Below are 57,671 nucleotides of genomic sequence, written 5' to 3'. Positions count from 1 at the left end.
TAAGGCATAGTATCGACGAATTAAAAGATTTTGTAGCCATACCCAACGATGCCACAAACGCCGATGATATAGATGCCAATATTATTTGGCTTAGAAATAAATTTGACCAAAGGGGATTTAATACAAGCATACTGGAAACGGAAAACCTCCCTTTGTTTTTTGCGGCACTTCCTATGGACGACAACAAGCCTACGATATTATTTTATATGCATTTGGATGGCCAGTCGGTAGACCCTTCTAAGTGGGACCAGAGAAATCCGTATGAAATAGCATTAAAATCTAAAAATGGGGATGACTGGAAGACCGAATCCTTTGCCGACCTAAATGACGACATTAACTACGATTGGCGTTTGTTCGGTAGGTCTACATCAGACGACAAGGGACCTATTGTAATGTTCTTGAACGCTATGGACCTACTAAAAAAGGACCATGTAGATATTCCTTTCAACATTAAGGTCATTCTTGATAGTGAAGAAGAAAAAAGCAGCAAACCGTTACCAAAAGCGGTAAAGCAATATAGAGAATTGTTAATGGCCGATTTTTTGATCATCAACGATGGCCCAGTACATAGTTCTGGCAAACCTACGGTAGTCTATGGTTGTCGAGGCATCACTACCATGTCACTAACCACTTTTGGCCCCATAAAACCTCAACATAGTGGACATTATGGTAATTTTGCCCCGAACCCTGGTTTTGAACTCGCAAAATTATTAGCGACCCTAAAAGATGATGATGGCCGTGTATTAATACCAGGTTACTATGATGGCATTAATATAGACGAGACTACCCAAAACATATTAAAAAGTGTGCCGGACAACGACCAAGAAATTGCAGACAGGTTACAATTTAAGTCCGCAGATAAAGTAGGCAGTTTTTACCAAGAAGCCTTACAGTTTCCTAGTTTAAACTTGCGCGGACTAGGTTCAGGATGGATCGGAGAACAGGCCAGAACCATTGTTCCTGCATCGGCAACAGCAGAATTGGATATGAGATTGGTACCCGAATCGGATGGAAACAGGTTAAAGTCTCTTGTGAAAAAACATATCGAAAAACAAGGTTTCTTTATTACCGAAACGGTACCTACCAAAGATCAAAGATTGGCACATGACAAAATTGTTATGATCAAAGAAGGTTCTGTAACGGATGCTTTTAGAACGGACCTCAACAATCCACATGGAAATTTCATCGTAAACACCCTTAAAAATAAGTTTAACGAAGAAGTAGTACAGATTAGAACCATGGGAGGCACCGTACCGATCTCTCCTTTTGTAAACGAACTCAAGATTCCTGCCTTTCTTGTTCCCCTTGTAAATGCCGATAACAATCAGCACAGCCCAAATGAAAATTTAAGAATCGGACAAATAGCCTACGGAATACAGGTCTTTTATGAAATTTTAAGCACTGCCCCTACCGAATAATGTACTGTACTTTTATCTAAAAGGTAATAAAAAAATGAGGTAAGAACCCATTTACTTCTAATGTCTTACTTAAAAAAAGACCCGAGCAATTTAACATGCCCGGGTCTTTTATTTTACTCAACTTTACTAGAAAACAAGAAACCTCTACGCCGAGTTTCTACTTGCATTAATATTACCATAGAGAGATCTTGTAACAATTTTCTCATAAAGTTCCCTATGTGGAGAGCCCTTACCTATCTTTTGTAGGGCATATTGCTGTATCACCAACAACGGTAAAACAATATTTTCCCTGATTTTGATGGACTCTCTTGAGATGGCTTCTTTCTCCATAAGAATTTCCATTCCTGAAAGTTTCAACAACATCTTTTTAGAAAGTTTGTACTCATCATATAGAATATCCCAAAATTCACCATACTCCTTATCTTCTTTCATATAGCTGGTCAGCTCAAAATAACATTTAGAAAGACTCATCATACTGTTCATCATCAAGGCCTGAAAAAATGGCACTTCATCATACAATTTTTTGGCTTCTTGAAACCTTCCTTCATCATCCAGCTTCTTGAGTGCAGAACCTATTCCAAAGTACCCTGGAACATTCTGTTTTAACTGGCTCCAAGAACCAACGAAAGATATTGCCCTTAAGTCCGTTAATTCCAATTTGGCCTTGTTACCACGTTTACCAGGCCTACTTCCAATATTTGCCTTGGTATAATATTTTAAGGTACTCATATTTTCTAGGTACGGCATAAACTTATCATGATGTTTTAATGCATCGTATTTGGCAAAACTGAGCTCGGACAATTCTTCTATAAGTTTTCTTGATTCTTCTGAAATGGTGATTTCCTTACCAAGTATGGTATTGGAAAGACCTGCCGTCAACAATTGCTCACTATTATAAATAAATTGCTCTTTGGTTCCATACGTACTGGTAATGGTCTGACCTTGAATGGTCAATTGAATTTCATTATTGGCCACTTTACTGGTCTGGGCCGCATAAAAACGGTGTGTTTTTCCTCCTCCTCTTGCTGGTGGGCCTCCCCTACCATCAAAGAAAATAGCGGAAATTCCGTTTTTGCTACAAACGTCGGAGAGTGTTTCCTTCGTCTTTAATATGGACCAATTTGCCTTTAGATACCCCCCATCTTTGGTTCCGTCAGAGAAGCCCAACATTATGGTTTGTTTGTTGCCACGAGCGGCGAGGTGTTGTCTGTAGACCTCTAGGTCAAAGAGCTGCTGCATGGTAGCTTCGGCATTCTCCATTCCGTTCATGGTCTCAAACAATGGAACTATATCAAAGGTTATTTTTTTATCGCCCCAACCACACCATCTAAACAATGCGTAAACAAATAGAATACTAAATATATCTTCAGAATTACTGATGATGTATCTATTACAACCCTCTTCACCGTTCTTTTTCTGTATTATGGGTAATTGAGAAATGTTGACAATGGTATCTTTTACTATATCTTCCTCAAAATCTTCTGGAGACAGTTCAAAATTTTCGTGTATTAAAATCTGAATCAGTTCTTCTTCGGACAATTCTTTTATATCTGCCTTTATATACCCTTTTTTCCTTAGCACTTCATTCATTACCTTGGTATGAATGCTATGGTCTTGTCTAATATCAATGGTCGCAAAATGGGTTTTAAATATTTTTACCTTGTCAATAAATTTGTCCAAATCCTTCAGATAAAGATTATGGTATTTATTCACCAAGGCCTCCCTTATTTGAAGTAACGGATTTATAATATCGTCATAACCTACATCCTTTGAGCTATCGAACATCGCGGTATATAGGTTGCTCCTTAATTGGTTCAAGGGCTCTTGAACTTCTTTGAAGGTAAGCTTAAACTGTAGACGTTTTAAATCGTTATAATAGCACTTCATCAACGTTAGACGAAGCTCGTTCATTACATCTTTGGTGATTTTTGATGTAACAAAAGGGTTTCCGTCCCTATCTCCTCCGGGCCAAAAACCTAATTTTACAATATCGTGATTCTCAAAATTCCATGACCCCGCACTACCCTTTATGTAGGCATATAAATCTCCAATGGCATCATAATACACATGTCTTAAAGTGTATATAATATTCTTGGCCTCATCTAAAGGGGTAGGTTTTTTTGCATTGATCAATGAGGTGAGCCCCAATTGCTGCAAAGCAACGTCTATCTCATCTATCCTATCCTCTAAAATAAGGGTTCTAAGGTTCGTAATTATATCTAGAACGGCCGGGGTATAAAATTGCGTGGGGTGTGCCGTAAGTACAATTCTAGCACTAAAATTGTTCAACTTATCGCCAATATCTTCCCAAGTGCCGTTTCTTTCTACTAACTGAAAATAGTCTCTAAGAGATAAAGAGCTTGTATGTCTATGTAATTTAGGAAAGGCGGCGTCTTCGACACTATCGTACAAAACCACCTGTCTCTCTACATACTGAATAATGCGAAACATAAAGTCTATTCGCTCTTCCTCAGATTTTAGATCGGCATACTTTTCAAAAAACTCCTCTAAGATCTCTTTTGGGTTCAGCCCCTCTTTAAGCCGTTTCTGAGATTGATCCATTAACAGAGGAATCAGCATACCAACATTTTCAATGTGTCTATAGGGTAAATTAAGAAATAGACTATTGTACACATTGAACTTATTCTGTACAGATTTTTTAAACTCCTCTAATCTTTCTGATTGTTGCATATAACGCTCGTTATTTTTCTTTTGTTTAGATATTCATGGACTCCTATTTTCGAATATAAATATCGATATTCTAGAGTAATCATGGGCACGAATATTCTTAAATAACAAAATAGATTTCCTTTACCACAAAAACAACAGTTTTGACAACAATAATTAAACTATTCTGCAAAACCGACTTAGTTTTACACTGTAGTTAAGTAAATAATTTTTTTCATTTTCATATAGTGTTCTCGTAAAAGAGTCTTGCCAAAAGCGGGACTCTTTTTAGTTTGTACAAATAGCCCCCTTAAAATTAACCCATAAAAGATCAAAAGAATTTTCTGTACTGCATGATCCTAAAATCCAATGTGTTAAATGTTGGATCTTTGGCCTTTAAACTCTTGTATAAAGATAGACTGCCCACTGCCCTGTTAGCGGCGCCAGAAGGCGCTATCAACGATACGGTACGTATTTCTTTTGCCGTAATAGGATGAACAAACCTATGAATCCTAGGCACCTCATCGGACAGTTTTTCGTAAACTACACCATTTGCCCTTAAATGTTTTCGGAATAGATATTCAGGTCCATTTTTACTATTGCCACCAGTAAACAGCAAGGTTTCTACATTTGAATATTGGCCCAGATACCTCAACAGATTTCTTAACTCAATATTTTGCATCCCCAAATCAGAGGCATCTACTTTGCTTCGTACCGCAGAAGCAACAATATCACATATTCCAATTTTACGCTCTACTAAAAAAGACTTACGTTTCTCTATGGCTTCTTGCGTTGTCTCAAAAGGCAGGGCCAAGTTAAAAATATCGTTCAATATAGGCCACAATTGTCCATCTCTACTTCCATAACAAAAATCTACGTCTCCTTCTTTTAAATCTCTTGTGGTAAATCTAGGTGGAGGCAAAGTGCCCACTATAAGCTTTGTTGCCTCTTTAAACAAAAAAGGTTCGTATGGATGTGTATGTACAAACAAAATGGAATATTGGTTATACCGTTAAAGGTACAACAAGACATTGTAATAGCTTTTTAGCCTCTAATTTATTAACTTTAAGATGATAAAAACAGTATGGTTATGGGAAAAGGAGACAAAAAATCAAAAAGAGGTAAAATAGCCAATAATTCTTATGGCGCCAGACGACCTAAAAAAATAAAAAGAAGACCCAGTGTTGAAGAAAAAATAAAAATCAGCAAGAAAAAATAGATTACTAGTAGTCTATTCTGAAGTTGAACTCTACTTGGTTTTCTTCATCAATTGCCAGTTCATAGGTATAAAAACCTATAGGTAAAGAATCTATTACCGCTTGGTTTGGCGAATAACCATAAGTGGCCGAATCTGTAACAATACTCAGTTGCATCTCTTCTGCAGCACTCTCAAACTCGTAATAATCCGAGAATTCACCTGCAGGTATATTTTCAAATACCGTATCTTTTTCTATGATCCTTACTTCGGTAAACGAGAAATCGGTATCGTTCTTAATACGAATATTTACCATATCAACATCATCATCCCTATCCGTACAAGAAGAAACTACCACAATAAACAGTACCAATATCGCCAAGAACCTTTTCATAGTATTATTATCATATATAATTATACTAACAGAACGAAATCTCTTGCATTATATTTTACCTAACAAACACAGGTTGGTTTTCTTTTAAGGTATGCTCGGCACTAAACTGGTACCCGTCTAAATCAAATCCTCTTATATCGTCCAAACTTTTCGCTTTATTGTCCAAAATATAGCGCACCATAGAACCTCTTGCCTTTTTCGCGTAAAAACTGATTACTTTCAATTTGTCATTTTTCCAATCCTTAAAAACAGGGGCAATAACCGGCACTTTTAATTTTTTGGCATCAATGGCACCAAAATATTCATTACTCGCCAAATTAACGAATAGCTCATCATTCTCTAGCTCGCTGTTCAGATAATCGGTAAGTGTACTTTTCCAGAATTCATATAGGTTTTTCTTTCTACCTACCTTTAAATTGGTCCCCATTTCCAAACGGTAAGGTTGCATAAGGTCCAATGGTTTTAAAACACCATAAAGCCCAGAAAGGATACGCAGGGTATTTTGCAGGTCTTCCAATTGTGACTCTTTAAGGGTGTAGGCATCCAAACCTTGGTAAACGTCCCCGTTAAAAGCGTAAACTGCCGGTCTTGCATTTTCTGCGGTAAACGGAGTTTTAAAATTTTGATTTCGCTCCCAATTCAACTGAGCCAGATTATCGGAAATGGACATAAGTTCAGAAAGAGCCTTTGGCTTTTTCTTCGCCAAAATTTTATTTAGTTTTTTGGCCTCTTCTATAAATACGGGCTGAGAAAATTTTTGAGTGGGCAAATTACTTTCAAAATCTAACGATTTGGCGGGCGATATTACAATTTTCATCGGAAATTTAATTTTAAACCTGTTTAAATATAAACTTCTTTGCCTATAGAAAAAAACAAAGAACATTCAACTATTCACATATCAAAAATAACTAGGTTTTCAAGTAAAAACTATGGATGTTCAGAAAGAGTTATGATAGTGATATTGGCAATATCTATTCTATACTATTTTTACTATAGTTTCTCCATTTTTCTATACAAGATTGCATGTCATCGGGAATTTCAGAATCAAAATACATCTGCTTTCCCGTAACGGGATGCACAAAACCGAGAGTCTTGGCATGTAATGCCTGCCTTGGCAACACCTTAAACGCGTTTTCTACAAACTGCTTGTACTTGGTAAAGGTGGTGCCTTTTAAAATTTTGTCACCCCCATAGCGCTCATCATTGAACAGGGTGTGACCAATATATTTCATATGTACCCTTATCTGATGCGTTCTACCGGTCTCCAATCTACAAGATACCAAGGTTACATAACCCAATCTCTCAAGTACCTTATAGTGGGTAACGGCTTCTTTACCTTCTTCCCCATCGGGAAAAACATGCATTTGAAGCCTGTTCTTCGGGTTTCGGCCCACATTGCCCTCTATTGTACCTTCATCATCCTCTACATTCCCCCAAACCAAAGCGATATATTCTCTTTGCGATGTTTTGTCAAAGAACTGTTTTGCCAAATGGGTCATGGCGGCCTCTGTCTTTGCTATGACCAGAAGACCAGAAGTATCCTTATCTATTCTATGAACCAGACCTGGACGCTCATTACTATTGGTCGGTAAGTTGTCAAAATGATATATCAAAGCATTTATGAGCGTACCGGAATAATTACCATGACCTGGATGTACCACCATACCGGCAGGTTTGTTCACCACCAATAGAACATCGTCTTCATAGACTACATCTATTGGAATATTTTCTGGCACCAACAAATACTCATGCGGAGGATGTTCGAACAGTACTTTTACCTCATCTCCTGCCTTTACCTTATAATTCGATTTTACAATGGTATCGTTTACCCAAACATGGCCATCTTTGGCCGCTTGCTGAATCTTGTTTCTAGTAGCGTTCTCGATAAAATTCATCAAGAATTTGTCTACCCTTAATGGTTCTTGCCCTTTTGAAGCTACAAATCTATGATGTTCAAAAAGGTCATTGTCTTCAGGTTCGGGATTTAAGTTAGCTGTCATATTTATTCGGAATCGGCCTGAATCCTTGCGCTGTCAGGAATATTGCCGTTACCGCAAATCAGTTCAATTTTAGAGGTTTTTGGAAGCTTGTCCCCTGGCTTAATATCTTTTCCCCTATACTTGATATAATAGACCATATCTTTACCCAATTGGTCTATATAGGTAACCCTCTGAACGTCTAGCCCCACCGCCTTTAACATAGAGGAAGCATTTCTCTTGGTCACCTGGATGATATTGGGAACGGTAACTTTCTTGTAACCTGATGGGTTTACGGTAAAATATATTTTCCTATTTGCCTTAACCTTTGTACCTGCCGAAGGGTTTTGTTCTATAATGGAAAATTTGGGGTAATCGGGATTATAATTTGCAGAATCTACAACTTCATAACGCAATCCTGCTTTTTCTACAGATTGTCGCATTTCCATGACGGACAGTTTGGAAAAATCCGGAACTTCTACAAACTCACCATGGTTGGTGGTACTATTTAACCAGCTCATCGTAAAGAACACCAATATCAATAGAGCCACGAATGCCAGCCCCAACTGAATTAGAAATGTTTTACTCTTTAAAAAACTTAAGAAATTCCTCATTTGGCGTTTTTAATCGTACAAATATAATAAATGCCTATTTACCAATTAAACCTCATTTTTAAATGTTAACGGATATTCTTTTACAAAAATCATCAGGTTAAACAATACATCCTTTTTTGTTTAAAGGGAATAACACATCTTTGCATCGTTAACAACTTTTTTTTATTCCCGATGAAGAAAAAGATAGCAATTATAATGGGTGGCTATTCTAGCGAGTATAAAATATCGCTAAATAGCGGTATGGTAGTATACAATAATTTGGATAAAGATAAATTTGATTTGTACCCTGTACATATATTCAAGAAAAAATGGGTCTACGTTAATGAAAAAGGAGATGAGACCCCCATTAACAAAAATGACTTTTCTCTAAAGATCGGCGATGAAAAAATATTCTTTGATTGTGTTTTTAACGCTATACATGGCACCCCGGGAGAAGATGGACTTATGCAGGCGTATTTTGAATTACTGAACATACCACACACTTCATGTGATTTTTATCAGTCGGCACTTACCTTTAACAAAAGAGACCTACTAAGTGTGCTAAAGCCCTACGGCGTTAAATCGGCCCCTTCGTATTACCTTAACAAAGGAGATAAAATAAACGAACAAGAGATTATAGACACCGTACAGTTACCCTGTTTTGTAAAAGCCAACAAAGCCGGTAGTAGTTTCGGTATTTCTAAAGTATACAAAAAAGAAGAACTGCAAAAAGCGATAGACCATGCATTTAAAGAAGACGATGAGATCATCATCGAAGGTTTTTTGGATGGCACCGAAGTATCTGTAGGTGTAATCACTTTTAAAGGAAAAACAAAAGTCTTGCCCATCACCGAAATCGTTTCGGAAAACGATTTTTTTGACTATGAAGCAAAGTACGAGGGTAAATCACAAGAGATAACACCGGCCAGAATTTCCAAGACCCAAGAACTAAATGTTACAACCCTAGCAGAAAAAATTTATACCATCCTAAAATTAAAAGGATTTTCTAGAAGTGAATTTATTTTCATTGGTGACGAACCCCACCTAATAGAGGTAAATACAACCCCCGGATTAACGGCCGAAAGTATTTTGCCCAAACAGGCACTGGAAGCTGGTATAGACCTGCCCCAACTTTTTGAAAATGCTATCAACGAGGTTCTTCATTAAAATAACTACCTTTAAGTATTATTTTCCACAACTATGAGACGTGCAATTTTCCCAGGTTCTTTTGACCCCCTTACCTTAGGCCATCATGATATTATCATGAGAGGCATTACACTATTCGACGAACTCATAATAGCTATCGGAAAAAACGCTCAAAAGAAATATATGTTTTCGTTAGAACAACGAATGTCGTTCATAAAAAGGGCATTTGCCGACGAACCAAAGATAAAAGTCCTTACCTACGAGGGGCTAACGGTCGATTTTTGTAAAAAAGTAGAAGCAAACTATATATTAAGGGGATTGCGAAATCCGGCAGATTTCGAATTTGAAAAAGCGATTGCGCACACCAATCGTAAACTTTCGGAAATAGAAACCGTATTCCTACTTACCTCTTCGGGAAAATCCTATATAAGTTCGTCCATTGTAAGAGATGTAATCCGTAATGGGGGAGACTATACCGGCCTGGTACCCGATTCCGTAAGAATATCATCTTAAATCGCTTTTCTTAAAAAGTCTTCTTCCCAATACTTATCAACACCTATTTGCTAATAAATCACCATTTCTTTTATAGATATTATAGCAGAATATTCTTACTTTTATCTAGAGATATTACCCTTTACATGGTAGTAATATTTTTTGAAATCAGTATAAAACCTGATTTCTAGGCAATTGGATAAAAATAATGGCTAAAAGACAATGATGGTGATGAATAGCTATACAAATTGCACTGTTGTATATACAGATAACAACAGGTTTGACATTGGTCTGTCCCAAGAAAAAAACCCAAGGGAAACACTCATTTTTTTAAGTTCGATACACCCGAAAAAAGAGGACCGAACAAGCTCACCTAACAACAAAAAAAACAAATTAAATAATACGATAACCTTTTGTTGTCTGTACAGAACTTAACAAACAACAACGATTTAAGACCAAAACATTTACAAAACCACAAATATATGCCAGTTCACAACAAAGATTAATCTTAAATACAAAGCTCTGATATATTTGTAAGAAATTACAACAGCATGTTGAAAGACCCCCAAATCCAACCAGCGTCTTACTTAATAAAGCAATTACCTACCTTAACTGTTTTTGTTGACAGAACATTTAAGATTGTTCATGCTTCCGATAAATGGATTGCCACTTTTGAAAAAGACAGCAACAACACCTTGGGAAAAAGCATATTCGATGTTTTCCCTGAGGTAAGCCATAAATGGAAAAAGGTATTGCAAGACTGTTTTTGCGGACAAGCAAAACCATTAGGGGTGCATAAACATATTGATGCCAACCAAACAGAAAAATGGTACGAATGGTCCAACACCTGTTGGTACGATCTAAATGAAAATATTATTGGGGCCATCATTCAAATAAACGATGTAACAGAATCCATCGAAAACGAATTAGAACTCGAAAAGACAAAAAATCTATTAAACCAACAGTCCAAAAGCTCTAAAACAGGAAGATGGGAATATGACATTGTCTCCAATAAAATAAGTTGGTGCGATATTACCAAGGCTGTTCATGAGGTACCAATGGATTATGTTCCCGACATTGATTCGGCCATTAAGTTTTACAAAGAAGGTTATAGCCGAAATGCTATTTCCATGGCTCTTTACGAAGCTTCTGAAAAAGGAACCCCATGGAGCGAAAAATTGCAAATAACTACCGCCACTGGTATAGATAAATGGGTCTTGACTACCGGAAAAGCCATATTCAAAAAAGGAGAATTGGTTGGTTTTAGTGGCACATTTCAAGATATTAACGACCAAATAATCGCTCATTTAGAGACCAAAAAAAATGAAAAGCTATTAAGGACCCTAGTGGACAACCTTCCTCTAAACGTTTACGTAAAAGACATAAATTCCAGAAAAATTCTTGCTAACAAGGCAGAATGTGATTTCTTCGAGGTTGATAATGAAAACGACCTGTTGGGCAAGAACAATTTTGACTTGTACGATGCGGAAACAGCCCGTACTTACACCGAACAGGATATAAGGGTAATGACAAATTTGACACCAATTCTTGGGGAAGAACTAATTTGCACCAAAAAAGATGGTACACAAACTATATTTCTAAGTTCAAAAATTCCACTTTTCGACGAAAATGGCACAGCAAATGGCCTGATCGGTATCAGTTTGGACATTACAAACATTAAACAAAAGGAGAAAGAGCTTAGGAACCTTATAGATGTCACCTCTTTACAAAACAAAAAACTGATCAATTTTGCCCATATAGTTTCACATAACTTAAGATCACATACAGCCAATTTCTCCATGCTATTAGATTTTTTACATCATGAAGAATGTGAAGACGAAAAAAAGAAAATACTGAACATGCTAGATAGCGCGTCCAAAAATTTACTCGAAACCATAGACAATTTAAATGAAGTGGTCGCTATTAGCACCAACGTAAATCTAGAGACAAAAGAAGTAAACCTTCATGAGAGAATAACCGCCGTAAAGAAAAACTTATCAGATTTCATAGATTCTAACCAAGCAAGTATTACGAACAACATATCAAAAAAAGAAACCTTAAAAGCCGTTCCGTCATATTTAGATAGTATCTTAATGAATTTTATCACCAATGGCATCAAATACAAACACCCCAAAAGAAAACCCGAGTTAACACTGGATTTGACAAAAGAGGGTAACTTTAGTATCTTGTCTGTACAAGATAACGGACTGGGCATTGACCTAAAAAAATATGGGAACAAACTGTTTGGAATGTACAAAACGTTCCACAACCATCAAAACGCCAGAGGTATAGGCCTTTATATAACCAAGAATCAGGTGGAAGCAATGGGTGGAAAAATTGAAGTAGAAAGTGAAGTAGGCAAAGGCACAACCTTTAAGATATTCTTTAATGAAAAAATTTAAGCTGATTAGTATCGTAGATGATGACCCTATTGCGATTTTTGGCATTCATAAAATGTTGAACCTCACTGTTGAATGTGAAACTATAGAATCGTACATAAACGGAAAGGTAGCGCTAGATGGCCTTAACAAAAGGTTCAAAGACTCAGAAGTAATACCGGATGTAATCTTTTTGGATATTAATATGCCCATTATGGATGGTTGGCAATTTCTAGAAGAATTTATTAAACTTCCTATTACAAAGAAAATAAGAATAAACATAGTCACCTCATCCATAGACCCTTACGACAAACAAAAATGGGAACAATACAAGGACCAAACCCATCATTTGATCACCTTTAACAACAAGCCCATGAAAAAAGAAGATATCGCCAAAATAACGAAAACCGCATAGGCCCAGCATTTATCGATTTTAATTATTTTTACCAAAATAACTCATTAGGACAAAAAACCTAATAAACAGTGTATTGGTTATGCGAATATTGCTTGTTTCCTTTTTTTTAACCCTTATTTTTCTGTCATGTGAATCTAAGGTAGAGGATATTGAAATAGATTTTATTACACCTTTTGAATCTTCTAAAGGAACAGAGACGGCTACGTACGAAGAGGTGATAGAGTTCTACCTAAGACTGGCCAAAGAATTTCCGGAAATTAACATACAGACCATAGGGGAAACCGATAGCGATAAACCGCTTCATTTGGTTACCTATAATGCCGACGGTGATTTTAATTTCAATAAAATAACCAAAAACAAGACCGTATTATTAATAAATAACGGCATTCACCCTGGGGAGAGCGATGGCATAGATGCCACTATGCTTTTGTTCAGGGATTTAGCCAGCGGCAAAATATCCAGCCCAGAACAGACCGTTGTAGTTACCATTCCCATATACAACATTGGGGGGGCACTTAACAGAAACTCGACCACTAGGGCCAATCAAAACGGTCCAGAGTCATACGGATTCAGGGGCAACGCCTTAAATTATGACCTTAACCGTGATTTTATAAAGACAGATACAAAAAACGCCAGAACATTTGCCAAAATTTACCATTTAGTAAAGCCGGACCTATTTATAGATAACCATGTAAGCAATGGTGCGGATTACCAATACACATTAACCCATTTGTTCACTCAGCACAATAAACTGGGGGGTGAACTAGGACACTATCTTCACAATACCCTAATGCCATCGTTAGAGGATTCTCTCTCATTGGAAGATTGGAGCATAACACCGTATGTAAACGTCTTTAACAAACCTCCAGAAGTAGGGTTCCAACAATTTATGGATCACCCTAGATACTCTACCGGATACACAACACTCTGGAACACTTTAGGCATGATGGTCGAAACGCACATGTTAAAACCCTACCAACCTAGAGTTGAAGGCACCTACAAACTGATGGAAAAAATGATCGCCATTTCAGAAAAAGAAGGAAAAAAAATCAAGGAACTGCGAACCAAAGCAAGCAACAGACACCTAAATTGGAACTACTACCCTACCAAATGGAGCGTAGACAGTACAAAATCTTCGGTTCTTAAGTTTAAAGGATACCAAGCAGACACCATAATCAGCAAAGTAACCGGCCACAATAGACTTAAGTACGATAGAAACAGACCATTTACCAAGAATGTAGTTTATTACAATTATTTCAAGGCGACGGATTCCGTAAAAATTCCAGAGGCATACATCATAAAAAAACAATGGAAAAAGGTTATGGACCTACTTGCCTTAAACGAAATCGAATTTGAACTGATCAAAAAAGATACAATATTACAGGTAGAATCGTACAGAATAGAAGATTACAGTACGGTAAAAAATCCGTACGAAGGCCATTACCTACATTATGACACCCATACCAGCTCTAAAATGGCCGAAGTTAACTTCGAAGAAGGAGATATCGTTGTATATACAGACCAGCCCGGCTTCAGATATATTATGGAAACCTTAGAGCCTTCTTCCACCGATTCTTTTTTTAACTGGAATTTCTTTGATACTATTTTACAACAAAAAGAAGGTTTCTCTCCTTATGTATTTGAGGATACAGCTTTAAATCTATTGGAACAGGACACTGTTCTCAAAAAGGAATTTGAAGCGAAGAAAGAAGTGGATGCAAAGTTTTCAGAAAATTGGTACGCTCAGTTAAAATGGATTTTTGAACGTTCACCTCTCTACGAAAAAGCACATAAACAGTACCCTATCTACAGAGTACCTAAAGAGAAATAGGTTCATAAAAAAAATCGATCAATCACCTTCGAACAAAATTTTAATGTTCACATATGAATTTTGAAGGGCTTCCTTTATTTTTTTGGGCCCCTTCCATTTCACCTTTACGATACCTTCTTTTTTTTGGGGTTTTAACTTTCCGGAATAATCCGTTTTCATCGCATACCAGTGCACTTGTTTAAGCGTTGGCGTTCCGTTATTTCCGAAAATATGATACGTAGTCCTTAAAAAATTTTCTATCCTTAGGTTCTTTACCCCAGTTTCCTCCATTACCTCACGTATGGCACAATCTTCTATAGATTCCCCTTTATCCAATTTCCCCTTGGGCAGATCCCACTTGTCATTTCTATAAATAAAAAGCACTTTACCCTCATCATTGGTTACCACACCACCCGCCGCAACTATTAGTGGTATCTCTTTAGTGAACTTTTTAAGAAGCTCCTCATGGTTAGGGTGATAAATGTATGCTTCTTCAAGCTTTTTTTTCTTTAAAGCCTTAATGGCACTTTGTATAGATTCTTGATTCAGCAAAAAATACTCGCCATTAGCTGTTTCGGAGAGTTTATTTGTTAAAATCAAAGGCAATTCATTAACAAAAACTTTATACATTTGCGACATGGTTTTAGACAAGAACACAGCTAAAAAAACAGCGGAGCTTCTGCTACAAATTAATGCAATAAAATTGAAACCAGAAAATCCTTTTACATGGGCTTCTGGCTGGAAATCTCCGATATATTGCGACAACCGAATATTACTGTCATATCCGACTATTCGCAATTATGTAAGGGAAGAAATGGCAAAGCAAGTAGAGTTGTTATACGGCAAACCTGATGTAATCGCAGGGGTAGCCACTGGAGCTATCGGCATCGGCGCCCTCGTAGCGGATGCATTGGGGCTTCCGTTTATCTATGTTAGACCCGAACCGAAATCCCATGGAAGACAAAACCAGATCGAGGGTCAATTATCGCCCAACCAGACCGTAGTGGTCATCGAGGATCTGATAAGCACTGGCAAAAGCAGCCTCAATGCCGTGGACGCCCTTAAGGAACAAAAAGCGAACATAAAGGGCATGTTGGCCATATTTACCTATGGTTTCGATGTCGCCGTAAAGAATTTTGAACAAAAAAATGTTGAGCTGCACACCTTGAGCAGCTATGATTATTTAATTGAACAGGCATCGGATACCGATTATATAAAAGAAGATCAACTTAATACTTTGATGGAGTGGAGAAAAAATCCATCAAAATGGCTACAATAAAAATATGTTTATAGAAACACCCAAAACCACCGTAAATAAAAGTACTCAAGAAACTTTTGAATTTTTGAGCGATCTTGCCAATTTCGAAAAATTGATGCCCGACAATATAGATAAATTCGAGGTCATCAACGAAAACAGATTCCTGTTCGCCCTAAAGGGAATGCCAGAAATAGTATTGGAAAGAAAAGAACAGACACCATTTTCAAAACTTGTACTAGGTGCGGCCAGTGATAAACTACCTTTTACCCTTACTGCGGACATTACCGAAATTGAGGCAAATAAAAGTGAAGTTGTCCTAAGTTTCTCAGGTGAGTTCAATGCTATGATGGCAATGATGATAAAAAAACCAATTACCAATTTTATCAATGCCCTCACCGACAAACTGCAAAGCATCTAATAAAGTAACCTTACTTCTTTCAGGTCAAACTTATGAATATGTTCATCTTCGAGCCTAACCAATAACTTGCCCTGAAGCGAGACACCCTCTATAATACCAGTAAAAACAGTCCCGTTCTGTTTTTGAAATGTACTCGCCACCCCTAGCCGAAAGAGTCGAGAATGGTAATCCTCATACAAATCGCCAGGGTTGGATAGATTTTTATCGGTGTTTATTAAATATTTTTGAAGGTTTTCCAGAATTTGCCCCAATAAGTCATCCAGGTCAAAATGTACGTTTGTCACCCCCTTCACCGAGGAAGCTTTTAGACTGCCCGAAAAATCTGTTTGGTTTACATTAAGGCCAATTCCTATAATAGCCGCCTTAATTTTTGTTCCAGCGACAATGTTTTCTATTAAAATACCACATAATTTAGACGAACCTGACAGAATGTCGTTTGGCCATTTTATAGCCAATCTTGGCACTCCTATAGCATAAAGTGTATCAAAAACTGCCATGGAAGTGTACATGTTCAAAAGAAATTTATCTTTTAAATCAAATCCATCCATTATTTTTAAAACACTGAAAGTTAGGTTTTTACCAGCTTCTGATTGCCATACCGCCCCCATTTGCCCTTTACCCTTGGTTTGGTCTTTGGTCACTACGACCGTATAATCATGAAGTTTACCACGTTTCCATAGTTCTTTTAAATAGGTATTGGTAGACTCCGTGGCACTAAGTTTGATTATCTGCATATGGGCCTGCTTTTAGAAAACTTTAATCAATTGTTAAAAACTACGCCTAAAAGAGCAAAAAAACAATAACTTTGTAAAAACTAAAACTTTTGAATGCAGAAAAGGAAAACTAGTGCAGATGAGTTGATTGCATTGATTTTGCAGGGAATAGACGAAGTAAAAGGACAAAACATTGACTTACTTGACCTGAGAGAAATTGAGAACACCGTTTGCGACTACTTTATAATATGTAATGGTACTTCTAATACGCATGTAAATGCGATTGTAGGCTCTATCCAAAAAACCGTTAGCAAAGCTATTAAAGACAAGCCTTGGCATGTAGAAGGCCAGGACAACGCCGAATGGGTCTTAATGGACTATGTTAATGTAGTTGTCCACGTATTCCAAAAACATGTTAGAGAGTTCTACGACATTGAGGGTCTATGGGGAGACGCAAAGTTTACATCCATCGAAAGTAGCATTAATCATTAAAAAACTATAATGGCAAAAGAGAATAATACAAATCCTAAAAAACCAAAGTTCAGTTCTTGGTGGATATATGGTATCGTTGCAGTACTATTGATCGGTTTTCAACTATTTAATAGTGAAGACTTGGCCAGTACCAAAAAAACGACTACCTCAGAATTACAAGAATACCTTAGAAATGGTGATGTCAAAAAAATACTCATCATTACAAATACAAATCAGGCAAAGGTATTTTTGACCGATGAGGCCATGGCCAAAGAGGTACATAAAGATGTGTCGGAGAAATCTTTTCTCCCAGCCACCAGTAATGTACCGCAATACACGCTGGACTATGGCGACCTACAAATATTCCAGAACGAAATCACCGAAATAAAGAAAGACAACAACCTTGATACCATTATAGAGTTTGGAAAAGAATCTACTGCTATTTTAGATTTTCTACTTTCACTACTTCCCTTTGTGTTGATAATAGGAATATGGATCTACCTTATGCGCAGAATGTCCGGCGGTGGCGGTGGCGGTGCTGGAGGTCAAATTTTCAACATAGGAAAATCAAAGGCCAAACTTTTTGATGAAAAGACAGATACAAGAACCTCGTTCAAAGATGTAGCCGGATTGGAAGGCGCCAAAGAAGAGGTAGAAGAAATAGTGGAGTTTCTCCGAAACCCCGACAAGTATACTTCTTTAGGTGGAAAAATTCCTAAAGGAGCACTTTTGGTAGGCCCTCCAGGTACAGGTAAAACATTATTAGCCAAGGCAGTTGCGGGCGAAGCAAAGGTTCCTTTCTTTTCCCTTTCAGGTTCCGACTTCGTAGAAATGTTCGTGGGTGTAGGTGCCTCTAGGGTGCGTGACCTTTTTAAACAGGCCAAAGACAAATCTCCCGCTATCATATTTATAGACGAGATCGATGCCATTGGTAGAGCTAGGGGAAAAAACAATTTCACGGGATCCAATGATGAAAGGGAAAACACGCTAAACCAGTTATTGACAGAGATGGACGGGTTTGGAACCAATACAAATGTTATCGTATTGGCGGCCACCAACCGTGCCGATGTTCTTGACAAGGCATTGATGCGTGCAGGTAGATTTGACAGACAAATATATGTTGACCTGCCAGACATACGTGAAAGAAAAGAAATTTTTGAAGTTCACCTAAGACCTATAAAGACTGCCGAAACCTTGGATTTAGATTTCTTGGCGAGACAAACTCCAGGATTTTCGGGTGCCGATATAGCAAACGTTTGTAACGAAGCGGCACTAATTGCGGCACGAAAAGAGCAAAAGGCGGTTAACAAACAAGATTTTTTAGATGCCGTAGACAGGATCGTAGGCGGTCTGGAAAAGAAAAATAAGATTATTACACCGGGCGAAAAAAGAACAATAGCATACCACGAGGCCGGCCATGCCACCGTAAGCTGGATGTTGGAACACGCAGCGCCATTGGTAAAGGTGACCATTGTACCAAGAGGACAATCTTTGGGTGCCGCATGGTATCTACCAGAAGAAAGGTTGATCGTAAGGCCAGATCAGATGTTAGACGAAATGTGTGCTACCATGGGAGGTAGAGCAGCAGAAAAAGTGATTTTCGATAAAATATCTACCGGAGCATTGAGCGACCTGGAAAAAGTTACCAAGCAAGCAAAAGCAATGGTAACCATTTACGGCCTTAACGAAACTATAGGTAATTTAACATATTACGATTCATCTGGTCAAGACTCTTACGGCTTCTCAAAGCCCTACAGCGAAGAAACCGCCAGAAAAATCGATGAAGAAATTTCTAAAATCATAGAAGCCCAGTACCAACGTGCCATAAAGGTACTAACGGACAACAAGGACAAACTTACTACACTTGCTGAGCGACTGTTGGAAAAAGAAGTTATCTTTAAGGAAGATTTGGAAAAAATCTTCGGAAAAAGATCTTTTGAAAAAGATCTAATAGAAGAAGAGAAGAAAAAGTCTGAAGAAACCGAAAAAAAAGACACTGAAGAAGACGAAAAAGTATCAGAAAATAGTTAATTATGTAATTCTTTCAGAGTTTTTTAAAAAATAGGTACTTGGTAGATTAAATTACTAAATGGGTCTTTTAGATATTTTATTTGGGGGAGGTAAGAAAAAGGTTTCCAAAGAAACTGTGGAGACCCGTGGGGAACATATGCCCGATTTGAACCTTCCGGTCGATGAGAAATTTACTATACATTTCAAAAAAAATGGGGGTAAATTCATTTATTGCATTTCTGACCAAGAAGTATCTAGGGCCTTGCACAATATAATCGAGGAGAACGGTTGGCAAAACCAACCTTTCTTTGCCATGAATCCCCAATTGACAAAAAAGTTTGGAAGAGAAAATATTTCTTTCACCGAAAAAACAAAAGAGAGCGATATCTTCCTAACCACTTGCGAACATCTAATTGCCCAAAATGGCAGTATCTTAGTATGCTCCAATCAACTGAACGAGAAAAAGGTAAACGAGTTGCCAAGCAATGTAATTGTATACGCCACTACTAGCCAATTGGTTGAATCTATTGGAGAAGGATTAAAAACCATTAAGAAAAAGTATGGCCCTGCAATACCCGCCAATATTACCACTCTTAAGCATTTTAAACCTACTAAAGAAAATTCTGATGATTTCTTAACTTACGGAAGTAGTACTAAAAATCTTTATCTTTTATTGTTGGAAGATTTATAGTATGAAAGAAGTTTTACGAAGATCACTTACTGGAGCGGTTTATATAATCCTGTTATTGTCCGCCGTCTTTTTAAGTTCGGATGCCTTCGACTTCCTTTTCATGGTTTTTGGCCTCGCCTGCCTTTACGAATACAAGCGCCTTGTAAAGCTCAAGGGCTATTATGTTTTTTTAGCCTATTTGGGACTTTGGTGGGCCTATATATACTTAATAAACGACCTAATTCTGATCAATATTTTAATGTTTTTTACCATATTGACAGACCTGTACCTTTTATATTATCTCTTTTCCTCCAAACCAAAAACATTTTCCGGTCTTCATAAATTTCTTATTGGCCTATTTTACATTGGTGGCGGTTGTATTTTCCTCACCATGATACCTTATAAAAATGATGCTTTCGCAAAGCTTTTGATAATGGGTATTTTCATTTTAATATGGGTAAACGATTCTTTTGCCTATATTGTCGGTAAGACCTTAGGCCGCACGAAACTATTTCCATCAGTTTCCCCAAAGAAAACTGTGGAAGGAACCGTCGGAGGTTATATCTTTGCCTTGGGTGCCGCCTACATTATGGGAACCCAAGAACAAATAATAGGTCCTGGCCAATGGATGCTGCTTGCCAGTGTAATAGTGATAACAGGTAGTTTGGGAGACCTGATAGAATCTAAATTAAAAAGAATGGCCGGTGTAAAGGACAGTGGAGCTATACTGCCCGGGCATGGAGGCATGTTGGATAGATTGGACAGCCTAGTCTTTGCTGCACCTTTTGCTTACTTAACATTAAATATTTTTACCTATGTTTCATAGAGAGGGTCAAAAAATTATATTGATAACCTTTTTTCTTGTAGGGCTAACCGTTCTTCTTGCCCATTTTTTTATAGATATTGCATGGCTTAAACTTGCGGTACAGATAACAGCTGCCATCATCTTGGTATTAATTTTACAATTTTTCAGAAACCCTACAAGAAGGGCGAATAAATCATTTGATGAAATACTGGCTCCAGTAGACGGAAAGGTGGTAGTGATAGAAGAAGTAGAAGAAAATGAGTATTTTAATGACAAAAGAAGACAAGTCTCCATTTTTATGTCACCCATTAATGTACACGTAACTAGATACCCTGCCAGTGGCAAGATCAAATACTCTAAATATCATCCTGGAAAATATTTAGTGGCTTGGCACCCAAAATCCAGTGAAGAAAACGAAAGAACAACGGTAGTTGTTGGAACACCAAAGTTCGGAGATATACTTTTTAGACAAATAGCAGGCGCTATGGCCCGGCGTATTGTCAACTATGCCGAAGTTGGCGAGAGTGTTCAACAAGGAGACGATTCAGGTTTTATCAAATTTGGATCAAGGGTAGATTTGTTTTTGCCCCTAGATTGCCAAATCAACGTAAAACTAAATCAAAAGGTAAAAGGAGCCCAAACCTGTATTGCGACATACGTGGACCCAAATGAAAAACAAGAAATTACATACTGATTTTAAGGAAGCTGTTGAGTTTGTAAATTCATATGAGTCACCTATACCGGCTGATGTGTTGTTAAAACTATACGCCTATTATAAGGTTGCCAACAAAAATTACAACCATCCAGGCAGCAAGACGCCTTTGATAAATGCCTTTAAGGCCAATGCATTGATACAGGCAAGAAATATTAACCGTGAAGAGGCCATGAAATCGTATATAGAGCTGGTGAACCTAGAGTTAAAAAAATAATTACTCATATAAATCGTTCAAGTCCGCTTTACATATATCTGAAAACAATTGCCCTACCTTTGAGCAAACATCCTTAAAAAAACGCTCTCCTTTTTCGGTATTTGCGTATTCTGGATTTCCCGTACCCGTATCCTCACTTATTTTAGACCATTGTCTTTCTGCCCATACACCACCTTCAGAAAAAGCCTTGATCCTAAACTTTTTAAAACTACCCTTGCCCCATTCCGGTTTTGGCAATACAAGATCAGGTCTAATATACAACATGAGACTCGTTTCCATTTCATCGGCGTGGTCCCCTTTTTCCTGAAAATATAACGACTTGTCGAACATTTGGGGAAAGAAACAAAAACTAATGAACATCTTCGGAAAAAGAAGCCCCAATTCACGGACCAAGGGCTTAAAATTGTTTCCTCCATGACCGTTAAATATCAGCAGCTTATATATGCCCTGGGCATTTAATACCGTAATTAGGTCTTTAAGAATGGCCAATTGAGTACTTGGATTCAGGTTCATATCCAGATAAATATCTTTTTGCCCCGTGTTTACCCCGTATGGAATAGTGGGCAACACAATAACCTTATCACCTATTTCCCACGACCTTTTAGCCGACTCCTCTACAATGGCCTCTGCCTGGTAGTTATCTGTTGCATAGGGCAAATGGTAATTATGTGCCTCTGTGGCACCCCAAGGCAACACGGCCAATTCTATATTCTCGTCCTTTAGATGCTTCCAGTTGGTTTCAGCTAGTATATAGGGTCTTATCATAATCTTGTTTGGTTTGCATATTAACTTTGGTCATACCACCACGACCATATCTAACATAATTAATTCGGTGTTTACTTTGTATCCACATCGAAATAGGCATCTATCCATTTTTTCCGATAGACATTTATTAGGGCAGACGCAGTATATAACCTTTACTGTGTACGTTTTCAATTTTAATGTCGGCATCTAATTCCAGATACTTTCTTAAACGTGTAATAAAAACATTGAGGCTTTTTTTATTAAAATAATCGTTTTTGCCCCAAAGCCGTATCAGTATATCTTTATGCGGACAGAGTTGATTTTGTTTATCTACCAAATATTTTAGCAGTTCACTTTCCTTTACGGTCAAGTTCACTTTTTGGCCGTTATACGAAAGTTCCTGATTTAAGGCGTTAAAATCATATTTACCAACTTTATAAAGGTCTGTGACTTCCTGTAAAGGGTGTTTACTTTGGATCCTGGACAAAAGGCGCTCAATTCTAATAACGAGCTCTTCTTCATCTATCGGCTTTTTTAAATAGTCCATAGCCCCTATATGAAAGCCCTTTAACACATCTACCTTTAGTGACTTGGCAGTCAAAAAGATAAAAGGCAAGTTCCGAAAGTTCTCATTGATTTTTTTCCCCAGAGCAAATCCGTCCATTTCTGGCATCATAACATCCAATATTGCCAAATCATATTCAGATTTTTCTAGTTCGGCCAATGCAGCCTTTCCGTCTTTGGCCCAAGTAATCTCAAAATTCTTGATTTTCAAATACTCGGACAACAAGTAACCTAAAGACTCATCATCTTCCACCAACAATAATCGCGCTCTATTTTCTCTCATTTTTCGGTTGGAATTACCAAAGTTATTTTAGTCCCTACATTTTCTTTACTTTCGACCTGTACCCGTCCTTTATGCTTTTCCATAATCTTTTTTACATAACTAAGCCCCAGGCCATAGCCTTTTACCCGATGTAAATCTCCATCCGTAACACGATAAAATTTTTGGAATATTCTTTTCATATCCTCTTTGGACACTCCTTTTCCATTATCGGTAACCTCTATATGCAATTTATCATTTTTTATATAGGCCTTAAGGCCAATTAAGGGTTTATCTGCGTATTTTTTGGCATTGTCCAATATATTGTTTATCGCATTTTCCAAATGAAAAACCTCCGCTCTAATTATATATTCACCTGCCTCCAAAACATAGGTAAACTCACCATTTTCTATAGACATCAATGTTTTAAACTCTTCGCAAAGTCTTTGTAAATGGAATCTAAAGTTTACGGTTTCCAAGGTAATTACTTTCTTCCCCGACTCCAAACTTGCCAGTTCTAACACCTTATCTATATGAACGGACAAACGATTTACCTGCTGTTTTATAATACTCAACACCGGTCTCTGATTTTGGTTCGCCTTTTCATCCAATATTTTGGTTGCCAAACCTATTGAGAAAACGGGTGTCTTTAACTCGTGGGTAAGGTTATTTATAAATTCGTTCGTAGTAACGATTAAACGACTCTGCCCATAATAAGTTCTCAACACCCAAATGACCGTAATACAAATACCTAATAAAAATAAAATACTGGGCAATGTGAGTCCGTTTAATTTAGACATAAAAAAACCGTACAAATTATTAAAACGAAGTTCTAAAAATATAGATTTGCCTAACAATTCGGGAAGGTAACCCTCTAATTCTATCTGATAAGAATCTACATTCTCACCTCTACCAAACTGTTTGGGAGAACTAAAATTGTACACACTATCTTTAGAGAAAAGACGAAAAGAATAGTCAGAATCCACCCCTCTGTCCACCAATTTGTTCTTAATGTAGTCATCCAAAAAAAGATAAGAGACCTCTTTAACACTATCTACCGTTATATTATAGAAAGGAGTGTTGTTCTGTAGCGTATTTCCAAGAAAATAGGTAAGCCTACTTTTAGATTTGAGCCCCTCTTTTATAACATCTCCAGCATTTTCTACTTTGGTACCGAACTGAACCTTGGCCAAGTCCAATCCAATTTTAAGATACTGGTATTGAATAATGGACAACCCAATGATCGAAATTAAAAATAAAACCAAAAAGATATTCTTCGTTTTCAAGACTCTTATCAAATAAACTACACTAAAAGGCGACCAATGGTCCTAACGCTTCAGTTGCATTGTTTTATGTACTTGCGCAAGTTATAACACCAATAGAATACTATAAACACCTTGCACGCAATTAAGTTACTGTTTTTAAACAAAACCCTTTTACTAAAGCTCACATATAACCATTAAAAAATCCGGGTTTGCTATGTTGACATAACAAACCCGGATCTATTATAAATATAAACCCTACCTATTACAAAGGTTTACGTCCAGAAATAATATTGTAGAGTATGACCACTACTGCTATTACCAATAGAATATGCAGTAGGCTTCCGGTTGCTAGGCCTGGCACAATACCCAACATACCCAAAATCCAAATAATAATGCAAATTACCGCTACCAACCATAAAAGACTTCTCATAATACAAGTGTTTTAAATTTAACCGAAATTTAGTCGTAAAACACAGAAAACAAGTCTCTTAACCATACAAATATTAACTCATATAGCATTAAGAACGTAATTACCTTAACCTAAGTTCGCCAAACTTTTTTCCAAAGTTTCAATTTTAGCCTCTGCATCCGCTTGTTTTTTACGCTCCATGGCTATTACTTTTTCCGGAGCATTATTTACAAACCTTTCATTGGACAATTTCTTTTGAACCGAAATCAAGAAACCTTTTGTATACGCTAACTCTTCCTTTATCTTGGCAATTTCCGCCTCCACATCAATTGCCCCACTAATAGGTATAAAATATTCGTTGGACTTTACCCTAAAAGACAGTGCTCCATCTACAGTATCTTCTACATACGATATAGAACTAACGTTGGTTAATTTCATTATCACCGGATCCCAAGCTTTACCAACCTTCTCTTCGTTCAAAACCGATACCTCCAATGCTTCTTTCATGGGAATATTCTTTTCTTTACGAATGGTACGGATACCGGAAATTACTTCTGACGCAAATTGGAACTGACCTATCAAATCCTCTTCTGTCTTTCGGGTTTTTGGCCATTGCGCCACGATCAATGCTTCCTCTGGGCTACGTTCAGAGATATGCTGCCAGACTTCTTCCGTTAAAAATGGCATGAAGGGATGAAGTAATTTTAGGTTTTGCTCAAAAATATCTATCACCTCATCAAACGTTTTCTTGTCTATAGGTTGTTGATAGGCAGGTTTTATAATTTCTAGCAACCAAGAACTATAATCGTCCCATACCAACTTATAGGTGGCCATTAAGGCATCAGAAATACGATACTTGCTAAAATGGTCTTCTATTTCCCTTAATGTATGATCAAACTTGGCACGGTACCAGGCAATTCCCAGTTTTGAAGCTTCTGGTTGCGGTATATCTGCAACCTCCCATCCTTTCACCAATCGGAAACCGTTCCATATCTTATTGGCAAAGTTCTTCCCTTGTTGACACAAGTCTTCATCGAACATTAAATCGTTACCTGCAGCTGAGCTTAAAAGCAGCCCTACTCTTACACCATCCGCACCATATTCCTCTATCAGTTTTAGGGCATCTGGGGAATTGCCCAAAGATTTGGACATTTTTCGTCGTTGCTTATCACGAACCAATCCTGTGAAATAAACATTCTGAAAAGGTCTTTCTCCCCTATATTCATAACCCGCAATGATCATACGGGCTACCCAAAAGAAAATAATATCGGGCCCGGTAACCAAATCGTTGGTAGGATAGTAGTAATTGATTTCTTCGTTTTCTGGCTCCAGCACCCCGTTAAAAACACTCATTGGCCACAACCAAGAAGAGAACCATGTATCTAAAACGTCTTCATCTTGTTTTAGGTCGTCCAAGGAAAGATCCTCTCGTTTAGATTTCTCTTTGGCCAGTTCAAGCGCCTTTTCACGACTCTCGGCCACTACAAAATCATCTTGGCCATCGCCAAAATAATAGGCCGGAATTTGTTGTCCCCACCACAATTGCCTAGAGATATTCCAATCCCTGATATTCTCCATCCAATGGCGATAGGTATTATCGAATTTTTTTGGGAAAAACTTAATATCGTCAGACTCCAAAACTGCCTTAATGGCAGGTTTTACAAGATCTTCCATCTTTAAAAACCATTGATCGGACAAGCGTGGCTCTATAACCGCCTTGGTTCTTTCAGAGGTACCGACTTTATTCAAGTGTTTTTCTGTTTTCACCAAAAAGCCCTTTTCTTCCAGTTCTTTGGCTATTTCTTTTCTAACCACAAACCTATCTTTTCCTTCATAATGAAGGCCAAAAGAATTTAATGTGGCATCGGCATTAAAAATATCTATGGTCTCTAAATTGTGCTTTTCCCCCAAAGCTTTATCATTGACATCATGTGCGGGAGTCACTTTTAAACATCCCGTTCCAAACTCAATATCAACATACTCGTCCTCTATAATGGGAATTACACGATTACATAGGGGAACAATGGCTTTTTTTCCTTTTAGATGTTTAAAGCGTTCATCTTTAGGGTTGATACAAATAGCGGTATCCCCTAAAATTGTTTCCGGTCTTGTGGTAGCAATGGTCACCTTTTCTTCCGAACCTTCTATTTGATATTCCAAATAGTACAACAAGCCTTGCTTTTCCTCATAAATAACCTCTTCATCGGACAAGGTAGTCTGGGCTTCAGGGTCCCAATTCACCATTCGGTATCCCCTATATATAAGCCCCTTGTTAAAAAGGTCCACAAACACTTTAATAACACTGTTATAACGTTCGGCATCCATAGTGAAAGCGGTACGTTGCCAGTCGCAAGAGCATCCTAATTTCTTTAGTTGCTCCAAAATAACCCCACCATATTCATTTGTCCAATCCCACGCATGCTTTAAAAATTCTTCTCTAGACAGGTCGCTCTTGTTAATACCTTGTTCCTTTAACCTGGCCACCACTTTTGCTTCTGTGGCAATCGAGGCATGATCGGTACCTGGTACCCAACAAGCATTTTTGCCCATAAGACGCGCACGCCTAACAAGAACATCTTGAATGGTATTGTTTAACATATGCCCCATATGCAGAACACCGGTTACATTCGGAGGCGGTATTACTATTGTATAGGGCTCCCTATCATCAGGAGTGGAATAAAAAAACTCGTTCTTCATCCAGTAGTCATACCACCGAGCTTCCACCTGATGTGGCTCATATTTTGAAGGAATTTCCATATTTGGAACAGTTTTTGAAATAATTGATATATACGGGTAAAAAATAAAACGGATCAAAGATATTTTATAATCATTTACCGTTTTTTTTACCCACTTTAAATACGAAACAAAAATAAGTAACGTTAGAGTATAACAAAAGGATTTTGAGGTTGATCTGAAAAGAATTAATTTTGGAATTCGCACTAAACAAAAAAATGATGAAAAAAATAGTACTTGTATTATTTGTCGCGATGATCGGTTTAAGTGTTAAAGCACAGGAAAAAACGGCAAAAATTGAGTTTAAAACAGAAACTGTAGACTATGGTGAAATCGCAAAAGGATCGGATGGTGTCCGAGTTTTTGAATTTACCAATACAGGAAATGCACCATTGATCATTAGCAATGTAAGATCTAGTTGTGGTTGTACCATTCCTAAAAAACCGGAAGACCCCATTATGCCTGGTAAAACCGGTGAAATTCAGGTAAAATATGATACCAACCGTGTTGGCCCTATCAGAAAAGCCATTACCGTAACTTCCAATGCGGACACACCTACTAAAATTTTAAAGATCAAAGGAGAAATCAAAGCTGCAAGCAGCGGTACAAAATAACATGTAGTTTCTCTTAATATAATTAAAAGCCCTCTTTTTTAGAGGGCTTTTTTATTTAAAAAGATCTTTAAGAACCAAACTGAACAAAAGATTGCTGTTAGAACGCTCTACCAATACCTTTACTTTTTTTCCTTCCTTATTGTTCAGCATTTCTAAAATCTGCTGAATTTTATATCGATGAATACGTTTACCATTTACGGCCAGTATAACATCACCCTCTTGCAGACCGGCTAAATGTGCCGGACTTCCTGCCCTTATTCCAGAAACTACTATTTCGGGCACCAGACTCAATCTAGTAGCACCTTCCAATAATATCTGCACATCCCCATATGACCTATCTTCATTATAAACTATTCCTCTACCATTGGTTATTCTTTCAGAAATATAACGGACACCTGCATGTTGTAGATCTATTCCACTCATATTATAATGAAACGGCTTTTTAAAGTTCGGATTCTTTTTGAGTGCTATTTTTCCATTTGTATAATCGAAAACAATATTAAAACGCTTCAGTACCTCTCCGCCCAAACTACCATTTCTATTACCCAGATCCTTTATGGCATTAAAGGTCAACATATCTGGAAAAGCCGCCTTTGCATCCTCTAAGCTAAAATCGCCGATCTTTATACTATGCACCTTGGTTCTTTTGCCATAAATATTGCCTGCCAGGCCTTTGCCCAGATAATCGTCATAATTCTTCTCAGGCAATTTGATACGTTCATCTTCAAAAAGCCAAATAGCATCACTACTTCCTGTATCCAATAGCATTTTTACAGGTATATCCTTTTCCCCGTCCAAAGACACACTGGCATTTAAATACACCTTCTTATTAATAATATCCACATCTAGGGTTTGATATTTTTTACCTGATTTTCGAGTATACTGATCAGGGTCGTAAAACTTAATGGTCTTGGTCGAATAATTAATATCCACCACAAAATCCCTAAACAGATCATAACCAATAATACCATGTACGGGAATACCCAAATAGGGAGAAAAATTTATACCGGCATCCATTACCACATATAACTTCTGTAACGGATTTTCAATCTCACCCAACTTAAAAAAATTACCTTGAGAACTTAGTACACTAATCGGATCACCTTCCCCTAGCCCATTTATAGTAACTTCAGAAACATTTCTTAACTCAATGGAATCTTGATCAGCCAGATTAAACAATATAGGTGTACTCACCCCTGAATCCATTACAAAAGATAATTTGGCACCATTAACATTTACAGGTATTACCATTAGGTTGTTTATCAACTCAAAATTCATTTTTACATACTTCTTACCTTTTGGCAAAGAGTACCCTTGCGATACCACAAAGGCGGGAAAGCAAAGAAAAAAAAGGACCAAAAATCGTAATAACCTACTTAACATACTACATACCAATAAATTAACTTTCTATAAGATACGATATTTTTCTTTTCCAGACCTTATTTTAACACTCCTTTTCGAATACTAAATAAAGTTAGGTTCTATTGTAGAATAGGGAATGATTTATCACTTTTGTGAAAAATTTAAATGTATGCCATCCATATCTAAAAAGGGGCTATCCATGCCCCAATCGCCAATAAGAAAATTGGTACCTTATGCAGAAAATGCCAAAAAAAGGGGAATAAAGGTAATTCACCTAAACATTGGGCAACCCGATATAAAAACACCCCAAATAGCGTTGGATGCAGTTAAAAACAACGATATCAACGTTCTGGAATACAGTAGAACGGAAGGATCAGAGAATTACAGAAAAAAAATTGCGAGATACTACGCCAAAAACAATATAAACGTAACGGCAGACGACATTATCGTTACCACCGGTGGATCAGAGGCCCTATCGTTTGCCATGGGCAGTATTGCTGACAATGACGATGAAATAATAATTCCAGAGCCTTTTTATGCAAACTACAATGGTTTTGCTACTGCTAGCGGAGTTAAGGTAGTGCCCGTAGTCTCAAAATTGGAGGACAACTTTGCCTTACCACCCATAGAGGATTTTGAAAAGCTTATTACACCAAGAACCAAAGCCATTCTCATATGCAATCCTGGAAACCCTACGGGATATCTTTATAGTAAGGAAGAAATTAAAAAGCTGGCACAGATCGTAAAAAAGCACGACCTATTTTTGATTGCGGATGAGGTTTATAGAGAATTTACTTACGACGACAAAGAACATTATTCAGTTCTACAAGAAGAAGGCCTTGACAACAACGCCATTATCGTAGACTCAGTATCTAAAAGATATAGTATGTGCGGGGCAAGAATCGGTTTTCTTGTAACAAAAAACAAAGAAGTGATTTCAACGGCCCTAAAATTTGCACAAGCAAGACTATCGCCCCCCACCTATGCCCAAATAGCAAGTGAAGCTGCCTTGGATACGCCCCAAAGCTATTTTAACGATGTAAAAAAAGAATATGTCACCAGACGCAACTTGTTGATCTCTGAATTGGAAAAATTGGAAGGTGTTAAAGTTGCCCGACCCCAAGGGGCCTTCTATTGTATCGTAGAGCTGCCCGTATTAGATGCCGATAATTTTGCCCAATGGCTTTTGGAACATTTTGAACTGGACAACGAAACGGTAATGGTAGCCCCTGCCGCTGGCTTTTACGCAACCAAAGGGTTAGGCAAAAACCAAATAAGAATTGCCTATGTATTAGATCAAGAAAACCTAAAAAGGGCCGTATACATCATCGGTGAGGCACTTAAAAGCTATAAAGATTAATGAATATTAAAAAAGATTTTTCCCTTAAAGCTTACAATACTTTTGGTATTGACGCCAAAGCAGACTTTTTTGTAGAGGTAAACACAGTCAAAGAGCTTCAGGAAATATTAAAAAACGATGCTTTCCCCCAGAAATTTATTCTTGGGGGAGGCAGTAACATGTTAATCACCCAAAATATATCCGCATTGGTCATTCATGTCAACATCAAAGGCATTGACATGGTCGCCGATGAAAATGACCATGTAGAACTAAAAGTGATGGCCGGTGAAAACTGGCACCAAATGGTATTGTGGACCTTAAAGAACGATTTTGGAGGGCTAGAAAATATGTCCCTTATTCCCGGAAATGTTGGCACGGCACCAATTCAAAACATCGGGGCCTATGGTGTTGAACTCAAAGATTGTTTCACAAGCTGCGAAGCTGTCCGCAGGGAAGACCAAGAAATAGTAAGCTTTTCTAAAGAAGACTGTGAATTTGGGTATAGGGATTCTTTCTTCAAAAATGAAGGAAAGGACAAATACGTTATCACTTCCGTTAATTTTAAGCTCACCAAAAAAGACCATAAGTTAAATACCGGATATGGCGACATAAAAACCGCGCTAAAAGAACAAAATATCTCGGATCCAACCATACAAGATGTTTCCAATGCCGTTATAGCCATAAGAAACAGTAAACTTCCCGACCCAAAAGAATTGGGTAACAGTGGAAGCTTTTTTAAAAACCCCATAATTACAGAGAATGATTTTCTTCCGTTTATAAACAAGCATCCTGAAGCCCCATATTACAAAGTATCGGATGGAAAATATAAGATTCCCGCAGGTTGGCTAATAGAGCAATGTGGTTTTAAGGGAAAGCGATTTGGTGATGCCGGTGTACATAGCAAACAAGCATTGGTCTTGGTCAATTATGGTAACGCCACAGGAAAGGAAATTCTAGATCTGGCACATAAAATAATATCAAAAGTCAAGAACGATTTCGGAATTACCATTATCCCAGAAGTTAACTTAATAAAATAACCCCCAGAAAAACTCCAGGGGTTATACCAAACCAAACTAACCAAAAACTAAGTGGCAGTTACCAGCTGCACACTTATGAGAGATATATTTTTAGATAACGCCTCTTTAACAATCAATTTTATAAATTAGCGTTTATTGATATACGGAACGACAAACCTTTTTGGATGTTTATAGATTAAAAAACTTTAGGTTTGTCCATTATATATGAGCACACTACTTGAAAAACATATAGTTGAACTTCTACAGGAAAGGAATGATAAGGCTATTTCACTTCTGTACGACCATTACGGGGACACTCTTTTAGGGGTGGCCAACAAGGTATTGAGAAATGAAGAGCTTGCACAAGACGTACTTCAGGAAAGTTTTGTCAAAATATGGAAGAAAGCGGATTCTTATGACCCCACTAAAGCCAAACTTTTTACATGGCTGTTTCGTATTACTAGAAACACCGCTATCGACAAATTAAGAAGTATCAATACAAAAACAGATAAGGAAATCCAAATAGATGTTTCTGACGTATATAATTTAGGCGTAGATAGCATTAGGCCAGAATTCATGGATGTTGAGGAACATCTGGATAAGATAGAAGAAAAGTACCAAATAGTGTTGGACGCCCTGTTTTTTCAGGGAATGACACAGCAGGAAGCAAGCGACGAACTTAATATTCCTTTGGGCACCATCAAATCTAGACTAAAAATCGGACTTCGTGAATTACGTAAAGTATACGGGCCGGCCATGCTAACGTTTCTTTTAAATATAATAGGATGAAAGAAAAAATTAAAATATTCCTGGACTCGGATTTATTGGAAAAATATCTCCTTGGGCATACCACAGAGACAGAATCACTGAAGGTAGAGCAGTATATTGCCATGTACCCGGAAGTGAGAGAAACCTATAACGAGCTGCAAGAAAGTTTGGAAATTTTCGCCAAACTGCATGCCGTAGAATCACCGGAAGGACTCAAAGAAAAGATAACGGCACGTATCCGCTCAGAACACCAGGGAAGAAAAAGATTCTTCAGATATGCCATTGCCGCGAGTTTTGCCGCTATCATGTTTGCCGGGGCATCCTTTTTCTTCTGGAACCAAAATCAAGACCTTCAAGAAGAAAACACCGTTGTCAGCAATAAGATAAAACTTTTGGAGGCCGACATGAAACAGCAATTGGAAGATGTAAGAAATCAGTTCATTGTCCTTAACAATCCAAGCACTAAAAAATATAATGTAAAAGGAAACCAAAAGGCAAAAGAACTAAAAGCCGTCGCTTACATCAACCCGGTAAAAAAATTATCGTATATCAATGTAAAAAAACTACCTCACCTACCTGAAGACCAGTGTTACCAAATGTGGGCAGAGGTAAATGGCGAAATGTTGAACTTGGGCATTATAGAAGAGGCCGGAGACGGTCAAAATCTTATGGCCCTGCCCTATGCGGAAAATGCGGTCGGCTACATTACCATAGAGCCAAAAGGTGGTAACCAAAACCCTACAGTCGACAATATTGTAGCCAATATCGCCTATTAAACCAAAAACATATCTTAACACATAAAGTAATCATAAAGCCCCGAATCGGGGCTTTATTTTTTTACCTTTGTACAAAATTTCAAAAGATGAAACTAATATTACTCACTATTGGACTTTTAGCATTGGCGTTTTCTGGAATAGCCATAAAAATTTGGGCAAAGAAAGACGGTAAGTTCGCCGGTACCTGTGCTAGTCAAAGTCCGTATCTAAACAAAGACGGGCAAGCATGTAGCATGTGCGGTAAAATGCCAGACGAACAAGATTGCAAAAGGGAAGCTGTTTCCTAAAAAAGACAACGCTTGACATTTCTTAAAAAATAGTTCCTCCTACTTAGCATTTATATTGAACGAAACCGTAAAAGACATAATAGCAAAGGCAAAAGAAGGTAATCAGATAGCATATAGCAGATTACTGGATATGTTCTGGAACGACGTCTATGGTTTTCAATTGAAACGGACCGAAAATGAAAATGATGCGGAAGATATTACCATACAGACATTTTCAAAGGCGTTCGACAAAATAAAGACCTATAACGACGACTATCTCTTTAAGACATGGCTGATCGCCATTTCAAAGAACATCCATATAGACTTGGTCCGCAAAAGAAAAAAAAGCCTATTGGAAACCCGAAGAAACGAAGAGGCGATCCAAAAGGTTTACGATGATTCGCTCTCAATGGAAGATCAATTGATCCAAGAACAAAATTTGGCCGACCTTCTAAGAGACATCAAGAGCCTAAAACCACACTACCAAGAAGTAATAAACCTAAGATATTTTCATGAGCTTAGTTATGCCGATATAGCGGAGAAACTGAACGAACCCATGAACAACGTTAAGGTAAAACTCTTAAGGGCCAAAAAGCTTTTGGCAGAAATTATAAGAAACAGAAGATAAATTCCAAAACGCATCCAACTACAGAACAGTTATATTAATTTTAAAATACTAGCTCTTTTATCATAAAAGGGTTTGCATCTTTACTTCGTATATTTGTATAAAAATTAGGCATGTCTACAGCTGTAAAAGAAAACAACGCACCTCCGAAGGGAAAACCGAAATGGTTAAGGGTGAAACTACCTACAGGAAAAAAATATACCCAACTTCGTGGATTGGTCGACAAGTACGACCTACACACTATATGCACCTCTGGTAGTTGTCCGAACATGGGCGAATGTTGGGGCGAAGGTACCGCTACCTTCATGATTCTCGGCAACGTATGTACCCGTTCTTGCGGATTTTGTGGTGTAAAGACCGGTAGACCGGAAAGCGTAGACTGGGAAGAGCCAGAAAAAGTGGCCCGCTCCATTAAGATAATGGGCATAAAGCATGCGGTAATCACTTCGGTGGACAGGGACGACCTAAAAGATATGGGGTCTATTATTTGGGCCGAGACCGTTAAAGCGATACGAAGAATGAATCCGTCTACCACACTTGAGACTTTAATACCAGATTTTCAAGGTATAGAAAGACATCTGGACCGTATCATCGAAGTATCGCCAGAAGTAGTGTCGCACAATATGGAGACAGTCAAAAGATTGACCCGAGAAGTACGTATACAGGCCAAATACGAACGTAGTTTAGAAGTCTTAAGATACCTAAGGGCCAATGGTGTAAACAGGACCAAATCCGGCATTATGCTAGGATTGGGAGAAATGGAAGAAGAGGTTATACAAACAATGCAGGACCTTAGAGAGGCCAATGTAGATGTAGTAACCATTGGACAATACTTGCAACCATCAAAAAAACATTTACCCGTAAAAGAATTCATTAAACCCGATCAATTTAAAAAATACGAAGAAATAGGGCTGGAAATGGGATTTAGACATGTTGAAAGCGGAGCTCTGGTAAGGTCGTCCTACAAAGCCCATAAACACATAAACTAATGCTTTAAGCCCCATGTTGGCCTAATAATGCACTCTAAAGACCCTATGGGCCAATCATCTTAACTGTTCAAAAAACCTATGAAAAAGGTTAATGTAGCCATCAATGGTTTTGGTAGAATCGGAAGAACCTTCTTCCGACTTCTTCAAGATAAACCTCATATAAACGTAGTTGCCATTAATGACCTGGCAGATTCCAAAACACTCGCCCATTTATTAAAATACGATAGCATACATGGTATTTATTCGGGCAATATTACCCATAACGGCGCACATATCATTGTTGACGACAAGCCGGTAAAACTTACCAATATTGCAGACCCCAGAAGTATAGACTGGGGCCAATATGATATTGACATCGTGTTGGAATGTACTGGAAAATTCAAGACTAAGGATATTCTTGACCAATACATAAAGAACGGGGCCAAAAAAGTGATTCTTTCCGCCCCCCCTGTAGACGATGACATTAAAATGATTGTCTATGGAATCAACGAACAAACATTAAAAGAAGAGGATTCCATAATTTCCAATGCCTCATGCACTACCAATAATGCAGCCCCGATGATAAAGGTGATAAATGACCTTTGCGGTATAGATCAGGCATATATTACCACTGTACATTCTTACACGAGCGACCAAAGTTTACACGATCAACCACATAAGGATTTGAGAAGGGCCCGAGCTGCGGCACAATCGATCGTACCAACTACGACAGGAGCCGCAAAAGCACTGACACGCATCTTTCCGGAACTGGCAGATGTTATAGGCGGTTGCGGCATCAGAGTTCCTGTACCCAACGGGTCTTTGACAGATATTACCTTCAATGTAAGAAGAAATACCTCAATCCAAGAAATTAATGATACTTTTGAGAAAGCATCAAAGAACGAACTAAAAAATATTCTCTGTTATACAGAAGATCCAATAGTATCTATAGATATAAACAATAGTTGTTATTCTTGTACGTTTGATTCTTTAATGACCTCGGTTATAGGCAAAATGGTGAAAATCATAGGATGGTACGATAATGAGACGGGGTATTGCAATAGATTAATAGACTTGGTAAATTTAATGGTAAGAAAAAAATATATTTGAAGACTTCTTATTTACATAGGATCGTCAATTATTTTTTCCCCTTATGCTTTGTATTATTGGCGGGAGTGACCTTGTCTGCCCAAGATTCTGTATCCACTGTAAGTTTAGACCCCTTCTTTGACGAGGCCCGTACATACAGAAACCAGAGCAGAATAGACCTTGCAATAGAGACACTTGACAAGGCTGCCGAAGAAGCAGAAAAAAATGAAGATGTAAAGGGGCTGATAGATTGTTATCATGAGTTGGCCCTACTCTACCTAAAGCTTGAAAAAGAAAGCGACACCCAATTTTACTGGGATCGGGCAAGCGTACTGCTCAAAGATGTTGCGTACCCATACGGTGACGCCATTCATAAATACATAGAAGCTGTTCTATTGTATCAGGCCGATCAAAATTTTCAATCCTTGTTTATGCTGAACGAAGCTAAACAATTGAACAACGACCGTAATTTTATCAACAACATTCTATTAACGGAAGCGTATGTTTACATAAAATTGGAAAAATATGATAGCGCCACCAAAAACCTCAACTCCCTTGTGGTCAACTCGGACATACACGAAAAAGATTATTTGTCCACCCAAGCCTATTTAGGCCTGGCCAAACTATACCAAAAGACCAACAACTATCCAGAAAGCTCTAAAAATGCCGAAAATGCGTTGGCCCTTGCCAAAGAAAACGGCTTTTTTTTAGAAGTTAAGGAAGCAAACGAAATTTTGTCCGACGTCTATGCAAAAATGGGACTATATGAAAATGCATGGGCCAGTAGCCAAAATTTACTCAGCATCAAAGATTCTTTATTTACTATCGACAAACTTAAGACCGAGGCAAAAACAGCCGATAAGATACGAGACGATTATAAGACAGAACTTATTATAAAACAAGACCACACGATAGAAGAACTCAAAGAATCGCAAAACAGGTCTGAGCTTACGGCCATATTAGCTTCCGCTTTCTTAATAATAATATCATTATTGGCCGTTTCCCTCTACAGAAACAATCAGATAAAATTAAAGACAAACGATCTTCTACAGACTAAAAATCAAGAATTACAAAAAGCGAAGGACAGTGCCGTACAGGCCATGGAAGCCAAAACCAACTTTTTATCTACCGTTAGCCATGAATTAAGAACCCCCTTGTACGCTGTAACCGGACTTACGCATTTGCTTTTAGAGGAAAATCCTGCGGAGCATCAAAAAGAACACCTCAAAGCACTAAAATTTTCAGGTGATTATCTATTGAATTTCATTAACGATATTCTTCACATCAACAAAATCGATGCCGATAAGTTAGAACCCTTGAATATGGAATTCAACCTCAAAAAGATATTGAACGAGGTAATGGATTCGCTACAACAGAGCGCCAAGGAAAATAACACAAAGTTGATTCTCGATTATGACTCCAATATTCCCAGTCATTTAATGAGCGATCCTTTAAAACTTTCACAGATATTCATAAACTTAATTGGCAACGCCATAAAGTTCACAAAAAACGGTACGGTAAACGTTATTTGTAAACTAGGCAAAAAAGAAGGAGAAGATGTTACCATCTATTTTGAGGTAAAAGATAACGGTATTGGTATTTCAAAAGAAAAACAACAAAGTATTTTTGATGGTTTTGAACAAGGATCTATACAAATAAACAGAGAATATGGGGGTACAGGGCTTGGCCTCACCATTGTTAAAAGTTTATTGGGCCTTTTTGAAAGCAACATAAGATTGGAGAGCAAACTGGGCATAGGCAGTTCTTTTTCATTTGAGATCAATATGAAAAGTAAAGATGACCTTGTTGATGATATTGCCTTTGAGATTACTCCTCGCGATTATGATTTTAAAGGACTTCACATACTTATCGTTGAAGACAATAAAATAAACCAGGTCATTACCAAAAAAATGCTCACAAAAAAAGAAATCACCAGTGATATTGCGAGCAATGGAGAAGAAGCCGTAAACCTTGCCAAAGAAAATACATACGATGCCATTTTAATGGATATTCACATGCCTGGCATAAGTGGTGAAGAAGCCACGCTACAAATAAGAAAATTTGACAAGGAAACGCCTATAATTGCGCTAACGGCTATATCATTGGACGATAGTTTAGAAAGTTTTTATGCCGCCGGATGTAACGATGTGGTAACAAAACCATTTAAACCTGAAGTTTTCTATCAAAAAATCGGAGAGAACATATTTGACAAAAACACTAAGAAATCCCGTTCATAAGCTGAAAAAGCTGTTCTTTCAACACTTTATATCCGTTATTAAGAAGTACATGTTTAACAGGCAGGTAATACAAATTATCCAACTTATCACTTAATCTTACATAGTCTTTTTCGGTAGTTATGATGACTTCTTTCGTTTTTAATCGGTCTATTTCGTTTTCCGAGAAAAAATGATGGTCACCAAAAGACAAGTGATCAAACTCCAATCCTTTATTTTTTAGATAAGCGACCAAAGGAGCCGGATTCGCAATACCTGTAACAAGACTAACCTTTTTATCTTTAAAAGTATTCAGCCCAACGGTTGTAGCTCCATGCTTCAAATCTTGGTCATAGGCTAAATGGGCGAACAACACCTGTTGGTTTTTCTTTGGTCCTATTTTATTTACAATACGTTCTTGTTCTTGGCCTGTAATATCAGAGGGACATTTAGTCACAACAATCAAATTAGCCCTATTGGCCGCATATTTACTATCCCTAAGGTTTCCTGTAGGCAAATACCAATCGTCTGTATACAAATCGCCGTAAGCGGTTAACAAGATAGAAAAATGGGGCAAAACCTTTCTATGTTGATAAGCATCGTCCAACAAAATCATCGCCGGATGTATCTTTTTTTCCAATTCCCGAATACCATTTCTCCTATCTGCATCTACGGCGACCGTAACTTCCGGAAACTTCGAAAATATCTGAAAGGGCTCATCTCCTATTTCCTCTACCGTACTATCGGCTTGGGCAAGAACAAAACCTTTCGACTTTCTTTTATACCCCCTACTCAACACCGCCAACTTACTTGTATCCCTTAATATATCAATCACCAGTTCTGTCATAGGTGTCTTGCCCGTACCCCCCACACTAAGATTTCCGATACAGACCGTTGGCGTGTCATAACGCTCCGATTTAAAAACGCCTATATCATACAAAAAATTACGAATATAGACCACAAGGGCATATACCAGGGAAAATGGAAAAAGAAGTTTTCTCAACAGTTGCATCTGAACGAAATTATAATATTTTATCTTTGATAACCAGATAATTTTTTGAAAATGACAATTAAGAAGGTTACCCAAGTTTTAGAGGAGTTAGCTCCCTTGAGCCATGCCGAAGATTTTGACAATGTAGGCCTTTTGGTCGGAGATGAATTGATGGAGATAAGCGGAATTTTGGTCACTTTGGACACCATTGAAAGTGTAGTGGACGAAGCCATCGCCAACCAATGCAACCTTATTGTCAGTTTTCATCCGATCGTTTTTAGCGGACTAAAAAAAATAACTGGCAAAAACTATGTGGAACGTACGGTAATAAAGGCTATTGAAAATAAAATTGCCATATACGCCATACATACTGCCTTAGATAACTCACCCAAAGGCGTAAATGCTAAAATCTGTGAGGTTCTAGGATTGTCAAAAACCCGTATCCTAATACCAAAAAAAGATACGATCAGAAAACTAACCACCTATGTACCTGTTGATGATGCCGACTTTTTAAAAGAAAAACTATTTGCTGCCGGTGCGGGCCACATAGGCAATTATAGTAATTGTAGTTTTACCGTAGACGGAGTTGGCAGTTATAAGGCAGGTGAAAATACGAACCCCACCAAAGGAGAAAAAGGTGTTACCCATTACGAAAAAGAATCTTTGGTTTCCATTACCTATTTAAAAGCAGACGAAAAAGGGGTAATCAACGCATTAAAAACACACCATCCGTACGAAGAGGTTGCCTATGAAGTATTTAGTATTGAAAACCACAACCCGTATATCGGAATGGGAATGATCGGCGAACTGGCCACACCGATGCCCGAGAAAGAATTTTTGTCCACTCTTAAGACCAAAATGAACGCCGCTGTCGTTAGGCATTCAGAACTCAGAAACAAACCTATAAAAAAGGTAGCCGTTCTGGGTGGTAGCGGGGCATTTGCCATCGGTGCCGCAAAGGCAGCCGGAGCCGACATTTTTGTAACGGCCGACGTAAAATACCATCAATTTTATGAGGCTGAAGGGCAAATGGTCATAGCCGATATTGGACACTTTGAAACTGAGCAGTTTACAAAAAACCTTTTAGTTGATTATCTTACAAAAAAAATTCCTAATTTTGCAATCCGTTTATCGGAAAGTATAACAAATCCTATCAAGTATTTTTAAATATGGCAAAAAAAGAAGATTCATCTGTTGAAGCAAAGTTAAGGGCATTATACGATTTGCAATTAATTGATTCTAGGGTAGATGAAATACGAAATGTACGTGGAGAATTACCTTTAGAAGTAGAAGATCTAGAGGATGAAGTGCTAGGCCTTAAGACTAGGATGGATAAGTTAAAAACCGATTTGGAAACTATTAACTTTGAGATAGGCGCCAAGAAAAACCTTATCGAAGAAGCCAAAAATTTGATTAAAAAATACACTGAACAACAAAAAAATGTTCGTAACAGTAGAGAATTCAACTCTATTAGCAAAGAATTGGAGTTCCAAGAATTGGAAATACAATTGGCCGAAAAGAACATTAAGGAATTCAAGGCGCAAATAGAGCAGAAAAAAGAGGTGATCGCAGAAACCAAAGAGCGTTTGGCAGAAAGAGAAGCCCACCTTAAACATAAAAAAGGCGAGTTGAACGCTATTTTGGCAGAAACCGAAAAAGAAGAAAAAGCGCTTTTAGAAGAATCTATCAAATTTCAGGATAAAATAGAGGAAAGACTTGTAAAAGCATATGCCCGTATACGAAACAATGTTAAAAACGGTCTAGCTGTAGTACCTATCGAAAGAGGTGCTTCCGGTGGTTCTTTCTTTACCATACCTCCACAAGTACAAGTCGAAATTGCTTCGAGAAAGAAAATAATCACTGACGAACACAGTGGTAGAATTCTTGTTGACCCTGCATTGGCCGATGAAGAGCAAGAAAAAATGGAGAAATTCTTCGCTAAACTATAAGCGAAACAACTCAAAATAAAAAGGGCCGAACTTATATAGTTTGGCCCTTTTTATTTATTACAACAGCCTTTTATTATTCTTTAGACAACTAAAGATTTACCTTTTCTTTTTTTTACAAGAAAAACACAGGACTACCCCTTAATCTTCTCTTATATCGTCTTGTCCGCCAACATCTCCAACATGGCCTTCTCTACCGTTTCACTATCCCATTCTTGTTCTATTTGCGGCCTTTTCATAATTTCTTTCATAATGCTTTCTTGAAAATCACCATAAGCCAAAGCTTCCGCATAAGGTCTTTCTGAAAAAGTAACCCTACTGTAGGCAGGTATCCATTTATCAGGATACTTTGAAGAAAACTTCTTCTCTATCTTTTTTTGAAGTAAAAACATGGGATCTGCAGTTTTACTGCTCATTTCAATAAAGTTACGGTAACTCAACTCGGCTATTGCATCCGCATTTGGTTTACGTTCTTTTTGATAAACCTCAAAGATCGTCTCCCAATCATCTCCATGTTCTTTTATAATTTGATCAAGCACATAGATATCTTCAAACCCTGCGTTCATCCCTTGTCCATAAAAAGGGACTATCGCATGTGCAGAGTCCCCCACCAAAGCTACCTTGTTCCAATAGGTCCAAGGATAACATTTCATTGTAACCATTGCACTTGTGGGGTTCTTAAAAAAATCGTGGATCAAATTCTCTATATCGTTTTGAACGTTCGGAAAATAGGTGTTAAAAAAATGATCGGCATCACTCTTTGTTTTTATACTCTCAAAAGAAATATCACCTTCAAAAGGCATAAACAACGTACATGTAAAACTACCGTCTAAATTGGGCATGGCAATGAACATAAACTTGCCTCTGGGCCATATATGAAAAGAATTTTTATCCAATTTATGGGTACCATCCGTATTGGCGGGTATGGTAAGCTCTTTGTAGCCTACATCAATAAAGTCTTGTGAATAATTAAACCTACTACGTCTTTGCATCTTATGGCGTACTCTAGAAAAAGCACCATCACACCCAAAAACGAGGTCAAAATCATATTCTTTCCACTCACTTTTCTCAGATTCGCCGGTAAAAACTTTGGCATTTGGCAGATCAACATCCCAAACTTTTTCCTCAAACCTAAACCGTACTCCGGCCTCCTCTGCCAGATCTATCATTTTTTTATTGAGTACACCTCTAGAAATAGACCATATGGCCTCACCTTCTTTACCATATTTCTGATGGTACTCCGGTTTTCCGATTACATGCATACAACGCTTATCCAATGGAATACCAATTTTCCTTATTTCTTCCTCTATTCCCACCTCTCGCAAGGCCTTCCACCCCCTATTGCTCATTGCCAGGTTTATAGACCTTCCTGAAAACTCTACAAGACGTATATCGGGGCGTCTATCAAAAACCGTAATTTCATGTCCATATTTTTTAAGATATAGGGCCAATAAAGATCCCACGAGACCTGAGCCTATAATGGCTATATTTTTTTTTGTTTGGGTCATATTATATGTAATGTATACTTCTGAAATGGGATAGCAAATACAGGAAAGCGACCATTACCTTACGGTAAATAATTAAGTCACATCTCTCTATTGAAAAGCAAGAATCGGTCTTCAATATAGTTTAAACTATACACACTCCGTAGTAGATTTAAAAACTCAAATTTAATCATTTTAAGGCCTATCCGATTTTAACATAAATTTCAAATACTTTGATAAACCATACTCCTATTTTTCCTCGTAGATAAATAAAGACTATTCCGCGAGAGCGCCTATATATATAAAAGACCTTCTTGAAGCTTCAAGAAGGTCTTTTAGTACACTAACATTTCATAAGGTTATTTTAAAATACCATCAACAATACCGTACGCTACGGATTCTTCGGCATTCATCCAATAGTCTCTATCAAAGTCTTTTAGCACTTTTTCGAATTCTTGTCCGCAATTATCGGCCAAAATTTGTGCGCTCAACTCTTTGGTCTTAATGATTTCCCTAGCTTGGATCTCTATATTGGAAGCCTGCCCTCTGGCCCCTCCACTTGGTTGGTGGATCATAACCTGGGCATGTGGTTGAATAAAACGTCTTCCTTTTTTACCTACCGACAACAATATAGAACCCATAGATGCCGCCAGCCCGGTACAAATGGTAGAAACGGGGCTTTTTAAGGACTTAATGGTATCGTACATAGCAAAGCCAGAGGTTACATAACCACCAGGACTGTTTATATAAAGTTGAATTTCCTTATTATTTTGCATATCTAAATACAACAACCTATCTATCACATGCTTAGCAGAATCATCATCTACCTGACCCCATAGAAAGACCTTTCTTTCCTCCAGCATTTTTTCATCGATAGCCTCTTGTATTTTTCCTTTTTTCGAGCTCATATTTTAATTTTTTATCAAAATCAAAATTAAGGAATTAATTGTTAAAGCAATAGCCACATCACAATGTTTAAAAGCTATGGTTTTAATCTTCCTTAAACATCTACTTCTACGGTGTTGTTTACTATTTTTTTGATAGGTAGCACAACTTTTCCTTTTTTGGTTTTCAATACTACAGAAATATTATCGATAGCTTCTATGGTACCTTCCATATCCTTAACTTTTATCTTATCACCTACTTCATATATTTTTCTAGAATAAAAGGTTCTAAGTAAGTCGCCCACAATTTCTCTTGATCCCAGCCCCAATGCCAAGGCAAAGGCCAATAAGAAAGAACCTAATATAATGGTAAAATTACTGGTAATAATTTCGGTATTGATGCCCGCCTGATTGAGAGAGGTAATACCTACAAAGATTACTATTAGGTAAAATAGCACATTTCCCAACGCCTTACCTCCTCTAATATCCATAGAGTCAAAAACGGTAATGATCGTTTTTTTAACCGTTTTCGCCAGGTACAGTCCAACCATAAAAATAATAAGGGCCGTAAGTAATTTAGGTATGTATCTTAATAGGTTGGCTATTTCGTTCGAAATGATCTTTAGATTCATCACATCGGCAGCTACTATAATAAAAACCAACCACAAGATTCCTTTTACAAAACTTAAGATTATTTTAGATATATCGATTTTAAAATTGGAGTCCCCAAAAAGCTTTGCATCATCAATTTTCTTGGATAGCTCATCTACCTTAACGATACGCATTACTTTCTTTAGGATATAAGACACGACCTTAATGGTGATCCACCCAAAAAGAATCACCACAAAAGCACCAAAAATACCCGGTAAAGCTGCGGCAATATCCTTTAAAATAGACCCTAAAGTATCAAAAACAAGGTTTTTCCATTTTTCTACTGTATCCATAATATTATAATTTCTTTTCTAGTTTAATTCTTTTTTGATTTTCCCGTTTTTAATAAACCTTCTATCAAGGATGCATAGTTACTGGTAAACAAAGTGGCCATTTCCATAATAAGCTTCGCCAAGGCAATATCGGACATTACCTTTTTTCGTAGCTCGGGGGGCACATCTTTTAAATCTCCCTGAATTGCCTTAAACGGATTTTGGTTTTGTTCCTGCATTAAGGTAATGTTTTATAGGTTTCTATTACTCTTGCCTTTGCGCGTTTTAATCTCATCTTTATCGCAGAAGGCCCTAGCTCCAAAAGTGTTTCCAGTTCTTTGATAGAAACACCATCTTGATACTTCAAAAGCAGGATAGACTTATCTTCTGGCGGTATCATTTCTAACGCCTGCTTAAGTTTCGACACCTGTAACTCCAATAAACTTTCGTCGGTCACTTCCATCGAAAGTTCGAGCTCGGTATCATCTATAGAGTTCGATTTGTCCCCAATTTTCCTACCCTTGTCCCTGTTCACATAATTAACACAAAAATTATAGGTGAAAGAATACAACCATGTGGAAAATTTGGACTTTCCCTTAAAAGACCCCAGTTTCACAAAAAGCATCAAAAACACATCTTGTGTAAGATCTTCGGCTTCCTTTTGTGATTTGGCGAAACCATAACATTTGTTATATACCAATTTGCTGTAACGATCATACAGCACTCCGAACAGCATTGTGTCCCTTTTTTCAACAATATCCTTTACCAGATCTTCATCTGTAATATCCTTGTAGGGATCATCATGTCCCAATTTAGAATTAAATTGGTTCCTTATGATGATTAGACACAATTTGCGTAGAAAGGTCACCTTAAAGCGTTTAATGGAGGGATAAAAATAGTTATAAGAATCATTAATTAATACCTTTAAGCAAAATTTACATCAACAATGAAACATTACACCTTATATTTTCTTTGCAGTTTATTCATGATAACTGCTTGTAAAACGGAAAAAAAGCAAGATAAAAAAACGGTTGAAAAAAAATTGAACATACTAGAGGAAATAGCCTATGCCAACGGTTATGAACACTGGAAAAATGTTGAAAGCATCAAGTTCACTTTTAACGTGGACAGGGATTCTTCCCATTTTGAACGTACTTGGCTATGGCAACCAAAAACAAACGATGTTGTGTTCATGACCAGCGAAGACACCCTTTCATACAACCGAAAGGCCGTTGACAGCATTATCGCAAAAACGGACGCAGGTTTTATTAATGATAAGTATTGGTTATTGGCTCCGTATCAATTGGTTTGGGACCAACAGAGTTTCACCCATGAACATACCATGGCCTCCGAAGCTCCTTTAAGCAAAGAAACCATGCAAAAACTGACCATTGTCTATGGCAACGAAGGGGGCTATACACCCGGTGACGCCTATGATTTTTATTTTGGCGATGACTACCGTATCAAAGAATGGGCCTTTAGAAAGGGAAATAGCCCAGAACCTAGTATGATCACCAGTTGGGAGGACTATAAAACCATCAAAAACATTGAGTTGGCCACTATGCACAAAAGGGCCGACGGTAATTTTCAGCTATATTTTACGGGAATAGAGATAGAATAACAAAAACCTGTCCTCTTATTTAAGCTATAGAAAATTTACACAAGATTTTTTTATATGTAAACGTCTAAGCGCTTTTTCGCTTTAAAAGCGCCAAGACCCCTAGAATGATAAGTGCTACACAAAACAACACCATAAAACTGGTTTTTAGCGAATAGTTGTCCGCCAAAAATCCTAAGATCGGTGGAGCGCATAAAAACCCGGAATAACCGGCACCGGCAATAAAGGAAACCCCTTGCGAGGAGGTTACCCCTTTTACATTGCCCCCAATTCTGAAAAGCTCGGGGATTATAACCGAAAAACCGAGCCCGCACAAGGCAAAGCCAATTATTGCAAAATAAGTAACCGTGGTCAACACCAAAATATACCCTATAATACTCAGTAAAGTACCGAGCGCCACCATTTTTACGGATCCCAAACGGGCACTGATACCGTCTCCCAAAAAACGGCCCACGGTCATTGTAATCTGAAACCCTAAAAACCCTGCTCCCCATAGTGCTTCGGGAGCCAAACTTATTTCTTTCAAATAAAGTCCGCTCCAATCTACAATAGCACCTTCGCTCCCCATGGCTATAAAAGAGATCAACCCCAACAACAACAAGGGTTTAAAATGTTTTAAGCTAAATGCTTCCTTTTGTATGGCAACGGCCACTTCACCAACATACTGTCTATAGAACATCAGATTAACCGTTAACACCAATAAAACGGCAATTCCCATATGCAAGACCGGATTGTTCAACGGACCAATAAGAAAGCTACCCAAACCGGCGAGAACCCCTCCTAAACTAAAAAAGCCATGCGAGGCCGACATAAACTTGGCCCCATCTTTTTTTTCCAGTTCGGTCACCAAGGTATTCATAGATATGTCGGTAAAACCATTGGAGGCCCCAAACAGGAACAAGCTTGCCATTAGCATATAAAAAGTTGGACTTAAAAGAGGTAACATGGCGGCCATGCAACTAAGAATTACCCCGTACCATGTAGATTTTCCAACGCCTACCCTATTAATAATGGTGGATGCAAAAGGAAAAACAATAAAAACACCCAAGGACAAACAAAAAATGGCAATTCCCAATTGAGACTTGTCTATACCTAGGTTTTCCTTTACCGTAGGTATATAAATGGCCCATGTACCAAAAAGTATATTGATGCTCGCAAATACCCAAGAGGGACCAAAATACCTCGCATTGCCCAAGATTAGTCTAAGTGATTTCATTTTATGATCTGACCATAGAAATGGGTTATTTGGTCAATATGCCTTTTTTCAAGATTTCACCAAACCTGAACATATCTTCGTACGAACAATAAAAAGGTGCCGGCGCCAATCTAATTACATTGGGCTCTCTCCAATCTGTTATTACACCGTTTTCCATTAAATAGTTAAAAAGCTCTTTGCCTTCACCATGTAGAAAAACGGATAATTGACACCCTCTATCTTTAGGTGTAATTATTTCAAAACTGCTTTCTACCTGAGCATCTACCTCTTTTAATATAAACTCTAAATAGGCTACTATTTTATCTCTTTTTTCCATAAGGGCCTCCATTCCCACTTCCTCAAAGAGTTCTAACGAGGCCAAGTAGGGCGCCATTGTCAATACCGGTGCATTGCTAACCTGCCATGCATCGGCATTTTCCATTGGTTCAAAATTGGGTTTCATTAAAAAACGCTCGGATTTTTTGGTTCCCCACCAACCTTCGAACCTAGGTATATCCTTTTTATTCAAGTACTGTTCATGAATATAGATACCTGAGGCGTTCCCCGGACCACTGTTCATATACTTATAACTGCACCAAGCGGCAAAATCGGCATTCCAATCATGTAGTTTCAATTCCACATTTCCTGCCCCATGGGCCAAATCCCAACCGACATAGGCCCCTACGGCCTTGCCCGCTTTAGTAATCGCCTCCATATCCATCACCTGCCCATTGTAGTAATTTACCCCACCTATAAGCACCAGGGCCAACTCATCTCCTACCTCCTCTATTTTCTCTAGAATATCCTCTGTTCTCCAAAAGTGCTCACCTTTTCTTTTTTTAACCTCTACAATAGCATCGTCGGGATCAAAACCATGAAAACGCGCCTGACTATGAAGCATATATTGATCGCTCGGAAAAGCTTTTTCCTCACAAAGTATCTTATAACGTTTTTTTGTAGGCCTATAAAAAGAGACCATCAGCAAATGAAGGTTAACGGTAAGTGTATTCATCACCGAAACTTCTTTGGTCTTGGCCCCCACTACCTTGGCCAAAGGTGCGGCCAAGCGTTCATGGTAATCCCACCAAGGTTTATCGGCATAAAAATGGCCTTCGACCGCTAAATCTGCCCAGTCTTTCATTATCTCATCAACGAACGCCTTGGTTCTTTTTGGCTGCAACCCCAATGAGTTGCCCGTAAAATATATAACCTGTTTCCCCTTTACCTTCGGAAAAATAAATTCATCCCTATATGCATGCAATGCATCTTTTGCATCTAACGATCGGGCGAACTCTAATGTGTTTTTAAATTCCATACCTGCAATTTCTACAAAAATACTCATATAGCATTTATAGCAATGGTTTCATATAAAATTATGGGATTACTCCCCTATTCTTACCCTCATTTCTACAATATGCCTTTTAAAACCTACCTTTTCACAAGCCTTAATGGCAGGTTCGTTCTCATTGTATACCGTAAGTCTCAATTCTGTCAACCCTTTAGATAGGGCCCATGTTTTTAATCTGTCTATGATGCTACCATTTATTCCTTGTCCCCTATATACCGGATCCGTGTACATAAAACCTAAATACGCATACGTCTCATGATCCAAATAATGCCTTGCCGGTTTTTCCAACGCATATCCTGTAGCCACGATCTTATCTTTATCGCATGCTACCAATACCACGGCCCTTGAGTTTTTCATTAGATCCAACAGATTATAATAAGTAACGGTTTCGTTTCTAATGCTAGGATCATAAGGCCTTTCGGCAGCAATAACTTCTTGTTCGCATTGCAACAGCACCGGTAAATCTGTCTTTTGGGCTTCCCTAATAATTATATTTTCTTTCATTACCCATTTTTATAGGGAATTAAATTAAGGCTTAATACCCTATTTTTGCAAAAAGTATCGTATGCATTTTTTATCGGACGATTTAGAGGAATACCTTGCGAATAATTCTCAGAAAGAGCCTCAACTACTTCAAGAGCTAACACGCGAAACACACCTTAAGGTAATACAGCCAAGAATGCTCACCGGTCACTTTCAGGGCCGCGTACTCAGTCTATTATCAAAACTGATACGACCAAAATATATTCTTGAAATCGGAACCTATACAGGCTATTCCGCCTTGTGCCTTGCAGAAGGCCTCCAAGTGGATGGCGAACTACACACTATTGATGTAAACGCCGAACTGTACGACATGCAACGCACCTATTTTGATAAAAGCGATTACGGAACAAAGATCCACCAACATGTTGGCGATGCACTGGATATTGTACCCCAACTCGATATTACTTTTGACCTGATATTTATAGATGCCGAAAAAAAGCAATACGATAATTACCTTGAAACAGTGCTTCCAAAAACAAAATCGGGCAGTGTTATTCTTTCTGACAACGTACTATGGTCCGGTAAAGTCGTAGAACCTTTGGACAAAAAGGACAAAACCACAAAAGTATTATTGGACTACAATAAAAAATTAAGTGAGCACCCCTTGTTAGATACCGTTCTTCTGCCCATACGAGACGGCCTTACCTTGAGTAGGGTAAAATAAGGTTCAGGTACAACCTATAGAACAGCCATGCCGATCCCGTACCGACTATGGCACCAACGACAAGATCTATGGGAAAATGGACACCTACATAAATTCTACTTAGGGTAAAAAGTATGGGCCATAGATAAAAAAAGTACACCCATTTAAAGCGATCCCTTAAAAAAAGGACTACCATAGTAGTTATGGAGAAAGAAGAAGAGGCATGCCCAGAAAAGAAACTATAGCCAGACGGCCTTCTTAATATTCGGATAATCGTATTTATCTCTGCATCGTTATTGGGTCTTAACCTTGCCACTACCTCTTTGGTAAGATCCGTCAAAGTAGTAATAAACAGCACCATCACCAGTAAGGTACCGATCATCATATAAGCCTCTCGTCTAGGTCGTTTTACAAAAAACAACACAATAAATAAAACCAATAAGGGAATCCATGGGGGAAATTTGGTCACCGTAGACCAAAAAGCATCATATTTCTCGACACCAAGATTGTTCAGGTATACAAACGTTTCTCGATCCCATTCTAAAATACGATCAAACATAAACGTCTTTTATTTTCTTTTTATAGTGCCGGATACGTCGCTTATTTTTTTACTTACATCACCAAACTGATTTTTGATGTCTTTTGTAATACCGGTATCTATACTATTTTTAACTTCCTCGATATCTTTTTGAATATCGGTTATAACACTGGTATCTATACCTTGTTTATCAGCACTTCTTTGTATCTCCCTTTTTATATCTTCCGTAGCATCCCTAAGCTGTCTCATACCTTTGCCTAGGCCTTTGGCTATTCCCGGAATCTTATCCGCGCCAAAAACCATCACCACAATAAACATGATGAAAAATATCTCGGCCCCACTGATGAATAAAGAATATATTGAAATCATACTACAAATATAAACAAGTTTGAATGCGCAATAAAAAAGCCCTGTTGTTTAACAGGGCTTTTTTTTATTAAAATTCACTTTTTCTTATTGTCCCTTGATATTTTCCTTGAATTTATCAAAGTCGCTCTGCGATTCTTTCCTTGGCCAAGAGTTGTTAGTAGTATCTATATCGGCAGTTTCCATTTTAGGATCTACAACGATACTTTTCAACTCGCTTGTAGAAGAAACTACCAGTTTCACCTCTTTATCGTTCTTTCTCCATATTTCTGCCGGATAGGTAATATTTTTAACCGTACCATCGGCATAGGTATACTCAACGATCAGTGGCATTGGAATACCTCCTGGCTTTTCATAGGTAACTTCGTAGAAGTACTTTGGCTCTTTTACCGCAGCCCTTTCGGCAGCTGTCATATTGTCCATCATAAATTCTTTTAAGGTCTTGGAATTTTCCGATGGTGCCTTTCCTTTTAAGTTAGTATCAAAATCTTCGCTTTCCTCGTCTGCCAAATAAACCAAAGGTGGCAAATCGGCCTCGGTCATATTACGTGCCGCCAAGTATTCCCTCATTTTTTTGGTAGGCTTGTCGCTCACATAATATTTTTTGATGCCCTTTACCCCTATGTCCACGTAATCGGTGGTATAGAACCAACCTCTCCAGAAATAATCTAAATCTACGGCAGAGGCATCTTCCATAGTTCTAAAGAAATCTTCTGGGGTCGGGTGTTTAAATTTCCAACGTTGTGCATAGGTTTTAAAAGCATGGTCAAAAAGCTCTCTACCCATTACCGTTTCCCTTAAAATATTCAGGGCAGTTGCCGGTTTACCATATGCATTGGCTCCCAATTGGTATACGTTTTCCGGATTGGACATAATAGGCGCGATCGTACTCTGGTCGCCACTCATGTAAGGAACAATTTTAGCTGGATCCCCTCTTCTAGATGGGTATTTGGCGTTAGGCGCTATCGCTTCTGGATAGGCTTCCCCAAACTCTTGCTCCGCCATATATTGCATAAAGGTATCCAAACCTTCGTCCATCCATCCCCACTGGCGCTCATCTGAATTTACGATCATTGGGAAAAAGTTGTGTCCTACCTCGTGGATAATAACACTGATCATTCCATATTTCACCCTATCGGAATAGGTACCGTCCTCGTTGGGCCTACCATAGTTCCAACAGATCATAGGGTATTCCATACCTTGATTTTTGGCATGAACGGAAATTGCTTTTGGATAGGGGTAATCGAACGTATGTGACGAATATGATTTTAAGGTATGCGCCACCACTTTTGTAGAGTACTCTTCCCATAAAGGGTTTCCTTCTTTTGGATATAATGAAACTGCCATTACATCCCTATCTCCCATTTTTACGGCCTGCATGTCCCAGATAAATTTTCTAGAAGTGGCAAACGCAAAATCACGTACATTTTCTGCTTTTAGCTTCCAGGTTTTTGTCTTTTCAGAAAAACCTTTTTCAGCCGCTTCGGCTTCTTCTTGCGTAACGATCACAACAGGCTTGTCATACGACTTTTTAGCCTTTTCGTAACGCTTCAACATTTCTTTGGTAAATACTTCTTTTCTGTTCTGAAGCTCTCCGGTACCGTCCAACACATGATCTGCGGGAACGGTAATGTTCACTTCATAGTTTCCAAAAGGAAGTGCAAACTCGCCACTGCCCCAGAACTGGTGGTTTTGCCAGCCCTCTACATCATTATAAACGGCCATTCTTGGGAAAAACTGAGCTATTACATAAGCCCTGTTACCATCTTTTGGAAAATACTCATATCCAGATCTTGCCCTGTTTACGGTATGATCGGGAATGTTGTAATTCCATTTCACTTTAAAGGAATATTGTGCCCCACTCTTAAGAGGTGAAGGCAGGTCTACGCGCATCATCGTAAAGTTGATGGTATAAGGCAATGCCTTACCCGAAGCATCCTTTACATACTCGATATTAAAACCTCCATCAAAAGGCTCTCCCATATATTTTGAGGCAAAACTACTTGGCTGTTCCGCCATGGGCACTCCGCCTCCGTTTCTTAATGGGGCTTTTGAATCTTTTGCCCTTACGTTTTGATCTAGTTGCACCCACAGGTACTCTAGATCATCGGGAGAGTTGTTGGTATAGGTAATGGTCTCCTCTCCATAAATTTTTGCATTCTTATCGTCCAAACGGATATCCATTTTGTAATCGGCCTGTTGTTGGTAGTAATCAGGACCTGGAGCTCCAGAAGCGGAACGATAGGTGTTTGGTGTAGCAAACTCCTCATAAAGTTGCTTAAACTTGCTTTGGTTGTAATGCCCTGGTTCTCTTTCTTGTTGGCCTTCTTCCTGCGCAAAGGACACTGCGGCGAACAAAAATAAAATCGAAGCAAAAACGTGATTAAATTTTCTCATTTTATTGTTAAGTTATTAGTCGTGTGAAAATTAAAGTTTTTATAAGGATTTCTTAATATATGTTACAGGTTTAACATTCCTTTAATATCCGACTTTAAGAGTACAAAACTTTTTTTCTTGTCCTTTATCTTAAAATGGACCACATTTTGTTGCTCATCGAACATATCTGTAAGCACCTCATTTACAATGGCGACAGAAGAAACCTCGGGCAGATTTATCTTGGGTACTTCCAGATAGCAAATAAGCATATCGGTATCGTACTTTTTTCCGAGCAAGTTATAATCAACTACCTCCCCATTGATCTCTACGCTAAATTTGGAGCGTAAATACTTTTCAAAATACTCGCGATCCATCTCGGACTCCTCCTCGGTACCCAGTTTTGAATCTATACCATAGCGTTCGTTGAGCACTGCCACCATATCATCTAGAAATACTCGGGTAATGATCTGCAGGGCATCGTCCTTTTCCGAATAGCCTACATTGGTGACACTGATGTAGAATTTATGTGCCACGGTAAAGGCCAACAAGGGCAGCAAAAATAAAACCAATACTTTTTTTACATGTTTCATAGTATCTATTTAAATGGCCTAAAAGCAAACCATATGCCAAAAACCCTAGTCAAAACCATTGTTTTTGCGGTACATGGTACTTTTGTTTTCCAAAAACTCCCATATCTTAAAAAGATCGTGGGTATCTACCACGGATTGAAAACGGGGATCAACCTCGCAAAAATAGAAAAAGTCATCTGTCTTGCCCTTGGGGATCTTAAGTTTGGTCTGGTAGAGCGAATCTGGGTAATAAGCCCTTACACGGGCCGTTCTACTATACAAACTGTTTCTTTCAACTCTTTTTTTTAGCATTTTGGTACGCCCCGAAATTTTGTTCAAAATAGGATTCAGGGGTATTAGCCCCCCTCCCGAAGTTGCTTCAAAAAGTTCTCGTTCCGCTTTGGTGGGTATCTTAACATAGGCATTTGGCAGTCCCAAGGTAGACGCGGTGACCACAGGCTCTATTTCTAGACTACCAAGGTCTTTGCTAAGGTCGCCCGATAAGTTGTATGGGGTAACCACCACTTCATCCAACTCTTCCAAGGCATCCTCCAAGGGCACCGACAACATGGTACTAGCAAATACATCGGGGGTAACCACTATGGTCTTCTTTTTAAACTGTACGGCAGAAAACACCAAGGTATCGTTTACACGAACGGGAATCGAAAAAAAACCGTTGATATCTGTAATAGAGGCCCGATCGGTAGTAATGTTCAGTACATGCGTCGCGGCCACATCGCCATCTTTGCTGTACACCCTTCCTTCTAAATCTTTAACAGTACCCGTCTGGGCCAAAATGGCCATAGGAAACAGAAAAATCAAAAGGGTCTTACTCCTCATTCACCTCTTTACGAAAAGATTTGCTCAGATTTACCAAAGTATCTATCAACTGAAACTCGTTCTCCTTTTTGAGCAACGACCTAGTAGGCATCCTTTTGTCACAATAGGTCAAAAAGGCTTCTATTTGCTCTTTGGGCAATTGAAGGTCCTCCATAAAAAAGCGGTCGTCGTAGACCTTTCTCAACACTTCGCTTACCTGTAGCTTCGGTGCCTGCTCGTCGGCCGTTTGTGGTTGGGCCTTGAAAATGGCACGGAATATATTCGCAAAATTAAGTCCGTCCTTCATACCCCTCTCGGTTTGCGATTGGGCAATGTTCTCCACCTCTGTGCTTCGGTCTATCTCATATTCATACTCCTTAAACTCCTCGTTCTTTAATTGTAAAAAACGCTCTTTGTCCGCAGGGGTAACCACCACCTCGTCCAATTCGGTCACTTTTTCGTCCACAGATACCACCAATCTGTTACGCTCCAATATTTCGGGGGTTATATCCACAATTTCGTACTGGTAGTTGACAGCGGTAAAAACCAGCTGATCCCCTACTTTTACGGCAATGGTAAATTCGCCGGCATCATTGGTAATGGTCGCTTCCTCTGTAGTAGAGTTGATCACATATTCGTTGGCAACGCTCACATTTTGGTACAATACCTGCCCCTTTAACAATCTGCGCCCGTCTTCTTGAGCAAAAGAGAAGCTTACCACAAAAATTAAAAATAACGTTAGTAAATTCTTGATCATAAAAAATTTGATAAGAAGATGTCTTAAGATAAAGAAATCAAAATTTAGAGGGTATAAAGTACGTACTTGTTAAGGTTTTAAAAAAGTCAACGCCAATAAACTTTTGTTAATTTCTTTTAAGAGGGCAACGAGGGTCTTCCCCATTTAGATAGTTCCCGTGTTTTGGGCATCCAATTCCATTTATTACAATACCCTTTCACTTTAACCTAAAGAGTTCTCTTTTTAACCAAAAAAACCAATTTACCTTAACAATAATCCTATTTTTGTTTCCCTTGTATTTATACATAAATACCACTATATGAAACGTCTAGTAGTTCTATTGATACTTATGACCACAGCGGTTACAAGTACTTTTGGTCAAATTAAGATCGGTGACAATCCACAAAATATAGACGGAGCGTCCGTACTGGAACTCGAGAGCAACTCGCGGGTACTGGTCATTACCAAAGCTACTACCGCAGAAATGGAAGCTATTACCCCCTTAAAGGGCGGTATGGTGTATAATACAGACACCGAGTGTATTCATTATTTCGATGGTACACAATGGATCAATCTGTGCGATGCGGTCAGTTTCGACATTACCAATGACGCCATTGTAAACACAAGAAGTAGTATTGCCATTACCCAGACCCCCAACAGTTATAACCTAGAGGTGGCCCAGAACAGCATTAAAAGCGAACATATTGTAGACGGTGGTATTAATGGCGACGATATACAGAACAACTCTATCGGGCAAGATAAACTGGGCGACGACTCGGTAGGGTCCGATGAGCTTAGGGACGGCTCCGTTACCAGTTCTCAAATTTTAGATGGTAGCATTATACCTGCGGACATGGCCAGTAACGACCCCGGCAAGGTATTGGGAACCGATGAAAACGGACTCGTTACCTGGCAAGATGCCTCTAGCTTAACACAAGACGTACAACTGGATATTACCCAAAATGCCAACGACATTGCCGATCATATTATCAATGACAACGATACCGATGACACCAACGAGCTTACCGACATAACTTTCGACAAGGCTACGAATACCCTTACCCTTTCAAATCCGGCTAGCACTGCAGGTGGATTCGTAACCCTTGAAGCTTTGGTAGGGTCCGATGATCAGCAATTGACCCTTACAGGGGACAACAGATTACAGATCGAAGACGGAAACGAAGTGGACCTAAGCAATTTTTTGGACAATACCGATGATCAAAATATATTGGGCGGTGCCGTTGTTGGAAACCAGTTACGAATAGATATTGAAGGGGGAAATTCTGGTACGATCGATGTTTCTGCCTTGACGCAAACCGGAACTGATAACCAAAATTTGGATCTAGTCGGAAACACCCTGGCTATTTCAGGGGGCAACGATGTAGACTTAACCAAGTACATGGACAATACCGATGAACAAGATTTAAGCATTCTGGGAACCACAATAACCATAACCGATGGTGCCAGTGCAGATATAGGACCTCTATTAGACCAAAACAGGGCCATTTTAACAGAAGGAACAAACATCACAATTACGGGAGACGGAACTACAGCAACCCCGTACGTAATAGATGCTACGGGTGGTGGTACTGCGGATGGCGTTGTTACCAATATCGAACTACAAGGAACCGACTTGGTGGTAACAGGTACCGCACCAGGCTTTAGTGGAACTATCCCTTTAGGGGCACTTGGAACCAATCAAAATGCTTCGCAAGTACCTTTTACCCCTTATTTGTCAATTGGGGCCAATGACACACAATCTGCGATTGAAGAACTTAAAGACGAATTGGAAGCGAATATTATTTCGGGAGGTGGAAATACAACTGATGAACTTCAAGACTTACAATTGAACACTACTATACTAACTTTAACTAATCCTGCCACCATTGGCAATCAAGTGGACCTTGACGCCATTTTTGCAACT

At 38.3% G+C, this 57,671-nt stretch carries 58 protein-coding genes and 1 pseudogene (1 of these 59 only partly in view); 30 read left to right on the top strand and 29 right to left on the bottom strand.

What is annotated here, in order from left to right:
• Window positions 1–1,418: the 3' portion of a M20/M25/M40 family metallo-hydrolase gene (locus AB657_RS00305; protein ID WP_047244682.1), read on the top strand. The gene continues 85 nt to the left of window position 1, outside the view; only the last 1,418 of its 1,503 coding nucleotides appear in the window; the start codon falls outside the window, past its left edge; its stop codon occupies window positions 1,416–1,418.
• Between the two features lie 144 nt (window positions 1,419–1,562).
• Here AB657_RS00305 and AB657_RS00300 read toward each other — a convergent pair whose 3' ends face one another.
• Complete coding sequence (locus AB657_RS00300; protein ID WP_047244681.1) at window positions 1,563–4,109, bottom strand: phosphoenolpyruvate carboxylase; 2,547 nt, start codon at window positions 4,107–4,109, stop codon at window positions 1,563–1,565.
• Window positions 4,110–4,416: 307 nt separating this feature from the next.
• Complete coding sequence (locus tag AB657_RS00295; protein ID WP_047244680.1) at window positions 4,417–5,076, bottom strand: uracil-DNA glycosylase family protein; 660 nt, start codon at window positions 5,074–5,076, stop codon at window positions 4,417–4,419.
• 99 nt (window positions 5,077–5,175) lie between these two features.
• Between AB657_RS00295 and AB657_RS17770 the strand changes: the two genes are divergently transcribed.
• On the top strand, window positions 5,176–5,304 hold the full coding sequence (locus AB657_RS17770) for a 30S ribosomal protein THX (RefSeq protein WP_084696455.1): 129 nt from the start codon (window positions 5,176–5,178) through the stop codon (window positions 5,302–5,304).
• 4 nt (window positions 5,305–5,308) lie between these two features.
• On the opposite strand, the gene AB657_RS00290 is transcribed toward AB657_RS17770, so the two are convergent.
• From AB657_RS00290 to AB657_RS00275, 4 genes are all read right to left on the bottom strand, one after another.
• On the bottom strand, window positions 5,309–5,674 hold the full coding sequence (locus tag AB657_RS00290) for a hypothetical protein (protein ID WP_047244679.1): 366 nt from the start codon (window positions 5,672–5,674) through the stop codon (window positions 5,309–5,311).
• Window positions 5,675–5,729: 55 nt separating this feature from the next.
• Window positions 5,730–6,491 (bottom strand): peroxide stress protein YaaA, encoded by a 762-nt coding sequence (yaaA, locus tag AB657_RS00285; protein ID WP_047247694.1) that lies wholly within the window; start codon window positions 6,489–6,491, stop codon window positions 5,730–5,732.
• 154 nt (window positions 6,492–6,645) lie between these two features.
• Complete coding sequence (locus AB657_RS00280; protein ID WP_047244678.1) at window positions 6,646–7,674, bottom strand: RluA family pseudouridine synthase; 1,029 nt, start codon at window positions 7,672–7,674, stop codon at window positions 6,646–6,648.
• Between the two features lie 2 nt (window positions 7,675–7,676).
• Entirely contained in the window at window positions 7,677–8,264 is a 588-nt protein-coding gene (locus tag AB657_RS00275) for a PASTA domain-containing protein (protein ID WP_047244677.1), read from the bottom strand.
• 171 nt (window positions 8,265–8,435) lie between these two features.
• On the opposite strand from AB657_RS00275, the gene AB657_RS00270 reads away from it, so the two are divergent.
• The 5 genes from AB657_RS00270 (at window position 8,436) to AB657_RS00250 (ending at window position 14,505) form a co-directional block, all read left to right on the top strand.
• Window positions 8,436–9,410, top strand: coding sequence for a D-alanine--D-alanine ligase (locus AB657_RS00270; protein WP_047244676.1), 975 nt, complete (start codon window positions 8,436–8,438; stop codon window positions 9,408–9,410).
• A gap of 33 nt (window positions 9,411–9,443) precedes the next feature.
• Window positions 9,444–9,902, top strand: coding sequence for a pantetheine-phosphate adenylyltransferase (coaD, locus tag AB657_RS00265; protein ID WP_047244675.1), 459 nt, complete (start codon window positions 9,444–9,446; stop codon window positions 9,900–9,902).
• 530 nt (window positions 9,903–10,432) lie between these two features.
• Window positions 10,433–12,283: a PAS domain-containing sensor histidine kinase gene (locus AB657_RS17560; RefSeq protein WP_052958587.1), complete on the top strand. Its 1,851-nt coding sequence runs from the start codon at window positions 10,433–10,435 to the stop codon at window positions 12,281–12,283.
• Window positions 12,270–12,674, top strand: a complete 405-nt coding sequence (locus tag AB657_RS00255) for a response regulator (RefSeq protein WP_047244674.1) — start codon at window positions 12,270–12,272, stop codon at window positions 12,672–12,674. The genes AB657_RS17560 and AB657_RS00255 overlap by 14 nt, the downstream gene beginning before the upstream one ends.
• Before the next feature lie 79 nt (window positions 12,675–12,753).
• Entirely contained in the window at window positions 12,754–14,505 is a 1,752-nt protein-coding gene (locus AB657_RS00250) for a M14 family metallopeptidase (protein ID WP_047244673.1), read from the top strand.
• Window positions 14,506–14,523: 18 nt separating this feature from the next.
• On the opposite strand, the gene AB657_RS00245 is transcribed toward AB657_RS00250, so the two are convergent.
• Window positions 14,524–15,114, bottom strand: a complete 591-nt coding sequence (locus AB657_RS00245; RefSeq protein WP_047247692.1) for an NUDIX hydrolase — start codon at window positions 15,112–15,114, stop codon at window positions 14,524–14,526.
• 7 nt (window positions 15,115–15,121) lie between these two features.
• On the opposite strand from AB657_RS00245, the gene pyrE reads away from it, so the two are divergent.
• Window positions 15,122–15,763 (top strand): orotate phosphoribosyltransferase, encoded by a 642-nt coding sequence (gene pyrE / locus AB657_RS00240; RefSeq protein ID WP_047244672.1) that lies wholly within the window; start codon window positions 15,122–15,124, stop codon window positions 15,761–15,763.
• Between the two features lie 4 nt (window positions 15,764–15,767).
• A complete protein-coding gene (locus AB657_RS00235; RefSeq protein WP_047244671.1) occupies window positions 15,768–16,160 on the top strand; it encodes a hypothetical protein in 393 nt (130 codons plus the stop codon).
• Here the strand turns inward: AB657_RS00235 and AB657_RS00230 are convergent.
• The gene (locus tag AB657_RS00230; RefSeq protein ID WP_047244670.1) at window positions 16,157–16,894 is read right to left on the bottom strand and encodes a biotin--[acetyl-CoA-carboxylase] ligase; all 738 of its coding nucleotides are present in this window, start codon (window positions 16,892–16,894) and stop codon (window positions 16,157–16,159) included. The two genes, AB657_RS00235 and AB657_RS00230, sit on opposite strands and share 4 nt — an antisense overlap.
• A 93-nt stretch (window positions 16,895–16,987) precedes the next feature.
• Here AB657_RS00230 and rsfS point away from each other — a divergent pair, with 93 nt between their 5' ends.
• The 6 genes from rsfS to AB657_RS00200 are packed head-to-tail and all read left to right on the top strand — an operon-like array spanning window position 16,988 to window position 21,758.
• The gene (gene rsfS / locus AB657_RS00225; RefSeq protein ID WP_047244669.1) at window positions 16,988–17,365 is read left to right on the top strand and encodes a ribosome silencing factor; all 378 of its coding nucleotides are present in this window, start codon (window positions 16,988–16,990) and stop codon (window positions 17,363–17,365) included.
• Window positions 17,366–17,374: 9 nt separating this feature from the next.
• Window positions 17,375–19,375 (top strand): ATP-dependent zinc metalloprotease FtsH, encoded by a 2,001-nt coding sequence (ftsH, locus tag AB657_RS00220; RefSeq protein ID WP_047244668.1) that lies wholly within the window; start codon window positions 17,375–17,377, stop codon window positions 19,373–19,375.
• A 58-nt stretch (window positions 19,376–19,433) separates the two neighbouring features.
• Entirely contained in the window at window positions 19,434–20,045 is a 612-nt protein-coding gene (locus AB657_RS00215; RefSeq protein ID WP_047244667.1) for an LUD domain-containing protein, read from the top strand.
• A 1-nt stretch (window position 20,046) separates the two neighbouring features.
• Window positions 20,047–20,850 carry a phosphatidate cytidylyltransferase gene (locus AB657_RS00210; RefSeq protein WP_047244666.1) on the top strand — a complete coding sequence of 268 codons (804 nt, stop codon included), beginning with the start codon at window positions 20,047–20,049 and terminating at the stop codon, window positions 20,848–20,850.
• Window positions 20,840–21,523: a phosphatidylserine decarboxylase family protein gene (locus tag AB657_RS00205; protein WP_047244665.1), complete on the top strand. Its 684-nt coding sequence runs from the start codon at window positions 20,840–20,842 to the stop codon at window positions 21,521–21,523. The genes AB657_RS00210 and AB657_RS00205 overlap by 11 nt, the downstream gene beginning before the upstream one ends.
• Window positions 21,498–21,758 (top strand): acyl-CoA-binding protein, encoded by a 261-nt coding sequence (locus tag AB657_RS00200; protein ID WP_047244664.1) that lies wholly within the window; start codon window positions 21,498–21,500, stop codon window positions 21,756–21,758. Before AB657_RS00205 ends, AB657_RS00200 begins: the two co-directional genes overlap by 26 nt.
• Here AB657_RS00200 and AB657_RS00195 read toward each other — a convergent pair whose 3' ends face one another.
• The 5 genes from AB657_RS00195 to AB657_RS00175 form a co-directional block, all read right to left on the bottom strand.
• Entirely contained in the window at window positions 21,759–22,523 is a 765-nt protein-coding gene (locus tag AB657_RS00195) for a creatininase family protein (protein ID WP_198146850.1), read from the bottom strand.
• A gap of 127 nt (window positions 22,524–22,650) precedes the next feature.
• On the bottom strand, window positions 22,651–23,349 hold the full coding sequence (locus AB657_RS00190; RefSeq protein WP_047244663.1) for a response regulator transcription factor: 699 nt from the start codon (window positions 23,347–23,349) through the stop codon (window positions 22,651–22,653).
• Window positions 23,346–24,590 (bottom strand): sensor histidine kinase, encoded by a 1,245-nt coding sequence (locus tag AB657_RS00185; protein WP_157491529.1) that lies wholly within the window; start codon window positions 24,588–24,590, stop codon window positions 23,346–23,348. Before AB657_RS00185 ends, AB657_RS00190 begins: the two co-directional genes overlap by 4 nt.
• 262 nt (window positions 24,591–24,852) lie before the next feature.
• The gene (locus AB657_RS17910; protein ID WP_047244661.1) at window positions 24,853–25,020 is read right to left on the bottom strand and encodes a lmo0937 family membrane protein; all 168 of its coding nucleotides are present in this window, start codon (window positions 25,018–25,020) and stop codon (window positions 24,853–24,855) included.
• Window positions 25,021–25,125: 105 nt separating this feature from the next.
• Window positions 25,126–27,756, bottom strand: coding sequence for a valine--tRNA ligase (locus AB657_RS00175; protein ID WP_047244660.1), 2,631 nt, complete (start codon window positions 27,754–27,756; stop codon window positions 25,126–25,128).
• A gap of 194 nt (window positions 27,757–27,950) precedes the next feature.
• Here AB657_RS00175 and AB657_RS00170 point away from each other — a divergent pair, with 194 nt between their 5' ends.
• Window positions 27,951–28,346 (top strand): DUF1573 domain-containing protein, encoded by a 396-nt coding sequence (locus AB657_RS00170; protein ID WP_394332515.1) that lies wholly within the window; start codon window positions 27,951–27,953, stop codon window positions 28,344–28,346.
• 51 nt (window positions 28,347–28,397) lie between these two features.
• On the opposite strand, the gene AB657_RS00165 is transcribed toward AB657_RS00170, so the two are convergent.
• The gene (locus AB657_RS00165; protein ID WP_232304816.1) at window positions 28,398–29,624 is read right to left on the bottom strand and encodes an aspartyl protease family protein; all 1,227 of its coding nucleotides are present in this window, start codon (window positions 29,622–29,624) and stop codon (window positions 28,398–28,400) included.
• 253 nt (window positions 29,625–29,877) lie between these two features.
• Between AB657_RS00165 and AB657_RS00160 the strand changes: the two genes are divergently transcribed.
• From AB657_RS00160 to AB657_RS00120, 9 genes are all read left to right on the top strand, one after another.
• Window positions 29,878–31,068, top strand: coding sequence for a pyridoxal phosphate-dependent aminotransferase (locus AB657_RS00160; protein ID WP_047244657.1), 1,191 nt, complete (start codon window positions 29,878–29,880; stop codon window positions 31,066–31,068).
• A complete protein-coding gene (murB, locus tag AB657_RS00155; RefSeq protein WP_047244656.1) occupies window positions 31,068–32,084 on the top strand; it encodes a UDP-N-acetylmuramate dehydrogenase in 1,017 nt (338 codons plus the stop codon). Before AB657_RS00160 ends, murB begins: the two co-directional genes overlap by 1 nt.
• A 204-nt stretch (window positions 32,085–32,288) precedes the next feature.
• Window positions 32,289–32,852 (top strand): RNA polymerase sigma factor, encoded by a 564-nt coding sequence (locus tag AB657_RS00150; RefSeq protein ID WP_047244655.1) that lies wholly within the window; start codon window positions 32,289–32,291, stop codon window positions 32,850–32,852.
• The gene (locus AB657_RS00145; RefSeq protein ID WP_047244654.1) at window positions 32,849–33,607 is read left to right on the top strand and encodes an anti-sigma factor; all 759 of its coding nucleotides are present in this window, start codon (window positions 32,849–32,851) and stop codon (window positions 33,605–33,607) included. Before AB657_RS00150 ends, AB657_RS00145 begins: the two co-directional genes overlap by 4 nt.
• 86 nt (window positions 33,608–33,693) lie before the next feature.
• The gene (locus AB657_RS00140; RefSeq protein WP_047244653.1) at window positions 33,694–33,894 is read left to right on the top strand and encodes a hypothetical protein; all 201 of its coding nucleotides are present in this window, start codon (window positions 33,694–33,696) and stop codon (window positions 33,892–33,894) included.
• A gap of 55 nt (window positions 33,895–33,949) precedes the next feature.
• Window positions 33,950–34,501, top strand: coding sequence for an RNA polymerase sigma factor (locus tag AB657_RS00135; RefSeq protein ID WP_232304815.1), 552 nt, complete (start codon window positions 33,950–33,952; stop codon window positions 34,499–34,501).
• A gap of 110 nt (window positions 34,502–34,611) precedes the next feature.
• Entirely contained in the window at window positions 34,612–35,487 is an 876-nt protein-coding gene (gene lipA, locus AB657_RS00130; RefSeq protein ID WP_047244651.1) for a lipoyl synthase, read from the top strand.
• Between the two features lie 78 nt (window positions 35,488–35,565).
• Complete coding sequence (gap, locus tag AB657_RS00125) at window positions 35,566–36,576, top strand: type I glyceraldehyde-3-phosphate dehydrogenase (protein WP_047244650.1); 1,011 nt, start codon at window positions 35,566–35,568, stop codon at window positions 36,574–36,576.
• Complete coding sequence (locus tag AB657_RS00120; RefSeq protein ID WP_316933199.1) at window positions 36,573–38,792, top strand: tetratricopeptide repeat-containing hybrid sensor histidine kinase/response regulator; 2,220 nt, start codon at window positions 36,573–36,575, stop codon at window positions 38,790–38,792. Before gap ends, AB657_RS00120 begins: the two co-directional genes overlap by 4 nt.
• On the opposite strand, the gene lpxK is transcribed toward AB657_RS00120, so the two are convergent.
• Window positions 38,773–39,780 (bottom strand): tetraacyldisaccharide 4'-kinase, encoded by a 1,008-nt coding sequence (gene lpxK, locus AB657_RS00115; RefSeq protein ID WP_047244649.1) that lies wholly within the window; start codon window positions 39,778–39,780, stop codon window positions 38,773–38,775. The two genes, AB657_RS00120 and lpxK, sit on opposite strands and share 20 nt — an antisense overlap.
• Before the next feature lie 51 nt (window positions 39,781–39,831).
• On the opposite strand from lpxK, the gene AB657_RS00110 reads away from it, so the two are divergent.
• On the top strand, window positions 39,832–40,926 hold the full coding sequence (locus AB657_RS00110) for a Nif3-like dinuclear metal center hexameric protein (RefSeq protein ID WP_047244648.1): 1,095 nt from the start codon (window positions 39,832–39,834) through the stop codon (window positions 40,924–40,926).
• Window positions 40,927–40,928: 2 nt separating this feature from the next.
• On the top strand, window positions 40,929–41,708 hold the full coding sequence (locus tag AB657_RS00105) for a zinc ribbon domain-containing protein (RefSeq protein WP_047244647.1): 780 nt from the start codon (window positions 40,929–40,931) through the stop codon (window positions 41,706–41,708).
• Between the two features lie 149 nt (window positions 41,709–41,857).
• Here AB657_RS00105 and AB657_RS00100 read toward each other — a convergent pair whose 3' ends face one another.
• The 5 genes from AB657_RS00100 to AB657_RS00080 form a co-directional block, all read right to left on the bottom strand.
• The gene (locus AB657_RS00100) at window positions 41,858–43,213 is read right to left on the bottom strand and encodes an FAD-dependent oxidoreductase (RefSeq protein WP_047244646.1); all 1,356 of its coding nucleotides are present in this window, start codon (window positions 43,211–43,213) and stop codon (window positions 41,858–41,860) included.
• Between the two features lie 335 nt (window positions 43,214–43,548).
• Window positions 43,549–44,097 carry a ClpP family protease gene (locus AB657_RS00095; RefSeq protein ID WP_047244645.1) on the bottom strand — a complete coding sequence of 183 codons (549 nt, stop codon included), beginning with the start codon at window positions 44,095–44,097 and terminating at the stop codon, window positions 43,549–43,551.
• Window positions 44,098–44,189: 92 nt separating this feature from the next.
• Window positions 44,190–45,017 carry a mechanosensitive ion channel family protein gene (locus tag AB657_RS00090; RefSeq protein WP_047244644.1) on the bottom strand — a complete coding sequence of 276 codons (828 nt, stop codon included), beginning with the start codon at window positions 45,015–45,017 and terminating at the stop codon, window positions 44,190–44,192.
• Window positions 45,018–45,040: 23 nt separating this feature from the next.
• Window positions 45,041–45,235, bottom strand: a complete 195-nt coding sequence (locus AB657_RS00085) for a hypothetical protein (RefSeq protein WP_047244643.1) — start codon at window positions 45,233–45,235, stop codon at window positions 45,041–45,043.
• Window positions 45,235–45,807: an RNA polymerase sigma factor gene (locus AB657_RS00080; protein WP_232304814.1), complete on the bottom strand. Its 573-nt coding sequence runs from the start codon at window positions 45,805–45,807 to the stop codon at window positions 45,235–45,237. Before AB657_RS00080 ends, AB657_RS00085 begins: the two co-directional genes overlap by 1 nt.
• Window positions 45,808–46,038: 231 nt before the next feature.
• Here AB657_RS00080 and AB657_RS00075 point away from each other — a divergent pair, with 231 nt between their 5' ends.
• Complete coding sequence (locus AB657_RS00075) at window positions 46,039–46,617, top strand: hypothetical protein (RefSeq protein WP_232304813.1); 579 nt, start codon at window positions 46,039–46,041, stop codon at window positions 46,615–46,617.
• Window positions 46,618–46,681: 64 nt separating this feature from the next.
• On the opposite strand, the gene AB657_RS00070 is transcribed toward AB657_RS00075, so the two are convergent.
• The 3 genes from AB657_RS00070 to AB657_RS00060 all read right to left on the bottom strand — a co-directional run bounded on the left by AB657_RS00070 (window position 46,682) and on the right by AB657_RS00060 (window position 49,661).
• Window positions 46,682–47,830: an MFS transporter gene (locus tag AB657_RS00070; protein ID WP_047244641.1), complete on the bottom strand. Its 1,149-nt coding sequence runs from the start codon at window positions 47,828–47,830 to the stop codon at window positions 46,682–46,684.
• A gap of 25 nt (window positions 47,831–47,855) precedes the next feature.
• Complete coding sequence (gene kynU, locus AB657_RS00065) at window positions 47,856–49,124, bottom strand: kynureninase (protein ID WP_047247688.1); 1,269 nt, start codon at window positions 49,122–49,124, stop codon at window positions 47,856–47,858.
• A gap of 66 nt (window positions 49,125–49,190) precedes the next feature.
• Window positions 49,191–49,661 (bottom strand): GNAT family N-acetyltransferase, encoded by a 471-nt coding sequence (locus AB657_RS00060; RefSeq protein ID WP_047244640.1) that lies wholly within the window; start codon window positions 49,659–49,661, stop codon window positions 49,191–49,193.
• A gap of 61 nt (window positions 49,662–49,722) precedes the next feature.
• Here AB657_RS00060 and AB657_RS00055 point away from each other — a divergent pair, with 61 nt between their 5' ends.
• A complete protein-coding gene (locus AB657_RS00055) occupies window positions 49,723–50,364 on the top strand; it encodes an O-methyltransferase (RefSeq protein ID WP_047244639.1) in 642 nt (213 codons plus the stop codon).
• Here AB657_RS00055 and AB657_RS00050 read toward each other — a convergent pair.
• The 6 genes from AB657_RS00050 to AB657_RS00025 form a co-directional block, all read right to left on the bottom strand.
• On the bottom strand, window positions 50,342–50,902 hold the full coding sequence (locus AB657_RS00050; protein WP_047244638.1) for a phosphatase PAP2 family protein: 561 nt from the start codon (window positions 50,900–50,902) through the stop codon (window positions 50,342–50,344). The two genes, AB657_RS00055 and AB657_RS00050, sit on opposite strands and share 23 nt — an antisense overlap.
• 9 nt (window positions 50,903–50,911) lie before the next feature.
• The gene (locus AB657_RS00045) at window positions 50,912–51,250 is read right to left on the bottom strand and encodes a Sec-independent protein translocase subunit TatA/TatB (protein WP_047244637.1); all 339 of its coding nucleotides are present in this window, start codon (window positions 51,248–51,250) and stop codon (window positions 50,912–50,914) included.
• Window positions 51,251–51,334: 84 nt separating this feature from the next.
• A complete protein-coding gene (locus AB657_RS00040; protein WP_047244636.1) occupies window positions 51,335–53,644 on the bottom strand; it encodes a M1 family metallopeptidase in 2,310 nt (769 codons plus the stop codon).
• Between the two features lie 62 nt (window positions 53,645–53,706).
• On the bottom strand, window positions 53,707–54,213 hold the full coding sequence (locus AB657_RS00035) for a DUF6702 family protein (protein WP_047244635.1): 507 nt from the start codon (window positions 54,211–54,213) through the stop codon (window positions 53,707–53,709).
• Window positions 54,214–54,258: 45 nt separating this feature from the next.
• On the bottom strand, window positions 54,259–55,032 hold the full coding sequence (locus AB657_RS00030) for an outer membrane protein (protein WP_047244634.1): 774 nt from the start codon (window positions 55,030–55,032) through the stop codon (window positions 54,259–54,261).
• On the bottom strand, window positions 55,022–55,768 hold the full coding sequence (locus tag AB657_RS00025; RefSeq protein ID WP_047244633.1) for a hypothetical protein: 747 nt from the start codon (window positions 55,766–55,768) through the stop codon (window positions 55,022–55,024). The genes AB657_RS00030 and AB657_RS00025 overlap by 11 nt, the downstream gene beginning before the upstream one ends.
• A 298-nt stretch (window positions 55,769–56,066) precedes the next feature.
• Between AB657_RS00025 and AB657_RS00020 the strand changes: the two are divergent.
• A pseudogene (locus AB657_RS00020) lies at window positions 56,067–57,671 on the top strand (hypothetical protein); the annotation flags it as partial.

The organism is Maribacter thermophilus, from assembly GCF_001020565.1.
In the GTDB taxonomy this organism is placed as follows: domain Bacteria; phylum Bacteroidota; class Bacteroidia; order Flavobacteriales; family Flavobacteriaceae; genus Maribacter; species Maribacter thermophilus.
Note: the sequence above shows the minus strand (reverse complement) of the source record. Positions and strands in the feature narration are given on the sequence as shown.

Excerpts from the sequence above, each read along its gene's own strand:
- AB657_RS00255 (WP_047244674.1), top strand. The coding sequence starts at position 12,270 with ATGAAAAAATTTAAGCTGATTAGTATCGTAGATGATGACCCTATTGCG.
- AB657_RS00210 (WP_047244666.1), top strand. The coding sequence starts at position 20,047 with ATGAAAGAAGTTTTACGAAGATCACTTACTGGAGCGGTTTATATAATC.
- AB657_RS00035 (WP_047244635.1), bottom strand. The coding sequence starts at position 54,213 with ATGAAACATGTAAAAAAAGTATTGGTTTTATTTTTGCTGCCCTTGTTG.
- murB (WP_047244656.1), top strand. The coding sequence starts at position 31,068 with ATGAATATTAAAAAAGATTTTTCCCTTAAAGCTTACAATACTTTTGGT.
- AB657_RS00140 (WP_047244653.1), top strand. The coding sequence starts at position 33,694 with ATGAAACTAATATTACTCACTATTGGACTTTTAGCATTGGCGTTTTCT.
- coaD (WP_047244675.1), top strand. The coding sequence starts at position 9,444 with ATGAGACGTGCAATTTTCCCAGGTTCTTTTGACCCCCTTACCTTAGGC.
- AB657_RS00070 (WP_047244641.1), bottom strand. The coding sequence starts at position 47,830 with ATGAAATCACTTAGACTAATCTTGGGCAATGCGAGGTATTTTGGTCCC.
- AB657_RS00170 (WP_394332515.1), top strand. The coding sequence starts at position 27,951 with ATGATGAAAAAAATAGTACTTGTATTATTTGTCGCGATGATCGGTTTA.
- AB657_RS00095 (WP_047244645.1), bottom strand. The coding sequence starts at position 44,097 with ATGAGCTCGAAAAAAGGAAAAATACAAGAGGCTATCGATGAAAAAATG.
- AB657_RS00150 (WP_047244655.1), top strand. The coding sequence starts at position 32,289 with ATGAGCACACTACTTGAAAAACATATAGTTGAACTTCTACAGGAAAGG.
- AB657_RS17560 (WP_052958587.1), top strand. The coding sequence starts at position 10,433 with ATGTTGAAAGACCCCCAAATCCAACCAGCGTCTTACTTAATAAAGCAA.
- AB657_RS00230 (WP_047244670.1), bottom strand. The coding sequence starts at position 16,894 with ATGCAGATAATCAAACTTAGTGCCACGGAGTCTACCAATACCTATTTA.
- AB657_RS00100 (WP_047244646.1), bottom strand. The coding sequence starts at position 43,213 with ATGACCCAAACAAAAAAAAATATAGCCATTATAGGCTCAGGTCTCGTG.
- AB657_RS00290 (WP_047244679.1), bottom strand. The coding sequence starts at position 5,674 with ATGAAAAGGTTCTTGGCGATATTGGTACTGTTTATTGTGGTAGTTTCT.
- AB657_RS17770 (WP_084696455.1), top strand. The coding sequence starts at position 5,176 with ATGGGAAAAGGAGACAAAAAATCAAAAAGAGGTAAAATAGCCAATAAT.
- AB657_RS00085 (WP_047244643.1), bottom strand. The coding sequence starts at position 45,235 with ATGCAGGAACAAAACCAAAATCCGTTTAAGGCAATTCAGGGAGATTTA.
- AB657_RS00195 (WP_198146850.1), bottom strand. The coding sequence starts at position 22,523 with ATGATAAGACCCTATATACTAGCTGAAACCAACTGGAAGCATCTAAAG.
- lpxK (WP_047244649.1), bottom strand. The coding sequence starts at position 39,780 with ATGCAACTGTTGAGAAAACTTCTTTTTCCATTTTCCCTGGTATATGCC.
- AB657_RS00205 (WP_047244665.1), top strand. The coding sequence starts at position 20,840 with ATGTTTCATAGAGAGGGTCAAAAAATTATATTGATAACCTTTTTTCTT.
- AB657_RS00280 (WP_047244678.1), bottom strand. The coding sequence starts at position 7,674 with ATGACAGCTAACTTAAATCCCGAACCTGAAGACAATGACCTTTTTGAA.
- AB657_RS00175 (WP_047244660.1), bottom strand. The coding sequence starts at position 27,756 with ATGGAAATTCCTTCAAAATATGAGCCACATCAGGTGGAAGCTCGGTGG.
- AB657_RS00270 (WP_047244676.1), top strand. The coding sequence starts at position 8,436 with ATGAAGAAAAAGATAGCAATTATAATGGGTGGCTATTCTAGCGAGTAT.
- AB657_RS00190 (WP_047244663.1), bottom strand. The coding sequence starts at position 23,349 with ATGAGAGAAAATAGAGCGCGATTATTGTTGGTGGAAGATGATGAGTCT.
- AB657_RS00235 (WP_047244671.1), top strand. The coding sequence starts at position 15,768 with ATGTTTATAGAAACACCCAAAACCACCGTAAATAAAAGTACTCAAGAA.
- yaaA (WP_047247694.1), bottom strand. The coding sequence starts at position 6,491 with ATGAAAATTGTAATATCGCCCGCCAAATCGTTAGATTTTGAAAGTAAT.
- AB657_RS00250 (WP_047244673.1), top strand. The coding sequence starts at position 12,754 with ATGCGAATATTGCTTGTTTCCTTTTTTTTAACCCTTATTTTTCTGTCA.
- AB657_RS00045 (WP_047244637.1), bottom strand. The coding sequence starts at position 51,250 with ATGATTTCAATATATTCTTTATTCATCAGTGGGGCCGAGATATTTTTC.
- pyrE (WP_047244672.1), top strand. The coding sequence starts at position 15,122 with ATGGTTTTAGACAAGAACACAGCTAAAAAAACAGCGGAGCTTCTGCTA.
- AB657_RS00040 (WP_047244636.1), bottom strand. The coding sequence starts at position 53,644 with ATGAGAAAATTTAATCACGTTTTTGCTTCGATTTTATTTTTGTTCGCC.
- AB657_RS00275 (WP_047244677.1), bottom strand. The coding sequence starts at position 8,264 with ATGAGGAATTTCTTAAGTTTTTTAAAGAGTAAAACATTTCTAATTCAG.
- AB657_RS00215 (WP_047244667.1), top strand. The coding sequence starts at position 19,434 with ATGGGTCTTTTAGATATTTTATTTGGGGGAGGTAAGAAAAAGGTTTCC.
- gap (WP_047244650.1), top strand. The coding sequence starts at position 35,566 with ATGAAAAAGGTTAATGTAGCCATCAATGGTTTTGGTAGAATCGGAAGA.
- ftsH (WP_047244668.1), top strand. The coding sequence starts at position 17,375 with ATGGCAAAAGAGAATAATACAAATCCTAAAAAACCAAAGTTCAGTTCT.
- AB657_RS00090 (WP_047244644.1), bottom strand. The coding sequence starts at position 45,017 with ATGGATACAGTAGAAAAATGGAAAAACCTTGTTTTTGATACTTTAGGG.
- AB657_RS00055 (WP_047244639.1), top strand. The coding sequence starts at position 49,723 with ATGCATTTTTTATCGGACGATTTAGAGGAATACCTTGCGAATAATTCT.
- AB657_RS00145 (WP_047244654.1), top strand. The coding sequence starts at position 32,849 with ATGAAAGAAAAAATTAAAATATTCCTGGACTCGGATTTATTGGAAAAA.
- AB657_RS00300 (WP_047244681.1), bottom strand. The coding sequence starts at position 4,109 with ATGCAACAATCAGAAAGATTAGAGGAGTTTAAAAAATCTGTACAGAAT.
- AB657_RS00060 (WP_047244640.1), bottom strand. The coding sequence starts at position 49,661 with ATGAAAGAAAATATAATTATTAGGGAAGCCCAAAAGACAGATTTACCG.
- AB657_RS17910 (WP_047244661.1), bottom strand. The coding sequence starts at position 25,020 with ATGAGAAGTCTTTTATGGTTGGTAGCGGTAATTTGCATTATTATTTGG.
- AB657_RS00200 (WP_047244664.1), top strand. The coding sequence starts at position 21,498 with ATGAAAAACAAGAAATTACATACTGATTTTAAGGAAGCTGTTGAGTTT.
- AB657_RS00030 (WP_047244634.1), bottom strand. The coding sequence starts at position 55,032 with ATGAGGAGTAAGACCCTTTTGATTTTTCTGTTTCCTATGGCCATTTTG.
- lipA (WP_047244651.1), top strand. The coding sequence starts at position 34,612 with ATGTCTACAGCTGTAAAAGAAAACAACGCACCTCCGAAGGGAAAACCG.
- kynU (WP_047247688.1), bottom strand. The coding sequence starts at position 49,124 with ATGGAATTTAAAAACACATTAGAGTTCGCCCGATCGTTAGATGCAAAA.
- AB657_RS00105 (WP_047244647.1), top strand. The coding sequence starts at position 40,929 with ATGGCAAAAAAAGAAGATTCATCTGTTGAAGCAAAGTTAAGGGCATTA.
- AB657_RS00110 (WP_047244648.1), top strand. The coding sequence starts at position 39,832 with ATGACAATTAAGAAGGTTACCCAAGTTTTAGAGGAGTTAGCTCCCTTG.
- AB657_RS00165 (WP_232304816.1), bottom strand. The coding sequence starts at position 29,624 with ATGAATTTTGAGTTGATAAACAACCTAATGGTAATACCTGTAAATGTT.
- AB657_RS00245 (WP_047247692.1), bottom strand. The coding sequence starts at position 15,114 with ATGTATAAAGTTTTTGTTAATGAATTGCCTTTGATTTTAACAAATAAA.
- AB657_RS00025 (WP_047244633.1), bottom strand. The coding sequence starts at position 55,768 with ATGATCAAGAATTTACTAACGTTATTTTTAATTTTTGTGGTAAGCTTC.
- rsfS (WP_047244669.1), top strand. The coding sequence starts at position 16,988 with ATGCAGAAAAGGAAAACTAGTGCAGATGAGTTGATTGCATTGATTTTG.
- AB657_RS00160 (WP_047244657.1), top strand. The coding sequence starts at position 29,878 with ATGCCATCCATATCTAAAAAGGGGCTATCCATGCCCCAATCGCCAATA.
- AB657_RS00050 (WP_047244638.1), bottom strand. The coding sequence starts at position 50,902 with ATGTTTGATCGTATTTTAGAATGGGATCGAGAAACGTTTGTATACCTG.